Source organism: Shewanella sp. Shew256 (assembly GCF_002196695.1).
GTDB classification, from domain to species: Bacteria; Pseudomonadota; Gammaproteobacteria; order Enterobacterales; family Shewanellaceae; genus Shewanella; species Shewanella mangrovisoli.
In genome coordinates, this window is record NZ_NAJR01000002.1 from 346,029 (window position 1) to 403,699 (window position 57,671).

Consider the following 57,671-nt stretch of genomic DNA (forward strand, 5'->3'; position numbering starts at 1 on the left):
TTGCGCTTTAAGGTCGACAATATCGTCGGTGTCGATAATGGCTTCACCGACGTTATCCACGCGAGAGTTGATTTCCCGATTCAACTGAGTCTTCAGTTGGAAGCTGCGCTGATTGTGATTGTAGGATTCACTCACCACTTCACGCACCGCGGCTAAGGCATCGTTTAGGGCGTATAAAAATTCTTGCGAGGCCGATTTTTCGCGGGCGATATTATCGAGCAGCAGGGATAAAATCGTTTGATAGGCTTCGAGCAGGGTGTCGATTTCGACTTCCGAAGCGAGTAGCTCTTTAATCACCAGCACTTGGTCGCGCTGATCTTTACGGAATTCGATTTCCGAGATCATTTGCGCCAATTCGTGGGCGAGCTGCCTATGTTTAGGCAACACATCGAGTTTTTCGGCTTCTTCAAATTGCTGCTGCAAAATAGTGTCATAGAAACCAATGATTTGTTTTACTTTAGGAATATATTCCCACACCGTGTGGAAAGGTTTGGCGAGATCCTGCTTAAAGTAATTAACTTCTTTTTTGAGTTTATCTGGCGCTGAGTTTACCCGTTGGATTTGGCGAATGACTTGCGCAAGCCCAGTACGGCTCTCTTCAAGTTGCACCATCACATGGTGGTATTGACCCTTTAATAGGCGTTCAACATCGACTAATTCCGGCAACGCTTCATCGACTCGCTCAAAGGTATTTAAGTTATGGCGAAGTTTGGCGAGTTTATTATCCAGTTCTAAATTCTGACCTTTGCAGGCAAGACTTAAATGGCCAATAAATTGGAGTAAGGTTTGTAACTTAGCATTTCTATCTTCATTGACTTCATCGAGTGCCAACTTGGCAGAGTGAAGTTTCTGTTGGAGTAATGCCAGTTGTGAAACTGTCGTGTTGGAATCCTTCATCCGGAGTATTTTCCTAACTCAGCAGGGCTAAAAAGCATGACGTCCTCTGTCTAGATTAGCAGTTAACTCATATGCTACTAATGTTATAACAACGGCAGTGGAGTGCAAATCGGTTTGCCCATGTCCTTGTGATTAATAGTCGATATTGATCAAATATTTTCCAATAAATGTCTATCTTGGTTGTTTTCCCAGCAGGGCCAGGCAATCTGCTCCTTAGGAGCATCGGTGTCGACTCGAATAAGGCCGCGCTCAATCCCTTTCTCCAAGTGTAAGAATAGCGGGTTTGCAAAGAGTGTTGGCGGTACAAAATCCAAGGCCCTTAGGCACACATAATGGCTGGTATCATTCGGTAAACTTCGGGCACCCGCCAATGCCATTTGCACTGTTTCGAACAGTAATTTGGGGGCGATTTTAATTTCTGCTTTGGCTAGCAGTGGCAAATTAATCAAGCCAAGGTTAAAGCTATGGCTTAAGCCTTTGCCATCAAGGTATCTACGCAGCGTGTGTAATACTTGCGGCGGCTCTACCGCCTCAGTAAATCTTACGGCAAATAGCCCTTGGCGGATCACATAGACGGGCATTAATAGACTATTGCCTATATGGTGAGTCAATTGTTGGGTAATAGCATTAGCAAAGTATTGGCCGTGATTCAGATCGGTACAGACCTGTTCGCCAAACTCAATCAAGGCGAGGGCGGTAGTGGACGCATTCGCAGGAGGCTGAGCCAGATCCTTTAAGAGTGCGGCATAGCCTTGATGCCGAGTAAAAGGCTCCTGCAAACTTACTGCGAGTAAGGCTGCGTTTTGGCGCTTCGTTTTACGGCGCTGATTTAGTAGGATAACGATCCCCACTAAGAGTAGCGTGGTGATAAGGCCACTCAAGGCGAGTAACTTGTTGGTATTTTTAGTGGTTTCAACCGCATCGTTCAGTTTGCCCTGTAGCATACTGAGCTCAAGTTTGAGTTGCTGCTCGGCCAATACCGAGGAAGATACCGACGAGTCCTGCGCGGTATTTTCGGATGCTTGGCTTAATTCGATAATGCGTTTTTGTGTGCTTATCACCTTGGCTTGATCGTTAAGTTTTTCCGCCGACAAAGCGATTTGCGTCAGTGCCGACTTTTGCTCATCTTGCAATTTTAAATCGGTCGCTAGGGCCAAAGCGTTTTCGGCATGGCTCATCATCAGCGGCCAATCTTCCTTCGCTTGGGCTATCTCGCCAATTAGGAGCTCGTTATAAACTAAGTAGTGATGACTTTGTTTTTCAACAAAGATTTGGTTCGCCATCAGTAAGTATTTGAGGGCGTTGGCCTCGTCATCTAAGTGCGAATAGGCTTGACCGAGATTATGGAAGTTCAACCCTTGAGCGATGTAGTTACCGCGTTTAGCATCGAGCTGCTGGGCATTGAGATAGTAATCGATGGCGCGGTTCCAATCCCCTTGCTCGCCATACACCATGGCGATAACTGTCATGCAACTTGACAGATAAGTGTCGTTGCCCAGTTTTTTAAAGCCAGCGGCGGCCTCATGGGCATTCTTTAAGGCTTCATCCCATTGTTTTAAATCACGATAGACCTTCGCCAGTTGTAGCTGCAGATGGGTCTTCATCGAAGGATAATTGGAGCGATTAGATAGGCGAATCGCTTCGCTATAGTGCTGTAATGACTTAGTGAGTTGCTGATTTTTATTGTAATAATGCCCGAGCTTTGACTCGGCCGCTGCGATCAAATAATCGTTCCTGAGTTTGTAGGCGATATCGCGATAGGTGTGAAAATGCATTAAGGCAGGCACATCCTGACGGATAACGAGGTGCAAACCGCCTAAGTGTTCATGAATTGTGTGCTTGAGCAGCATGGACTCGACATCGTAACTGTCATTAATCCGTGTCAGCGCCTCATTATAAAAGGCTATGGCTTCTTGGTATTTTTGTTCTGTGCGGCCGATATAGCGGCCCTTTAACATGGCGACCGTGGCTTGTTCGAACGGCGTCTGCGCTATGCTTGCAAGCAATTCGATAAGGGTATTAGCGTCTTGAAACCCGACCTTAGATTTTACATTCGGCTCCATATTCAATCGCGCCAACAGCTGCAAAATATGTTCGAACTCGTCGCTACTGTAGCCCTGCTCTTGGGCGGCACGTTCAAACTGTTCGCGGGTCTTAAAGGCGATAGGAAAAGAAAGGGATTGATTGAGCCTGTCGTACATCTTCTGTGGCGTTTCACGCAATTCTATTTCTTCGGCTTCGAGATCGGCAGCCAGTGTTTGAAACGAAATAGACATCAACAAGGTCACGAAAATAACAATGAATTTACGCATGTGTAGGTGGCCCTATATTCCCTAAGTCAAGGAACTTATTTTGTTAGCTTTTGTTAGCGCCTAATGAGGATGCTACATCGACTTGTTATACTTGGAAAAAATATAAGAAGCATAATAACAGAAGACGGAAGGAAGTCAGAGTGAAACCCAGTAGATTATCTGTTTTGATATTAAGTGCATTAGGTTCGACAACTGTTTTAGCCGATGTAGATTATAAAATTGATTTAAGCCAACCAGAACATCACCTTGCGCAGGTGAGTGTGACTTTTCCCGAAGCTAAAGCGGGTGAGTTGACGGTTAATCTTCCGGTGTGGCGTACGGGTAAATATCAAGTGTTACCCCTATCCGATGGTGTGCGTTTATTTACTGCGAAAGACAGTCAAGATAACAGTCTTCCATGGAAACGTAGCGCCAGTGGCGAGTGGCAAATAGCCCTCGATAAACCCGCCAGTGTGACTGTGAGTTATCAATTATATGCCAATGAATTAGGGCAACGTGTGCGTCATATCGATGCGAGCCACGCTTATCTCGATGCCAGTGGCGTATTTATGTATAGCCCGCAATTTCGGACAGACCCAGTGGCCGTGCAGTTAACGGTTCCCGAGAACTGGCAAAGTTATTCCGGCATGTCGTCAGGTAATGCGTCGCATTCCTTCGTTGCCCCCAATTATGATGTGCTGATTGATTCCCCCATCGAAACGGGAGTGAGTCTCCACAAGCAATTCAGCGCCAACGACAAAGACTATGAACTCGTGTTTTGGGGCGAAGGTAACTACGATGCCGATAAAGTGGTGAAAGACTTAACCGCATTGAGTGGTCAAGCCAAGGCGATTTGGGATGGTTATCCCTTTGAGCGTTATGTGTATATGGTGCATGCCACCAGTGGTGCGGGCGGCGCAACCGAGCACTTAAACTCAACGGTTATTCAACTGCCGCGCTTTAGTTTTCGCGAGCGTAAGGATTACCTACGCTTTATTAGCACGGCGTCCCATGAGTTTATTCATACCTGGAACGTGAAAGCCTATCGTCCGGCGGGTCTGGTCCCCTACGATTATCAGCATGAAAACATGACCGAACTGTTGTGGATTGCCGAGGGCTCTACCAGTTATTTCCAAGGTCAGTTATTGCTGCGTGCAGGTGTGATGACGCCTAAGGAATTTTTAGAAGATTTAGCCAAACGCATCGAGAAGAGTGAGTTAACACCGGGGCGCGAAATTCAATCCGTTGCCGAGGCCAGTTTAGGCGAGTGGAGTAGCACGGGCGGCGATTATGCCATTAACCACAGTGTGAATATTTACTCCGAAGGTTATTTAGCCTCACTGGCGCTGGATTTCTCCCTGCTGACGGATTCGAAGCTCGCCTACTCGTACCGCGACGTGCACCGTAAACTCTATCAGGATTACCGCGTGCCCAAGGGCTACACTGTGAGTGATGTAAAGCAGATCCTGAAGGACTTATCGGGTAAGGATTATGGCCCGTGGTGGCAGAGCCATGTGAATAGTCCGCTGAGCCTTGAGTTTTCAAGCCTGTTGTCTCAGGCAGGATTAGTGATGTCCTACGGTAAAGACTCCAAAGCTGAGCCTTTTACGGGCATGACCTTAAGCAGCGAACATGGCTCTTTAGTGCTTTCTCAAGTCTTGCGTAATGGCCCTGCTTGGCAGGCTGGTATCGTCGCAGGGGATGAGATCCTCGCGATTAATGGCTTAAAGGTCACGGCACAAGGTTTTGATAAACGCATTAAAGACTTTAAAGTGGGTGATAAAGTTGAAATCACTTTATTTAACAACGATAAAATCAAGCAAGTGGCGTTAACCTTAGGTGAGAAACAAAGCGGTAAGCTAGTGCTAAAAGGCGATGCAAAGGCTACTAAGCAGCAAAAAGCCTTCTTCAAAGCTTGGCTGGGCATTGATTGGCCGTTCGATAATAAGGGTGAACTGCTGACGAAAAGCTAATTCGTTTGCGTTTTGAGTGGTAGCCATAGAGGTTGGCGCACTCGAATCGCTGCCAATGTGTTGTTTCTGTCATAGAGACTAAAAAGGCGCCGCAGTGAACTGAGTCCACATCGGCGCCTTTTTACATTATTTCGCTTAGTTTCACTTAAGCTCGTTTGGAGCCTTAGCTAAATGTAGCTGCGCTTGATGAGCTTGCCTAAGACTTAAGCTTGAGTCTCTTCAAGGCCGCCTAATGCCGAAACCAGTGCGTGCATCAGCGCTACTAACTCACTGCCCATTAAGGCAAAGTCGGCATCGAGACGCGCCATTGGATCTTCATTCCCTAGCTCATCATTACCCGCTCTAAATTCTTCGGAGAATTTTAAGCGTTTTACGCTGGCATCGGATTGCAGCAGTAGCGCAATTGATTGGCCAAAGTGCAGGGCGAGCTTATGTACTTCTTTACCGGTTTCAAGGTGGGCAAGTACTTCATCTTCTTTTAGATCTTGCTGCTTAAAGCGTACGATACCGCCTTCATCGGCGGCCGATTTCAACTCGGCTTCATCTTGCATTTCAAAGGGTAAGGGCGCGCTGCCGTCCTTTAACCATTGAGTGAGGTTGGATTCAACTGGCGCTTTAAAGCTTAATGGGATCACAGGCAAGCTGCCTAAGGCTTTACGTAATAAAGCTAATAATTCTTCGGCCTTAGTGGCGCTAGAGCTGTCGACGAGGATCATTTCCAGCTCAGGTAAAATCAGCGCGCGAGTTTGGCTGCGACGCGAAAAGGCGCGAGGCAATAGGCTAGTGATGATTTCATCTTTCAGCGCATCTTTTTCTTTTTTGGCGAGCTTACGATTTTCCTCGTCTTCAATTTGCGCCACTTTTTCTTCTAATGATTCTTTAATTACTTGACCTGGCAGAATTTTTTCTTCTTTCGTCACACAGATAAGGTGACGATTATTGGCGCTGTGCACTAAGGTGCTGCCCTGTTTACCTAAGGCATTGGAAAACCCAAATTTGCTGACGTCTTGGCTGCCGCACGGGGAAAATGTGAAATCGGCGAGTGCGGTTTCAAGTGCTTCTGTCTCGATGGAAAAAGGTTTATTGAAACGGTAAAGAGTAAGATTTTTAAACCACATAAGATGCGCTCATTGGAAAAATAAAGTCGCAGTTTACGGCATAGTTGCAGCGGGGTAAACCTACCTTAAATCGTTAAATTTTGCCTCGGTTGCAGAATTCATCAAAATGTAACATTGAAAAAAATCCGGCTGTAACCCTTGGTGTATCTCGGTTTTATCTTTGAAGGGGAAGGCGGTTTCGTGGCGGCTGACCCAAGTTGTCACAATTGAAATAAAACTGAAACAGATTCATTGCAAACTTTCGGTCGTTCCAAACCAATAACCAAGACGAACATAACGTCGAAAGGATTAAATGATGAACGTTTTTTGTAAAACTCTACTTGCTTCTGCGCTAGCTTCTGCAACTCTGGCTTCTGCTTATGCCGCTGAGCCACTGACTGTTTATGGTAAGTTGAACGTTACCGCTCAATCAAATGATGAGAAAGGTGATTCTACAACAACTATTCAAAGTAATGCTTCTCGTTTTGGTGTGAAGGGTGATTTCGAACTGTCTAGCTCGCTGGAAGCGTTCTACACAGTTGAGTACGAAGTTGATACTGGCGCTGCAACAAGCGACAACTTCAAAGCCCGTAACCAATTCGTTGGTTTAAAAGGTGCATTTGGTTCTTTCTCTGTTGGTCGTAACGACACTCTGTTAAAGATCTCTCAAGGTAACGTTGACCAGTTCAACGATTTATCAGGTGACTTAAAGAGCCTGTTCAAAGGTGAAAACCGTTTAGGTCAAACGGCAACTTACCTGTCACCTTCAATCGGTGGTTTTGTATTCGGTGCTACTTATGCTGCTGAAGGCGATGCTGACCAACAAGCTCAAGACGGTTTCAGCTTAGCCGCTATGTACGGTGACGCTAAACTGAAAAAATCACCTTTCTACGCTGCTATCGCTTACGATTCTGACGTAAAAGGTTACGAAATCCTGCGTGCATCGGTACAAGGTAAAATCGCTGATTTAACCTTAGGTGGTATGTACCAACAACAGGAACAAACTTACAAAAACGCTTTACCTGTTAACACTGACAGCGTGAACGGTTACCTGTTAAGCGCCGCTTACGATATCAACGCTGTGACCTTAAAAGCTCAATACCAAGACATGGAAGACTTAGGTGATTCATGGTCAGTGGGTGCGGACTACAGCTTAGGTAAGCCAACGAAAGTGTTTGCTTTCTATACTAACCGCTCTATGGAAGCGTCTAACGACGATGACAAATACATCGGTGTTGGTTTAGAACACAAGTTCTAATCTCAGCATTAAGGTTGAATTAAGGAGGCTTAGGCCTCCTTTTTTATTGCGATAAACAAACAGTTATATAAACTTAATATGACAATTATCGCGACAATATCGCTTTTGCGGCATGCTTATTCATAAATCTGTAATAAAAATGACTAATAATAGCCGTGTTGACATTCACTGACAGAAAATCACTTATGACTGCAAGGATATTGATAGTAGAAGACGAGTTAGCCATCCGTGAGATGCTGACTTTTGTAATGGAACAGCATGGGTTTACAACCTCTGCGGCGGAAGATTTTGATTCGGCCATTGCGCTGCTAAAGGAGCCTTACCCCGATCTGATTTTGTTGGATTGGATGTTTCCTGGTGGAAGTGGTATTCAATTGGCAAAACGCCTCAAGCAGGATGAGTTTACCCGTCAGATCCCCATTATTATGTTAACCGCTCGCGGTGAAGAAGAAGATAAGGTTAAGGGTCTCGAAGTGGGCGCCGATGACTATATCACTAAACCTTTTTCACCCAAGGAGCTGGTGGCGCGTATTAAGGCTGTGTTGCGCCGTAGCGCGCCGACTCGCCTCGAAGAAACCATCGATGTACAAGGATTGTTACTCGACCCCGTGAGCCACAGGGTGAGTGTTGGCGATACCGTACTCGATATGGGACCAACGGAATTCCGTTTATTACACTTCTTTATGACACACCCTGAACGTGTTTACAGCCGCGAACAGCTGCTCGATAACGTTTGGGGAACCAATGTGTATGTAGAAGACAGAACCGTGGATGTGCATATCCGTCGCCTGCGTAAAGCGGTTGAAGAATCGGGCCATGATCGCCTCATTCAAACGGTTCGTGGTGCAGGTTATCGTTTCTCTACACGCATTTAGTGCCAAATAAGAGATAGGCACAGGTTAGCTTTTAAGCTATCTTGTGCTCCTCCTATTTAGCCTGATGTCTGGGTTTATTTATGTTCGACTCTTATTCAGGGTACCGGCTGTTTTCGCGCTTAGCGGTGTTTTTACTGCTTTGTTTGCTGATTGGTTTATTGGTAGGGAAACCCCTCTGGATACTTATCATTGGATTGCTAGGACTGGTGTTCTGGCATTACCGTCAGTTAGCGCGTCTCAATTTCTGGTTATGGCGAGATAGAAAATTAACACCTCCCCAGGGCAGTGGCAGTTGGGAAGGGGTGTTTAACGGCATATACCGTCTACAGGGCAAAAATCGTCGTCGAGTGGGTCAATTAGCCGCCTTGCTAGGACGTTTTCGCCAAGGGGCCGAGGCCTTGCCCGATGCGGCAGTCGTGCTCGACTCTGAGCACAATATCTTATGGTGTAACAAGTTAGCTCAGCTGATATTAGGCTTTGTCTGGCCACAGGATAATGGTCAACGCATCGATAACTTGATCCGCCATCCTGATTTTTCGGCCTATATCAAAGCCGGAAAATATAAAGATCCCTTAGAGCTGGCCTCGCCCGTGTCCGATAGACGGTTGCTCGAAATCCGTATTATGGCCTATGGCGATAGGCAGTTATTGCTCATTGCCCGCGATATTACACGGATAAGACAACTCGAAGGCATGCGTAAAGAATTTGTCGCCAATGTGTCACACGAACTAAAAACCCCGCTCACAGTATTGCAGGGTTATTTAGAGATGATGCAAAGCATGGCGGAACCCGGTTCGATGAACGCTAAGCCCTTAGCCTTAATGCAGCAGCAGACGCGGCGCATGCAGTCGATGGTGGAGCAATTATTGGTATTATCACGCATCGAAGATGCGGCGGATATTAACCTTGAGAACACCGTAAACATGGCGCAGTTGATGGAAGTCTTAAAGGAAGAGGCCAAGGCGCTGGCGCAGGACAAGTACGAGCTAAGCTTCCACTGTGAGGCGGGACTTAATTCCCATGGCAATGAGCTACAGCTTAGAAGTGCTTGTTCTAATTTGATTTCGAATGCGATTCGCTACACAGAGCCCGGCGGCAAAATTACCGTGCAATGGCGTAGTGTGGCAACCGGTGCCCTCTTTAGTGTGACGGATACCGGTGAGGGGATCGCGCCGCAGCATATTAGTCGCTTGACCGAGCGTTTTTATCGCGTCGACAGTGCGCGCTCAAGGCAAACCGGTGGCAGTGGCCTTGGCTTAGCCATTGTGAAACACGCTTTGAGTCATCACCACAGCGAGCTCAATATCAGCAGCGAATTGGGTAAAGGCAGTACCTTTAGTTTTGTGATCCCATCCCATTTGATTGAACGCAAAAAATAATTGCCAAAGAAACGCATATTATTTTTACATATAAAACAGGCCATTATGGCCTGTTTTGCTTTTGACACTTTAACAATGCGAGGTTTTTTTCAAAAAAATGCGAAAAATGTGTTTTGTCATCTAAGTGTCACATCTTGGACATAGAATTGTCATTGTAGCGATTGATACTGGCTGCGTCTGAAGAAACTTAAGTTAGAAATTAGTTAGCTTATTACTGGAGCACATAATGAAACTGAAAAAGCTTGTCGGCGCGATGACCCTCACAGCCGCTGGTGTATTCTCTGCCACTGCAATGGCATCTGTTGATCAATCTCTGCCAACTTACGAGAAAGCAAGTGGTGTATCAGGCAACCTTTCGTCTGTAGGTTCAGATACTTTAGCCAACATGATGACTCTGTGGGCTGAAGAATTTAAACAGATGTACCCTAACGTAAACATCCAAATTCAAGCTGCTGGTTCTTCTACTGCGCCACCAGCCTTAACCGAAGGTACTTCACAATTCGGCCCTATGAGCCGCAAAATGAAGCCTAACGAAGAAGAAGCCTTCGAAAAACACTATGGTTACAAGCCAACTGCAGTTCGTGTTGCGATTGACGCTTTAGCGGTATTCGTACACAAAGATAACCCAATCAAAGGCTTAACTGTTGAACAAGTTGACGGTATTTTCTCTTCTACTCACAAGTGTGGTAGCAGCGATATCCAACGTTGGGGCGACTTAGGTCTTGACGGTAACTGGTCAGCAAAAGACGTACAATTGTACGGTCGTAACTCAGTATCAGGCACTTACGGTTACTTCAAAGAGCACGCTCTGTGTAAAGGTGACTTCAAGGCCAACGTAAACGAGCAACCAGGTTCTGCTTCTGTGGTTCAGTCAGTGTCTCAATCACTGAACGCTATCGGTTACTCTGGTATCGGTTACAAAACTGCTGGCGTGAAAGCCGTTGCTATCGCGAAGAAAGGTAACGAGTTTATCGAAGCGACTGCAGAAAACGCAGCGAACGGTACTTACCCATTATCACGTTACTTATATGTATACGTGAACAAGCAACCAAACAAAGACTTAGCACCAATGGAAAAAGAATTCATCCGTTACGTGCTGTCTAAGCAAGGTCAGCAAGTGGTAGAAAAAGACGGTTATGTGACTCTGCCTAAGAGCGTAGTTGCTAAAGATTTAGAACAGTTAGGCATCCGCCTGTAATTCTTAATCGCTAAACCTTAAGGGTCTCTACGGAGGCCCTTTTTGTTTTGGGCCCTAAACCACCAACTTCAGTCGGAGTTATCATTTTGAGATGCCTGTGAGGCTCTGAACTGATTAGATATTTAATGTGATTGGTATAAATGGACATAAAAAAAGCAACCTAATAAGGTTGCTGTAAATTCCAATTCGGAATCCGGGGACGGTCGCGCTAGAAACCATCTAAAGGAGAATGATGATGAACGAAGAAACTCTTGCAAAGATTCGGTTCATAATATCTGACTCAAGGGCGTGAAATTAGTTCAGCAAAAATAGAAAATATTTGAAAATATTTTTTATGTTTTTCTTTATGCATTGAAAAGTATGTGAATTTTAATCTTGCAGCTTAACTCAAATAGATTATGACAAGAGTTGAACTCAAGCATTGTTACAAAATGCGGATGCGGGGAAGGTTTATTCGATTGCGCGTTGGTAAATCAGCGGCTGATAATATGGTCAGATAATTTTCCGTCCATAGGTTAGCTAAGTGATGCCGTTAGAAAATCAGCAAATGCCAATCGCACCTGCAGCATGGGATTTAACCCGAGATTACCATTCCTTTGCCAACAGTGACCAAGTGCAGGTCACGCACTTGTCCCTCGCGCTAAAAGTCGATTTTGCGACTCGTACTCTGCTCGGGGAAGTAACGCTGTCACTGCGCTATCTTGAACCACAGGTTGGCGAGCTATGGCTCGATAGTCGCGACTTAAGCATTTTATCGGTCACGACGGATGAAGCCGCGCTGGTATTTCATCTAGAAACAGCCGATGACATTCTCGGACAGAAATTAGTCATCCAGTTACCCCAAGCGCAGTTCGAACGAATCTATATTCGTTACCAAACCTCACCGGAGGCTGAAGGGCTACAGTGGCTTACGCCTGAACAAACAGCGGGTAAAGCATTACCTTATCTCTTTAGCCAGTCTCAGCCCATTAATGCCCGCAGTTGGATCCCTTTGCAGGATTCGCCCAAGGTGCGGATCACCTTCGATGCGCACGTCGAGGTGCCAAAGGGCATGCGCGCCGTGATGAGTGCAATGAACGACCCTGATACACCGCTCGAGGGGCAATTCCAATTCGAGATGGAAAAGCCCATTCCGACCCATTTGCTGGCCTTAGCGGTGGGTGACTTAGCTTTTCAAGCCATAGGTCCACGCAGCGGCGTGTATACCGAGCCTTGCATGCTGGCAGCCGCTGCGACCGAGTTTGCCGATACCGAACACATGCTGGATGTGGCGCAATCCCTCTTAGGCCCTTACGCTTGGGGGCGTTATGACATGATCATCTTGCCACCGAGTTTTCCTTTCGGTGGCATGGAAAACCCGCGTTTAGCTTTTCTAACCCCAACTCTGATAGCGGGGGATAAAAGCTTAGTGTCGACGGTCGCCCACGAGTTGGCACATTCGTGGACAGGCAATCTGGTCAGTAACGCGACTTGGCGCGATCTCTGGCTAAATGAAGGTTTTACGACCTACTTTACCAATCGGATTGTCGAAGAAGTCTATGGCAAGGAGCAGGCCGAGTTGGAATGGGTCATTGAATTTGGCCGACTACAAGAAGAAATGGCGGCTTTACCGCTTCACAGGCAAACGCTTCCCGCCAATGTGCAGCTGGCCGATCCTAATCTGGCCTTTAACCGTTTTACCTACGATAAGGCATCGATGTTCGTCCATGAGCTAGAACATCGCCTCGGTCGCACCGAATTCGATAAGTTTCTGTTTGCCTATGTGCAGCACTTTGCCTTTAAGGCGATCACCACCGAAGTGTTTGTCGAATACGCGAAAGTGGCTTTAGTCGAAGCCTATCCCGATAAAATAAGTGAAGTCGAGCTGTTGGAATGGATTTATGGCGAAGGTTTGCCTCAAGGTTATGTGGGACCCACATCGCGAAGTTTAGATAAAGTCGATTGCGCCTTGGATGATTTCTTACAGGGCAAAGCGGCCAGCGAGCTTAAGGCAAAAGGTTGGCGAGTTCACCATTGGCAGTACTTTTTGACCCAATTGCCCGAAGTGTTGTCTCAGGTGCAATTAATGGATTTGGACGATACCTTTAAGTTGACCGAGTCTAGCAATGCTGAAATTGCCTGCGATTGGTTTAGGGTCGCTATCCGTAATCATTATGATCCTGTGTTACCCGCCTTAAGTGCTTATTTGCAGCGCATTGGCCGCGGCAAGTTTGTTCGTCCACTTTATGCGGAATTGCAAGTTGCTGGCTATCACACTGAGTTACAACAAATCTATGCCAGTGCGAGGGCGGGTTACCATCCTTCGATTCAAGTGCAACTGGATAGAATGCTGAAGGGGTAAAATACAGATAAAAAAATGGCAACCTAAGGTTGCCATAAAAGAATCAAAGTAGGAGACAAAGGAATGCAGTGCGCTAGCGTGTATTCGATTGCTTCCCAAAAGGGAGATGATGATGAACGACCAACCAATTCGACTCTATGCAATAACTTGAAACTGTTTCATTGAATTAAACGGCGCGTTTTATCCATTTAATCCTTTGCTAAAGTTTTCATTTAGCAATCTATTCTGCATTAAAGCGGATTTGTTAATCCTTACATATAGTCAGACTAAGACCTTTTGATAAAGTTCAGTTGGCGGCTAAAAATTTTTAAATTTATTTTTGGCCTTGCTAGCATCAGCATATTGAGACGTTGGTGCACAGCTACATTTATTTTACATATAAAACATGGACATAAAAAAAGGCAACCAATCGGTTGCCTAGTGACCTATTCCTAGGTCAAGGGGGCTGCGCTAGAAGCCCCAGGGAGAATGATGAACATGAAAAAGACATTCGCTGTTCAATATGTTTGAGGGGCTTATAGAATTAAAGTTCCATCGAAAATAAAAAATAACTTAAATTTTTTATTTAATAATAAAATTTCAATAGGATAGCGTGCGGATTATTTTAAAAGCGCTTCTATCTTGTCACTAATGGCCTCTGGTTTTGTGGTTGGCGCAAAGCGAGCGACCACTTCGCCCTGACGATTAATTAAGAATTTAGTGAAATTCCACTTAATGCGTTCTGTGCCTAATACGCCCGGCGCGGCTTTTTTGAGGTACTGATATAAAGGGTGAGTGTGCTCACCGTTTACTTCTATTTTCGAAAACAGCGGAAAACTCACGCCAAAGTTGAGTTCACAAAAACTTTGGATGCCTTTCTCATCAGCTTTTTCTTGGGCACCAAACTGATTGCATGGGAAGCCTAAAACCACCAATCCCTGTGATTTATATTTTTGATAGAGCGCTTCTAAGCCCTTGTACTGTGGTGTAAAACCGCACTCACTGGCGGTATTCACAATTAAGATCACTTTGCCTTGATATTGTGCCAGTGCCGTTGGATTGCCTTGAATGTCGTTTGCGCTATGGCTATAGATAGTCGATGTCATCATTTCCTCCTTAGGTGTGGTGATTAGCATAAATAATAGTTTGATTGTTATCAATTGATTTGTGTGCAATTTATTTTGCGGATTTGCTAATCTTCTTCAATATCAATATAGTTACGCTAATTTTTTATCTCAGCAGAAGGGCGTTTATGTGACTGAACATGAAGCCGAATACGAAACAAACACACAGGCCGATGTTGGGCAGGTTGTTCAGCAACTCACTGAAGTTGAAGGTGAAGAACAGGCTGAAGTGTTCAGTGAAATCTTAAATGAAGCTGAGCCTGGCACGGTTGCCTTAGTGCTGGAGTCTTTACCCTTAGACGAGCGTTACGAGCGTTGGCAACAGGTTGAGTTTAGTGACCGTGTAACAGTGCTGAGTTTAATGCGCGCCGATCCGCGTATGGGGATCCTAAAGCAGATGCCCGACAATGAGGTGGATCTGCTATTCGCGCAGCTTAGTCCTGAGGATTTGATTGAGTGGAGTGATTATCTCCCCGAAAGTTTTACCGACCGCGCCTTGGCGCAAATGGGCGAACGTCAGCGGCAGCGCTTCGAGCTGTACGACCAATACTCTGAAAATGAGATTGGTCGTTATACCGATCATCAAATGTTAGTACTCAGCGATAAGGCGACTGTGGCTCAGGCGCAGCGGTTTTTCAGGCGAATCGAACTCGACTGTAACGACAACTTATTTATTGTCGATGAGGCGGATAAATACCTAGGTACTGTTAGACGTTATGATATTTTCAAGCATGATCCCTCTGAGCCGCTGATTTCACTGTTATCGGAAGACAGTCGCGCCTTAACCGCGGATACGACGCTACTCGATGCTGCCGAGGCGATAGAACATAGCCGTGAAATTGAGTTACCCGTTATCGATGAGGCGGGGGAGCTGATTGGCCGTGTCACCCTAAGGGCCGCCACCGCCTTAGTGCGTGAACATTACGAAGCGCAATTAATGGCGACCGCGGGTATGGATGAGTCCGACGACTTATTCGCTCCTATCATCAAAGGTGCGCAGCGCCGTGCCGTATGGTTAGGGATTAACTTACTCACGGCATTTTTGGCCTCGGCAACCATTGGATTATTTGAAAACGTCTTATCTCAAGTGGTGGCACTTGCGGTGCTGATGCCGATAGTAGCGTCCATGGGCGGGATTGCGGGCAGTCAGTCGCTCACCTTGATGATCCGCGGTATGGCGATGGGGCAGATTTCTGCGGGTAACTTATTCTCGTTAATGAAGAACGAGTTAGGCATTGGCTTAGTCAATGGCACCCTGTGGGCGATTGTGATTGGACTGGTGGCGGGCTGGTGGTTTGCCGACAGCACCATAGGCATAGTGATAGGCTGCGCGATTTTGATCAATATGGCGGTCGCGGCGTTGGCAGGGGTGTTTGTCCCTATGGTCTTGCAGCGATTTAACCAAGATGCGGCGCTCTCTGGCTCGGTGATTTTAACCACAGTGACCGATGTGGTGGGCTTTTTCACTTTCCTCGGTATGGCAACGATACTGTATCTCTAAGTGGATGTTGGATGCTTAACTCAATTGTATGAATCAAAAAGATATTCAATTTGTCCTTTGCCAAAATGCAGCCGAATTAGCTGCTGCAGCGGCCTTAATCGATCGGCGGGATGACAACGCGCATCCCCTCGACCATCAGTCCTTTGCTCAGTCCCGCGCTGTCATATTGGCGAAAACCCTCGAGGGCGAGATGGTTGGCTGCGCGGCGATTAAGGCAGGTTCTGGCCCAGTTGGGGAATTAGGTTATCTGGTGGTTTCGCCTTTGTACCGTCGCCGTGGCATAGCCCAAGGGCTCACCCTTAAGCGGATTGAAGTGGCTAAAGTGCAGGGAATTGCCCTGTTATTTGCCACCATTCGAGAGGAAAACAATGCCAGTCGAGTGAATTTACTCAAAGCTGGATTTCACTTTTGGCGGAACTATTTAAGTATTAGAGGCACGGGGAATACCGTAGGTTGGTATTACTTAGCTTTGCAGGAAAGTGTCGATATCGACGGCATAATGCAATCTTTAGTTGGAGATCGGGTGCCCGCACCCTAAATGTTTTCGATTTGTTTAATTTAGGTTTTGTTGATGTTTTTTACCGGTTTTCGTTTGGTTTCAAATTCAAAAATCTTCGCGACTCTTAGCTAAATATGCAGATTTTCTTTTTTTATTCGGTATGATCCGCGCCATTACCCACAGTCATTATTGAGGTGTTTTTATGGCTAAGTTCAGAGTAGCAAGTGTCTTATTATTGAGTGCAGCCGCACTGCAGGTGAATGCGTCAGAATTTAATCTTGGGTTAAACAACGATGTGGTTTCTACCGAGTTAGAGCTGCAAGTGAATAAAGATGTCAATGCAGTATTAGGATATATTTATTCAGACGATAGCGGTCATATTGCCCAAGGTGCAATGCACATGACCCATGATGCTGGCGTACACCACTTCGAAGTCGGTGCTAAGTTAAGCCAATTATGGGCAGATGATGCGCCGAACGGCAGTGCCGTATCAGTGGGCGGTCGTTATGCCTTAGCGTTAGGGCCAAATATCTCTTTGCATGCCGCCGCTTACTATGCGCCATCGGTATTGTCTTTCGGTAATGTCGATGGTCAATACGAGTTAGATTCAAAGGTGCAGTACCGCGTGAACCCTAATATGGCGTTCTATGTGGGTTACCGTAAGATTGCCTTCGAATATGATCACGCCCGTGATTTCACCTTCGAAGATGGCGTTTACATCGGCGGTAAATTCCGCTTCTAAATCTCGTCTTTATTGGATGGCCGACACTGCGGCCACTTCGATGTCAAAGCCGGCCAAGGTTAACTTCGCCGGCTTTTCCATTTGGCTTTGAGCTCGCTGTAGCTTGGCAGGATGGAGGAAAAAATCACCAGTCCTATGCCAACACACACCACAATGCTTAAGTGCTCATCTAAAAACCACCAACCAAACAATGCGGCAAAAATAAGGCCTGTGTATTCCACTGGGGCCATTTGGCTGGCATCGGCGCGCCGATAGGCGTGGATGATGAGGTAGGTCATACCAATATAAAACAGCCCTAAGGTTAAGCCAACTTGGGCAACGGGCAGGCTAAAGTCGGCACCCTCGTACCAAGTTGCCGGTATCAGAAAAACCATCGCAAAGGCATTAGACCAAAAGAGTGTTGAAAAGGGATGTTCATGGGTTGAATATGCCTTCAAAATCAGGCTGTTTGTTGCCGAAGTCATAGCACCAAAAAAGGCTAGACCGATATAGAGGTTAAATTCCGTTGGCTGACTTATCAGCAAAATGCCCGTAAAACCTATGATGCCAGCCACTGTTCGGCGATAACCTATGCGCTCATTTAAAAAGAAAGCGGACAATAACAGCAGTAACAATGGGGAGGTATAGATCACCGCCGTCACGGTTGCGAGTGGCAAGTGTAATACCGCCAGCATAAAGATGGCATTGCCTAGCCCAATCAACAGCGCTCGGCTTAAGTGCACCTTGTAGAAGGGGCTTAACTTAAGGTTCCCCTGTAGGCGCCAGACAAAGGGAAGCACCAAAAGCGTGGCAAATAATTGGCGATAAAGCACAAGTTGAAATACGGGCGCATTGGTTTCAAGCAACTTAACCAATAGGTTGCCGCTGGCAATCAATAATTGTGCAGCTAAAATCATCAATAATGGTGCCATAGGTATCCAAGTGAACGTCTGATATTGAGGCTAAGGTGTTGTCCCTTAAGTTAACGACTAAAATATCATCATAAGGCACCCAATTGCCGACTAATTTAGTCTAATCAATTGTAAAAAATAAAATGTAGTCATAAAGTTAACACTTTAAATTGATTTTCTGCGTGGAACGAGACGCTGGTATATAAACTTAGATACCTATGAGTAAACCTAACTTGCAACATTTTTGGTGCTTTTTGCTGCTTCTTTGGACATTTAGTCCGTTTGCCCATAGCGCTGAAATTGCGTTGGATTCCCCCTATTTATTCCATGCCGATGCGAAACAGCTCCCTCCCGAGCATTTTAATGACGTGACCCAGTGGATGGGGCAACTTGAGGAGGCTCGGTCAGTCAGCCTTGCGGGCGGTGACTATTGGATGGTATCACCCGTGATGGTCAATAGTCGTCAAAGCCATTGGGTGGTGGATGCCAGTAATTCGATTGTGGAATCCGTTGATTATTGGTTACTTGGCAGTGATGGCTCAGTGCAAACGGCCCATAGTGGTTACTATGCGCCCTATGAATTTTTATTCGATTACGGCCGTAAAGTGCGGCTGAATATGGGGACCGATTATTGGTTAGTGACTCGGCTCAGTAGCCGCTATTATTCCTCCGCGCCTGAATTGGCGATAGAGTCGGAAGAAGTGCACCAGTTAACCAACGACCGTGTGGCCATGGCGATACTGATTTGTTTAGGGGGATTGCTCTTTATCGCTCTATACAATCTACTGATTTACATCTCTATTTTTGATAAAGCCTTCTTATACTATGGTCTTTATGTATTGACCTATTTTGGTGGCTGGGCACTGACCTTCCATTTACCGGCGCATCTATTTAACTTCCATCAGCTTGAATTACATCATCTGTTTTTTATCAGCTTGCCGATATTTAACATCATGTTCTACAAGCACTTCTTACAGTTACCTAGCTATTCGCCTAGATTATGGCGGCTTAGCCAATATTTATTAGTCGCGTGTATTTTAGCCTTGCCGACCAGTATTTGGTTATTGCCCTATACCGCGATTATTGCCTCTGTCTTAATCATGCTGTGGATTGCGTTAGCGATCACCTGTGGCAATGTGTGCTTGATGAAAGGCTTTGCCCCCGCGCGCTATTTCATCATGGCCTTTAGTTGTTTGCTGTTGCCTGCGGTGATTATCTTACCGGGCAATATGGGGATCACCCCTGATTTTATTGAACATGCCGAGTTTGCGACACTACTGGGTGGCACTGTGGATGCTTTGCTGTTATCTCTTGCGTTAGCGAATAAGCTCAAACTGTTGGCCGAAGAGCGCAAGGCCCACATTGAAGAACTCGGTATCGCTTGGGAGAAGGCCAGACTCGATGGTTTAACTCGAGTCGGTAATCGTTATGCCTTTGATGAATATATGAATTCGCAATTAACCTTTGCCGATAAGGTTGTACAACCAACGGCCTTGGTGCTGCTTAATGTCGACAGCCTTAAAATGGTGAACGATACCTTAGGGCATCAGGAAGGAGACCGTTTACTGCAAAATCTAGTGCAGTTTTTGCAGGCGACCAATATTGCTCACCTTAAGATTTACCGGATCAGCGGCGATGAGTTTGTGCTTATTCTGCCTGCAAATGGCATGGGGACCTTAACCAGCAGCTTAAAAGGATTAACGGCGCAATTTGCCGCCGAAGGCTTAAAGGATTGTCAGTTTAGTTTTGGCTTTGCCATCAATAGCGATGTGGCCGAACCCCACGAGTGGCTACGCTGCGCCGACAGCAATTTGTATCAGTCGCGAATGGAAAAGCGCCGCCAGGAATATGCCGATACCCGCGCGGGTGAGATAGTCTCCATTTAAAAGAGTGTCTATTTAAAAAAGAGTCTCGATTTAAAAGACGGCCTATTTAAATTTGAATACACAATATCTAGATAAAAAAGGGGCTGCATAACGCAGCCCCTTATCATTTAGGCGAAGTCTTTTTCGCCTTTGATAATCGCCGGATGGCCGCTGATGGCTTTAGCGGTATGCATACCCGCCATAGTCGCAGCCTCCACACAACCGGCGTTGAGCCCGGTTTTAATCCAATCTCCCGTCATATACAGATTGTCGATACCCGTACCATCCGTGGTGATCCGATATTGAGAGCTGCCTTTCACAGACAGGACGTAACGCTCGGAAGGATCCACATTGGCGCGCCAATATTGGCTATCGAATCGCGCCTCGCCTTGGCGCTGCTGTTCATCGTGCAACCATTCCCAAGGGAAGCTGTCGCCAACCTGTTGCCACAGCTTATGAATTTCTGTATTGAGTTGATTGATGGCGCCGGCCTTGGCTTCGGCGGTTTTGCGCTGCTGGAAACCGATATCGGTGCGTGGTGGATACGCATCCACAGGCAACGCCGAGCAGAAATAACTGGCATTTTTTGGCTCTAGGCCGCGCCAGTCTTCTTTATCGAGCAATTGATCCATTGATGCCCACGTATCGAAGGGTTCGGTAAAGCCTGATAGGACAGGCTGCTCGCCATCCTCAGAATAGTTTGGCCAACCAATACCATTAAGATCTTGATTCATCCACAGTTGATAGGCTTGGGTCGCGACTGTTTGTACTTTGTCGACACAGGTTTTGTGCGCCGGACTCTGCGCCATCACCTCGCTCGCCACATGGGGGACTGATCCTAATGACAGACCAAAAATCACTTTGTCGAAGTCCACGCCTTTTTGCAGACGTTTTTTCGGTAGCGCTTGACCAAATTGCGCCTCGTACAGGTTGTCCCAATCGCTCCAGAAGTGCTCCAGATTAATATCATGGGCTTTTAGCAATGCGGCTTGCTCAGGCTCGAGCTGATCGTAATTTGGGGTACTGGGCCAGCAGGCTAAGCCTTTAACATCCACGAGTGGATTGTAGTCTTTAACCGAAGGTGCCAGTGCGACTTGCTCCGTGATTTCAATCGCTTGAATGCTGTTGTTGCGACATTCTAAATTATCGACCCGATTGAAGAAGTGGAAATTAACCCCGCGCCGTTTCAGCACTTCATAGTAGGGGGTAAAGACCACATCGCCCATACCCGCCTGCATTTTCCACATGACGCCGCCTTGATAACACAGGGCGATACGCAGCATGGAGCGAATAATGGTCCCCGCTTCGACATTCGGTTTGTCGAAGTTGCCTTTTTCGTAGGCAAACACCAGATCATAAAAACCGCGTACTGGCGCGCTGTCGACCGTGTATTTTTGGCTGGCGCCATGTTTGGTTAACCATTCGCGGTAATCATAATCGTTGATGGCATCGAAACCCTTTTCAAACACATCATCGGCAAACATCCCTTTTAAGATGGTTAAGCCTAAGTCGACGGCGATATACAGATGGCGTAACTCGTCGTTAGTGTCTAAATGGTCGCTAAAGCGTTTAACTAGCCTTTGGTGCAGGGCATCGACGGCAGACTCGACCAAACCATCGTCACTCTCGCTGTGGACATGCTCATCGCATTCACGGCCAATCATTTGATTAAAATGACATTCGAGCTTGTCACCTAGGGCGTCGAGGGATTCCATCGCATCTTCAACCGAATCCTCTAACTTATCCTTCAGTCGTTCAAACCAGCTGATATCGAGCCAGTTTTTCGGTGTCGCCATGGCTTTTTCATCGGCTTCCAACAGGGAGTCCATGTCCTTTAGCCATTCTTTTATCCAAGCAAAGGCGGCCTTAACTACCTTCCAGAAGGTTAAGGTTTCGGTACCATCTCCAGGGATCCCTGGGAGTGTTGGAAAGGTGATTGGCCAGCTAACGGAGCGACCATTAATTTCTTCCTGCAGCACAATAAAATTATGGGGTTTAAAGGCATCGAAGAAGGTCGCCAGTGGCGCTTCGGGCGGGCGGTCTAGTTCTTCGTAGGCTTTACGCATCAAGGCGCAGGCATTTTGGTAAAAACCAAACCAGATATGCAGGCCATGCTCTTCAATCCGTTGCCCCATCGCAGCATTACGGCCACTTGCGCCCTTGCCGCCGATACGCCAGCCTAATTGATAGACATCAATCTCATATTGATTCTGCCAGCCGGGTCTGTCTGTGAGATAACAGGCGGCGGTCATGGCGGCGACACCTCCGCCGAGAATGGCAATTTTTTGTTTTTTGACTTCAGAGTTATCGACCAGCACTTCGCCCGGTGGCACTTCAAAATCAAAGTTCACATGGTAGGGCAGTAATACATGCTGTTCGCCCACCTCGACGCCTAGGGTCTCTTTGAGTGGGAAGCTGGCGTTATCAAAAATGGTGGCAACAAAGTCATTTTCCAACAGGGCGACACTGTGCACTTTGTTGACCTGTGCGGGCGCCGCGGTAATCGCCTGATAAACCGCTTTTTGGCCTGAAGCATCCGGAAACTGTTTTAAAAACACTTGGTCGATGGCAGGCTTAAACAGCAAATGAAACAGTTGCTCCTCACCGAGCTTATCCAGCTCTGGAATAAAATCTGTTTGCTCTTTAATGAGTTGCCAGGTTTGGGCTATGGCCTCTAGCGTGGTGAGCTGCGCCTCGGGCTTGGCATTGCAATTCACCTCAATCAGCGGGTGCATGGCAAGCTCAGTGTCAGGGCTAAAGTGTAAGAAGCTCTTTGTTGCCAAGGAGAGGCGGGTTAATGGCTCACCGACCGCGGGCATAGTGTATTCACACAAATACTTGGGATAACCGAACAACTCGCGACCATTGATCAGGGCCATCGCATCATTTACCCAAATATGCAGCGGCTGAAAATACACATGGCTGATGGCTGTGCTGTTGCCATTGTCTTGGCGACCGACCATGACCCAAGTGATGATGTCGGTTTCTTGGATCCAACCCTTGGCCCTGTCGGTAGGGTCTTCTGAATAGGCTTTTTCGATTTGGGTAAAGGTTGTCAGTACGTAGGGCGACAGTACTTTAAAGTACATGGCGCTTCCGGCCACTTGATTGAGCGTTTTATCGATGGAGCGCTGCAGGTTGGCGAGTTTTCCCTTGAGAAAAAAGCCGTACATATCGGCTTTATTCAACACTAAGGGCGAGTGCATCAACATACTGCCAGGGGGATAGATAAAATCGGGGCGTTGTTTTTCCATGGGATCATCCTTTAAACCCGTCAAGATGTGTCAGGTGGTTGGTAAACAAAAGGCGTTAATAAACCCTAAAGAGCATAGGGTAAATCAACTCATTAGCCTATTGATTTTACAATTGAATCAAAACGGGAAGGATGAAGGAGAACTTGGACTAACTAGCAAGTTGGAGGTTATCCAACTTGCTCGGATTTGACTGGCTTATTAAAGCTCGAATTTGCTAAGGCAAACGGGTGTTTATCGGTTACTTCGATTTATGCTGATAGAAATCCACCTCTGCATCATCTGAATAACGGCGCTTAGTATCCCTGCGACGTTGTTTTACGCGTTTGTTTTTTTGCTTACCTTTGACGTTATCGCCCCATGGCGCATCATCGTCGTCAAATTCATAGGAGTGTGACATGGTCAAAATTCCAAAAATACCTGTGCCATTCTCAGCACTCGATCTTTTTACCCAAAGGCGAGATTAAGCTAAAGCGAAATATTTAATCACTGATGGTGAAAAGTTTTGTCCAAGAAGGGGCGATACGACTCGATGGAGTTGCGTTAGCGATTTTACCCAGCGGCATAGGGTTTATCTTGATGATTATTAAATGAATAAGATTAAAAGCGCATTCATATTGTATGGAAGCAAAAAGAATGGCACTCAAGGTATGAGTGCCAAGTTCTGATAAAAAATAAGGAGTTAGTGCTAGTGATTGCGCTGCATGCGAGCCACAAACATTCCATCTGTGTTGGCCTCGAAGGGCCACACGGTCAACATTTCTGTTTGTTCGCCGGTAAAGGGGTGGCGGATTGGCACTAAACTGAACTCGGGATGTTGTTGTAAAAAGGCGGAAACCACTTGCTCATTTTCAACAGGCGACAATGAGCAAGTGGCATAGACTAAGCTTCCGCCCTGTTTTACCGCCTTGCTGCTGCGGCTTAAAATATCCAGCTGGAGAGTGGCTTTATCAGTGACGGCATCGAGGCTATCGAGCCAGCGCATATCGGGATTACGGCGCCAGGTGCCCGTGCAGCTACAGGGCGCGTCGACTAATACTCCATCAAAATGGTTGGCATCGACCGGCAGTGCATCACTGCGCCAGCGCGCAATGCTGATACCATCAAACTTTGCCCGCTGGGCACGTTTGCTGAGTTCTTCTAAGGCGTGGGCGCGAATATCCGATGAGACTATGCTGCCCACGAATGGATTGTGTTTAGCCGTGGCCGTTTGCATCAGAGATCGCAATTGCAGGGTTTTTCCGCCTGCGCCACTGCAGGTATCCCACCAGTGTTGCCAAGGCTCAGGAGCGCATATTTGACCTATCACTTGCGAGGCTAAATCCTGGATCTCAATTTTGCCCTCTTTATAGAGTGATATTTCATTGAGATTCATACTCTTAGTGCCAAGGTTTATGGCATCTTCAAAATAGAGGCTGAGGCTCGCATCTATCTCTAGCGCTTGCAGTTGTTTAACAGCCGATTGGCTGTCTATTCCCTGCGCACGTCCCCAAATCGGTGGGCGGCTAGACATGGCTTCGATGAGATGTGGGCGCAGCTCTGCGGCAATCGGGCAGACCTGCCAAAACCATTCGGGTAATAAATCTGTGAGTTCGAAGGACACTTCGGGAAATTGCTGCCGAACCAGTGCTAACTTATCCGTTAAGCTGTTAACGCTAAGGGATTGAAGTTGCTGATAATCAACCGGCGATTGGGCGAGCTCATGCCAGGCTTGGGCGATATCCTGCCATGGATGCGCTTCGATTAAGGCGCTCGTACTGAGCATGGCAAATAATTGTGGCGCCTGTTGATGATCGCCCGTGGCTTTAAACCAGCCCCACCAACGGAACAGGCTAAATAAGGATTCGCGGATGACTTTGCGGTCCTTAGAACCGTGCTTTTTATGTTCCCTAAAGTAGTTCGCGAGCACTCGGTCGGCGGGTTGCTTGGTATTTAAAATCTCATCGAACAATAACTTAATGGTATTGGCATAACTTAATCCGCGTTTTTGCGCGAGGGTTTGCGGTTCGATATTCACTGTTGATGCCATGATTGCTGATGATAAGCCGTTTGGATTGCCCATAAAGTTAGCCTGAAAAGGGGCTCGGCCGAATGACATTCATCCGATGGGATGAATATGGCCAAGCAAATCAATAAGTGGCGCAGAGTGTAGCAGTTTTACGTATCGCTAGCAGTAAAAAAGCCCCAATGCTGAGTTGGGGCTTGATGGGGAAAACGAATGCGTGAGGAAGTGATGACCTACTTAGTCACCATCTTCTGGATTTGCTTAGCGCGCTCTTCATCACTCAAGACCGAAGGCGGAGGTGTCACTATGCCTTTTTGGCAGGCGGGACGCAGGGCTAGTTCGTCTAACCAACGTTGTAAGTGAGTGAGTCCTTCCATATTGATTCCGCTCCATTCATGAATGCGTACCCAGGGCCAAGTCGCGATATCGGCAATGGTGTATTCATCACCGGCCAGATACTGATGCTTGGCTAATTGGGTATTCATCACCTCAAACAAACGTCGACCTTCTTTTTGGTAACGTTCAATAGCCGCGGGGATTTTTTCAGGGAAGTAACGGTAAAACACGTTAGCTTGACCCATCATAGGGCCGACACCGCTCATTTGGAACATGAGCCATTGAATGACCTGTGAGCGCTTTTTAGGATCGGCAGGCAAAAATTTACCGGTTTTTTCCGCCAGATACAGAAGAATTGCGCCGGACTCGAACACCACAAAGTCCTCGTTATCTCGGTCGATAATGGCTGGAATACGGCCATTAGGGTTAATGGCCAGAAACTCAGGCTGCTTCTGTTCGTTAGTGTTGAAATCTAACTTATGCACTCGATAGTCGAGACCCATTTCTTCGAGTGCGATGGAAATTTTAAAACCGTTCGGGGTCGCGGCGGTATATAAATCAATCATAGTTATCCCTTAAGTCTTAACTGGTTAATGCTTAACTTGGCTGCCCAACAGGGCATCGCTGTCAGTTTTTCGGGGAAAGTGACACTATCGCAGGGCGCTGGGCCACAGTCGCAAACCAAGTTTGAATATGGGGCAGAGTGTCATCCACCAGAATATCTAAGTTTTTAATAAAGCTAATAAAAACGTAAGCAGAAATGTCGGCAATCGTAAAGTTATCGCCCGCAACATAACTTGATTTGGCTAATTGTTGGTCTAAGGTCGGTAGGAAGTCAATGACCCGTTGGCGTGATTCTGCGCCCCAGGCTTCGACACAATTTTCCCTGTCTTTGTAGATACCCGTTAGATTTCTAAAGGCTTGAAAACCCACGGTAAAACCTTGTAACTCAATGATACGTTGCCACATTTCCACTTTAGCGCGCTCCAGCGGCGTGTTGCCAAATAAGGAAGTGTCACTCGGATAGAGCTCGTCGAGATAACGGCAAATAGCCACGGATTCACATAGATAGCTACCATCGTCGAGTTCAAGCAGGGGAATACGGCCGTTTAAGCTTTTGGCTTTAAATTCAGGGCTGAGGTTTTCACCGCCGCGAATGTCCACACTCACACGTGGAATGTCGATGCCTTTCTCGGCGAGGAAAATACTCACGCGTCTTGCGCTTGGCGTAGGGGCTAATTCATAAAGCTTCATGCTCTTTCCTTCTGTGAATCTGTAAGTTTGGCCAAATAGGGCTTTAACGGAACGATCGGTTAGTATAGAATTTACGCCATATCTAAACGGTCAGTCAAGAATGTTTTTACCCCGTGATATTCCGTTTAATGCAGGCATCAATCTAGGTTTGGACCATGGCACGCAGTTGTAATTTTGATAGACAAGAAAAGCTTATTCAGGCGATGGAGCTGTTTTGGCGAAAGGGATTTGCCGAGACCTCGATTGCCGATCTGGTCGAACATTTAGGGATTAATCGCTTCAGCTTGTATAACAGTTTTGGCGATAAACAGAGTTTGTATCGCGAATCCCTGCGCTTTTATCTCGATCACTATTCCTTTGGCGCGAAGGAACAAATTCTGCACGCACAGGCTGGGCTGAGTGAGATCTTGACCTATTTAGCGCGATTTGTGGCCTTGCAGCGTGAGCAAGAGTACGGCTGCTTTATGCAGAATGCGGTGATGGAAAAATGCCTCGACGATGACTGCGTGCAGCAGGAGTGCCAGCGTTTATTTGCCCAATTGCAGACTAACTTTACCGATGTTTTACGCTACAGTCAGCTGCAGGGCGAGTTGCCTCAATCGGTTCAACCTGAGTCGCTCGCGGCTTTTTTAGTGCTTCAATTACAAGGGATTAGAGTGCTAGGCAAAGCGAAGGAATACGCCCTGTTGGATAATGCATTTAAGGTTTTAAGCGAATACCTTAAGAGTCTCGCATTAACGCCACTTAAGCCCGTCGATGGGAAATAGCGCTTAATCAAAACCGAAAAGCATGAGGCCAAGTGAATGCTTGGCCTCGTCAACTGCAAAACTTATACAAACACTTATGCAAAAACTAAAAGTCTAATTCGAGGGCGAAGCACAAGTAGGCCATCAATTGGCTACAGTGGGCGAATTGTTCGGCGCAGTAGCGGGCGGCATCGGCTTGGCAGAGTCGCTCGAAGGGGATTGGTTTTAGCGCGATAAAGTCCTTACGTTTGAGCTCGTCCAGCATTGGGTGATGTTTATCGAATCCCTTTGGCGGGCGAGTCAAACTGTTACCATCCATCACAAATCCTTGACTGGTTAATGTCTGCAGCGCCTTTTTATAGCCGTTGGGGTTTTCATCGATACAAGTCCGAATAGCATTCAGCACCTTGGATTCGGGATGCCAAATACCGGCGGCAATAAAACATCCATCCTCGGCAATGTGTAAATACAGCCCAGGTGCATGCACATCTTTGCCCTGAAAATGCCGAAACTGGATCCCCACATTGGTCTTGTAGGGCGTTTTGTCGTTGCTAAAACGGCTATCGCGCTGTGGGCGCATTAAGCTGCCACCGACTTTTTTGGCAACCGCCGTAAATCTTGGGGAAATAGCAACGATATCAGGCTGAATTTGCTCGATAAAACGCAGCGCAGGGGTTCTGACCTTACTTTCATATTCTTCCTGATGGGCTTTAAACCAGTCACGGGAGTTATTGAGCGCTAGCAGTTTGAGAAAATCTAAGCTGGCGGCCGTAAATGCCAACTCGGTTTGGGGTTGTGCGGTTTGCTTAGTCATGTCCATAAAACCTTTGAGGTGCTTGAGACTGGGATTTCGACCGTTAATCAAAACAGGCTAGTGCGAGTTGAACAAATGCGCGTGGATATTGCAAATTCTTCGAGCATTTCCCTGCAGTTACCATCAGTTTGTGATTTACATGTAAAGCTAGGTGAGAATTATTCTCATCTTTGGCTTTGATGCCTATAATGCCGCCCTATTTTTTACACTATGTAACAGGGGATGGGGAGATGGGATATCAACCTAAGAGCAGGATAGCGAAAACAATCATGGGCTGTGTGGGTTTGACGGTATTGCCTGCGTTGCCACTCAATGCCAAGGAAGTATTGGGAGCACCTAAGGTCGAGCCAATCGAGATTTTACAAGTTCATGGTCAGCAATACCGCCGAGCGACCACTATGACTAAGCCAGGCGAAGCGATCATCTCTATGGAGCAAATTGAAGAGATGCAAGCGACCACATTTGCTGAAATCATCGATGATATGGCTGGTGCCCATGTCGATGGTGGGACTCGCAGTGGCGGCGAGCGTATCAACCTGTGGGGATTTGGCGACACCGAAGATTTTAATATTTATGTTGATAACGCCCCCGTGGGATTTGAGCAGTATCGTTATGGCTCGTTCTTCTTAGATCCCGATTTAATCAAGCGAGTCGAAGTGATTAAAGGGGCCCACGATGTTCGTTCGGGTAATGGCGGCTTTGGCGGCTCTATGTATGTTGTGACTAAATCTGCCGATGATTTTTTAACTTACAATCAAAACGTTGGTGCCCGAGTCAAAGCCAGTTACGCCAGTAATAACGATGCTCAAAGCTACACGGGAACGGTTTATGGCCGAGTTAATAAACAACTTTCAGGTTTATTGCATGTTACCCGTCGTGATGCGGGGGATGTCACGCTCGCCAATGGTGATGAATTTGAATACTCAGGTTATGAGCAAAATAATTACCTCGGCAAATTGGATTACGAGCAGGGCGACCATCAACTTATGTTGAGCCTGACCCATTATCTCGACGAAGGCCGTAAGCCATGGGCCAATCGTCGCGGACCTATGCCCGCAATTTCTGATTATAACATCCGTAAATATGGCTCCTATGAACAGGCGCTCTATGCCACCACGGCCTATAACACCTATGAAGACAATACTTGGTCGGCGAATTATCGCTATTCACCGAGTAATCCTTTGATCGATACCCAAATTGTGATTTCCCATTCTGCCAATGCACGCCATTGGATCAGGCCACCAATCGCGTGGGAGAAGATGACAGTCTCCGTCGGCAATTTCGGCCATGAATCTTGGTTGGATTACAAGCGTGACTACATTGACATCAACAACTTAAGTATTATTGGGGATCATGAGATCACAACGGGATTGCAGTTCCGCAGTCTCGATAGGGATTCAATGGTCTTTAACAAAAGTTATGAGAAAAATCCCGAGAAAAACTACGGTTGGTACACCCCTTACTATCAGCCCGAAGGGCGTCAGGATACTTATGCAGTGTATTTGCGCGATGCGATTAGCGTGACAGATGAGCTGACTATTACTCCTTCGCTACGGTATGATTTTATCTACAGCATTGGCCGCCCCAACACTGCCCCCGATTACAACGATATCGAGGCGGGACACGACTACAGTTCGACCCACCACTCGGGCTTTTCACCGCGATTGGGTATCGACTACCAGTTAACAGCGAATACTCGAGTGAATTTCGATTACGCCTACAGCTTACAAGCGCCAGTGGTCGATGAAATCTATGCGGTGCAATACGCCAAGGCGAGCATTACCGGCACGAGCCGAGGTATCGATGTGGAGCGTCTGCACGCCTTTAAACTGGGCTTGATGACGCAGCAAACGAGTCTTTTTGCCGCCCAAGATACGCTTTCAACCCAAGTGACCCTCTTTGCCAACTTGGGTCGGGATGATATTGCCCAGCGCCGCGGGGCAAAGTCCGACCCAAATCAAGCGATTCAAAGCGGTTATACCAATCTTGACGGCTATGATATCTACGGCGCCGATCTTGAGTCCCAATATCGTTATCAGGCTTTCTTCAGTGACTTAGCCGTCTCTTGGTTACAGGGCGAGCATAGGGGATCGCTCAGAGACAGCCAAGGCGAGGACGAATACCTTGCCAACATTGCGCCACTGGATATTCGCCTGCGCGTGGGCATGTATATTACCGATGACATTTCAGTCGCTTGGCAAGGTACTTGGTACGATGCGCAGGATAATGTGCCTCAGGGTGATATCTTTAATGCTGAGTCCCCAAGTGAGAATTACTTCTTACAAAATATATATTTAGCCTACGAGCCCCAAGAAACACTGAAAGGGCTCAGCGTGCGTTTAATGGCAAAAAACCTGACTAACCAGCAAGTGACGCCGTTTCTATCGGATGGAATTCCCGCGCCGGGGCGTGATATTAGGCTCAGTTTAGCTTATGAATTTTAAGGATTAAATGGCGATTTAAAGGATGGAAAAACAGATAACTCATATAAAAAATAGGGTTATCTTGCCTTCCCCCCTGCCGTGAAAAGCCAATTTATGGCATAATCCGCGTTTTATTACGCATGTAGACAGAAAAAATGACTGAAAATGAATTGCTAACTCGCTGTGGCGGCAAATGTGAACTCTGCGCAAGTGACGTCGAACTCTCTATTTATGACTTACCGGCTTCCGATGGTCATGAAAACGAGATCATGATTTGTGAAAATTGCAGCAGCCAAATCGCCGCACCGGATACCATGGACATGAACCACTGGCGTTGTCTGAACGACAGCATGTGGAGCCAAGTCCCAGCGGTTCAAGTAATGTCATATCGCATGCTGAAACGCCTGAGCAGCGAAAGTTGGGCGCAGGATTTACTGGATATGCTGTATCTGGAAGAGGATTTACGCGCTTGGGGCGATGCCGAAGCGGCTGCCGCGAGCGATGATACGCCTCCGACCTTAGACAGCAACGGTGCAGTACTGAACGCTGGCGATACCGTGGTTATCATTAAAGATCTTAACGTCAAAGGCACCAGCTTTGTCGCAAAACGCGGCACAGCGGTACGCAATATCTCGTTGACTAACAATCCAGAGCATATCGAGGGCCGTGTGAATGGCACTCGCATCGTGATCCTGACCTGCTTTGTGAAGAAGTCTTAATCGACTCGAGTTGAAGCTGTTAGCTTGATACCTGAGCCGCCCAATTTGTATTAATTGGGCGGTTTTTTTATGTGCTTAAATCCTAGGCCATCACTTGTCGATAGTGCTGGGCATAGCCGCTTGGATTAAATTGCCGCGACAGCAGATAAGCGATGACACTCAGCGCCGCAAGTAATAACCAAGCCATATTAAAGCTTTGGAAATTATCGCGAATAAGTCCCGCTATCCAAGGTGAGATAGCGGCAATACTGTAGCCAATACCCTGCACAAAGGCGGTTAACTTACCCGCTAAAAGCGGATTATGTTGATGATCCATAGTCACAATCAAACTCAGCGGGAAAATACCACCAATCCCGAGTCCCGCCAGTGCGGCCCAGAGGAATATCGGTACCTGTGGTGCGAGGGCGAACCCCATAAAACCAATGAGTTGCAACAGACACAGCAAGGCAATAATCGCCCGTCTATCCGTCGATTTGCTGGCAAGCCAAGGAAAGACTAAGCCTGCGATCACTTCCATACTGGTGAGGAAGCCTAAGGCTAATCCTGCCTGGGTTTGGCTATAACCTAACTCGATGGCATAAGGCGCTAACCAGGCGAGCACGCAGACATAACAACTTGTCCCTAAAGCAAAAAACAGCGCCAATAACCAACTGCGGCGATAGCGCCAAAATGAGTATTCCGCCTGTTTGTCGGTGTGACTCGGCAGGGCAAGATGTTTTCGGCTGACAATCCATAGCAAGATGGCAGCGAGGGCTAACCAAGTCCAATGGCCTAAGCCTGCTCGCCAGCCTAAATCGGCCGCTATAAAAGGTGCGCTGCTGGCGGCCATTGCCGCCCCGCCCATAATTGCGGTGACATATAAGCCCATCATCAACGGTGTTTTGTCGGCAAAGTTTTGTTTAATCAGAGTAGGCATTAAGGTTTGGATGAGGGCGATACCCATGCCCGCTAAAAGCGCAGAACAGATTAGCGCATTCGCCGTCTCGACCCAAAAACGCATCGCAGTTGCAATCAGCAGAAATAGCAGCGATACCGTCACTGTGTTTGCAAACCCCAAGCCTTTAGCAATCTTAAAACCAACGAAACATCCCATTCCCATGGCGAGGACTGGCAGCAGGGTGAGCATTGAGGCGAGGGCAAAACTTAAGGAAATATCCTGTTGAATACTCGGCAGCAAAGGGCCGACAGAGGCAAGGATGGGGCGCAGATTAAGCCCGATAAGTAACAGACTGACACCTATCATCAGTTGATTGCCCCTAGGGGATAAAATATGAGACATCGCATACTCCTATGCAGGGTCGAATAAAAATGGCTAACACAATTCGTTGAACAGTTTGCACTGTGAAACCGACTTAAACTTTATGAAAAGTATCTTTATATAAAGATATGTAAATTCTGCGGTAAAATGGTTAGCATGTAAAGAATCTTTATGTAGAGATAAAACCATGGCAGAAAATCAACCAGCACTCGATACTCAGCAGGCACTCGTAACGTCTGAAGACGGATTGGATATCATCCTTGGGCAGTGGCAGGCTCAAGGGGTGACAGAGGATTTGGTCCCGATGGCGGTGTTAGGGCGCATCGCGCGCCTGACCAAATATATGGAAAACGCCATCGCCCTGTGTCACGGCGAATTTGGCCTAGGTCAGGGGGAATTTGATGTGCTCGCGACGCTCAGACGTTCGGGCGAGCCTTATATGCTATCGCCTTCGCAGCTGTATCAGAGCATGATGTTAAGCTCGGGCGCCATGACCAGTCGCTTAGACCGGCTTGAAAATAAAGGGCTGATTGCCCGTGAGCACAGTAAGGAAGACCGCCGCGCCGTGCATGTGTCGCTCACCGCAGAAGGCAAGTCATTGATTGACGCGGCGCTGCCCAAACATATTCAATGCCAGAGCGCGTTATTGGCAGGGGTGCCTAGCGCCGAGCGCGAAATATTGCAGCAGATTTTAAAGACTTGGCTTGCTCACTTTGAACGGTAATCGGCCCAGTTTTTGGGGCGAGAGACTAAGTGCCGTATGGCGTTTTAGGGATAACATCAGGGAGTGACTATGGTAAAAAAACGCGAAGCGTTTGAAATTGAAGGCAAGCGAGTCGTTGCGGGCACGCAGATGGGGATAAAACTTCCCGCCGCTAAGCTTTATACTGATACCCAACTCGATATTCACGTGGAAGTGTTTCATGGCCTCAAACCTGGCCCGACACTGTTAGTCTGCGCCGCCATCCATGGCGATGAGCTCAATGGCATTGAGATCTGCCGGCGCTTGCTTGGGCGCGTCAATCCTAAAAATCTAGCAGGCACTTTGATAGTGGTGCCTATAGTCAATGTGTTTGGTTTTATTCAACAATCCCGTTATCTCCCCGATAGGCGCGATCTCAATCGTTGTTTCCCCGGCTCGAGTAAAGGTGCGCTGGCGAGCCGTTTAGCCAACCTTTTTGCGACCCAATTACTGGTGCATGCAACCCATGTGATTGATTTACATACGGGTGCAATTCATAGGGACAACTTGCCGCAGATCCGTTGTGATACTGGTGATGAAACCATGTTAGCCATGGCGAATGCCTTCGGCGCGCCACTTATCATGCACTCCAAGGCGCGCAGCGTGTCGATGCGTGGCTATGCGAACCAGCAAGGCATTCCCTGTATTTTGTATGAGGCAGGCGAGGCGCTGCGCTTTAGTGAATTGGCGATTAAGTCGGGACTTAAGGGCGTACTCAATGTGATGCGAAGCCTTGGTATGCTCAAGGGGCGAGTCAGCAACAAGGTTGCCAGTGTCAGCGCAATACGCAGTTATTGGGTTCGCAGTGAGTCCGATGGTTTAGTGAATATGAAGCTTAAACTCGGGCAGCGGGTCAACAAGGGGTATATCATCGCTCATATTGTGAGTCCGCATGGGGGCGATAGTGTGGCCATTCGCGCGCCCACCGATGGCATTATCATAGGGATCAGTAATATACCTGTGACCAATGAAGGTGAGGGCATGTTTCATATTGCGCAGTTCGAAGGGGATGAAATTGAAATCGCCAACGAACAACTCGATGAATTTTTAATGGAATACGCCTGATATTTACTGTGCATTAGCTTTAAAGCCAATAGCGTACTGAGGAGTCAAATGAAGACTGTTAACGTCGGTGATAAACAGATTTGCCCGAGTAAGATTCTGTGTATTGGGCGAAATTATGTCGACCATATCCACGAGCTGGGTAATGATATTCCCGAAGACATGGTGGTGTTTTTCAAGCCAAACTCGGCGATTAGCACAGTGCTACATGCTGAGCATTTAGGCGAAGCGCTGCACTATGAAACTGAGCTGTGTTTTATCTATCAGCAGGGGCATTTTAGCCATGTTGGGGTAGGGCTGGATCTCACTAAGCGAGAGCTGCAAAGCAAACTGAAAACCAAGGGATTACCCTGGGAAAAGGCTAAAGCCTTCGATGGCGCGGCGCTCTTTAGCCCTTTTGTTGCTATCGATGATGCCAGCGCGGCATTTGAATTTAGCTTAACTATCGACGGGGCGTTAACCCAAGCGGGCCATATTGAGTTAATGATCTATAACCCGCAGACGATTCTAGAAGAATTACAAAGCTTTACCACCTTAGAAGACGGCGACATTGTGATGACAGGTACCCCAAAAGGCGTCGGCATCATTCCACCGAATCGGGTATTTAAGGTGGCCTTAGGCCTTAAGGATGCGCCACACCAAGCGCCCTTGGTCGAATGTGAATGGCAAAGCCGGTAATGCAATGACGGCGCACTCTGCATCGGCTCATCAGGCGGCAACTGAGCAGGCAATCCAACCCCTTTGGCAATATCTGCTCGCCTTAGGAGCCGAGCCTGAGCATTTAGCGCCGCTACTCACACAAGCAAGGGCGCTTTCATATCAGTCCGGCGAGTGCTTGTTACCCCAAGGCGAGCGTCAAATCTTTGCCTATTTTGTGGTGGATGGCATAGTGCGCGCTTGCCACTATACCCAAGAGGGCAGTGAACGCTGTAAGGAATTTTACTTCGAAGGTGAGCTTTGTTTCTTATATAGCAGTTGGTTAAAGCAGGATATTGCGCCCTATCAGTTAGAAACAGTCACTGCTTGCAGGCTAGTGCAAATGCCACTTGCCGTGCTAAACGAGCCATCGATGCAGCGAGTGCAACTTGCGCTACTCAAACAGCAATTATTGTATAAAGAACAAAAAGAAGCCTTTTTGCTGCTTAATACACCAGAGCAACGTTACTTACATTCACTCGAGCATTTTCCCCTCTGGGTTGAACGGTTAACCCATGCCCAACTGGCTAATTATATTGGCATTACCGCGATTAGCCTGTCGCGGATCCGTAGACGTTTGCAAGATTCAGTATAAACAGCCATCCAATTAACTTAAGTTAATGCGCTTTTAGGTCATCCCCTGCATGCTACTCGGCTATCAGTCTGAGTCACAGTGGAATGTATTGGCTTATTTCATAGGCCGATATCGAACCCTAAAGGAGCCTATATTGAGTGCTTTTACCCTGTCGCAACTATTGGTGGCAATCGCCATCGTTTTCGATTTGATCTCGTTTCAATTTAAGGCGCGTGAGCGCATCGTCGCCTGCTTATTCGTCTCGGGCATCCTAATCTCCATCCATTTTTGTTTATTGGCACAATGGACGGCCGCAGGCCTGATGGGGATTGCCACTGTGCGTTACCTCACCAGCATTTTTACTACGTCTAAAAAGGCCATGTGGGGTTTTTGCGGGGCGGCGGTGCTGATGAGCGGCTTGACCTACAGCGGGCTTGTGAGCGTGATAAGTTGTATTGGAACGCTGTTTCAAACCCGCGCCGCCTTTTGTCAGGCGGATAAAAATCTGCGCTTATTGATGATAGTCGGCACCAGTTTTTGGTTGTGCCACAATATCTTAGTTGGCTCGCCCGTGGCGGTGTTGATGGAGCTGCTGTTTATTGGCAGTAATCTGGTGGGATATTACCGCTATTATTTTCGAGGACAATTACGCTAATCCTAATAGAGGCTTAGATACCTGCCACGGCTTCCATATCCAGCTCGATATCGGTACAGCCCTTAGGGCAGAAAATGCCTGCGGCTTGGTCGGCTTTAGCCGTCTCCGGCAAGATGACTTTGAGGGTTTGATTGCAGCTTGGACATTGCACTGGCTTGCCTTTAAAGACCCGTTTAATCAGGTTTTTCTGTTCATTAAACGAGTTTGCAGTGCTTTGGTTTAACACCGCAAAAGGGCTAGTCGATGCATTGGTCATAGGCAATCAGATCCTTAAAGGTACGGTTATATGTGGGCTATGTATTTAGCGGAAAGAATTATAGCCTGATTGGGAACGGGAATGAAAAGTCTAAATCATATATATCAGCATGTGTCCACTTGCTGAACTTAGGCTGACTAAAAGCAAAAATAAGCGGTTTTGACCTTGTCGGAAGGGGGATTTTTTGATGCTATCAGCAAGGCGGATTTTATCATAAGAGTGAAATATGCCGCGACTAGGATATTGGGGGAGATAATGAGTATGTTTGTTAAATTAACGATAGCGGCGACTGTCCTTGTGCTCAGTATTCTTGCCGCGGGCATTTATCGTTTTAACATGACCAATGATGATATTTACATGGTCATGGAAGATGGCCAAGTGCTGCAATACGATGAGGCCATGGCACAGGCCGATGCTAAGGCAAAAGCCAAAGAGGCGGCATTATCTTCCAGTGAAGATGCCATCGAATCTGTGGTGCCAAGCGAGGTCCAACCGGTGGCGAACGCCTCCGAGGTGATGCTGAAACTCTTCAGCTTAAATACGGCCAATCACTTTGAAGTGAAGCTGCCCGATAGCCAACTACCCGTGGTATTGACGCACTTTATTAAAATCAAGCAAACGGAATTTGCGTTGGGGGATTATCAACAAGGTGATGAAAAGGGCAGGGTATTGCTAGATTATATGCGGATCACACCGCTTAATTTTGACCCCGCATTAGAGCCTGATACCCAAAGCGATGCACCATTGCAGGACGATCCTAAGCAGCAAACCATGCCCTTTGTGGCGCCTTATATCGTCACGAACCAAGGTTCGGGGGTATTTTGGTACCTTGGCTTGTTTAGCTTAGATTATGCTCAAAATCGATTAGTGCACTTAGGCAGTGTGTTTATTGGTGATCGCATCGAAGTCGATAGTATTGAACCCGTGTATCCCTTTGAAGCGCCGTTTAAAGTCGCCATTACCTACCGCGATAGGGTGGCTGACCAACCTATGGTCGAGGAGCCTAACGTGGCTAAAACCCTTGAGGTCGGTGTGAGTGAAACGGAAATTAAAGCACTGAATTAGGTTTATATCTGGGCTTATGCTAAGTTAATTTTACCTCAGCTACGGCTGAGGTATTTATTTCACCTAGCGGCTGGGAAAGCTAAGGTTTTGACATAAAGCATAAAATTAAAACAAGGAGCGTGTCATGGAAATGACCAAAGTCACGGGCAAATTTGATGTTAAGCTCAATCCCGAGAGTGCCTATGCCACAGGTGTGGGGGGCGTGAACTTGGGCAGAATGACCTTAGATAAAACCTTTTATGGTGAGCTAGAAGCTCGCAGCCAAGGCGAAATGCTCAGTGCCATGACGGCGGTAAAAGGCTCGGCGGGTTATGTAGCGATAGAGCAAGTCGTAGGTAAACTGTGCGGCAGACAGGGCAGTTTTGTGCTGCAACATTTTGGCATTATGACTGATGGTCAAAACCGATTACACCTTGAGGTTGTCCCCCATTCAGGTGCGGGTGAACTGGTGGGGTTATATGGCACTATGGCGATAAGCATCGAAAATGGCCAACATTTTTATGAGTTTAGCTTCTGCATCGAACAGGAAGCTGAAGCCTAAGGCATGATTAATATGGCATCGCACCGATAAAACAAAACCAGCCGAAGCTGGTTTTGTGATTTTTGCCCGAGTGACTAATATCAAGCGTTGAATTGGCAAGTGCTGAATTAGCAAGGGCTGCATGTCAGGACCATTATGAGGTTTTGACTTTGATCTTATCGACGACCTTTTTCACATCATCGGTATTTTTAGCAATGGTCAGGGCTAATTGACGCTCGGCATCGCTAGCCACTTCACCCTGTAAGGTCACTACGCCATCGGCAACATCGACATTAATTTGGGTGCCCGATACGTCGGTCGAGAACAACAGACGGGTTTTCACGACCGTTGCGACCTTAGAGTCGGTTAGGGTCTTCACTACCTCACTGGTGCCTTGGTCTTCATTCATCACGGTTAATTTGTTATCGACCCCTTTTACACCATCTAAGCTTTTGATGAGCTCAGCGGCGAGCGCCTTATCGACACTGCTCTCCACTTGACCGGTTAAGGTGACATGGCCGTTTTTCACGTCGGTCATAATGTCAAAGGAGTTGAGATTAGTATTGAGCAACAAAGTCGTTTCGGCCTTGCCATCGATCCAAGCATCTTTGGCGTCGTCTTTCCAATCCTGTGCGGCGGCCACATTTAAACTGATAGAACCGACAAGTAAGGTGGTTAAAGCTAAAGTTGTCGTGTTTTTCATAATGATATCCTCCGTTGTTATCTCGAAGATACTAAAGCGTGAATCGTGCCAATGTTTTTATTTTACTGATTTTAAATGGAATAAATTGTTTTGTGACGTATTTTAGGTGTTTAGCTTAATCGCCAAATCGGCGCTTTTTACCGACAAAATGTAAATATTACCGAGGGTGATTAAGCGGTTTGGCTTAAGTGGGATAGGCGTTAAGCACAAACAGATCGCAGGCAACAAAAACGCGGCTCAGTTGGCCGCGTTATTTGGAGGTGTAGGGGCATTTACAGGGTTTGGCAGCGCAGGTGCAAAGTATCCAAATGGATTTGTAGCCAGGCAATATCTTCGGCCAATTGGCTGATTAACCTCGGGTGGTTGGCCTTTTTAATTAACTGTTTGAGGTGGCTAAGGCGCTGACGCTCAAGCTCACAGAGCACGACGAGGGCATCGGCAAGTTGTTGTTTGATAAGTAAAGCATCGACATCGGCATAGGGCCGAGTCTGCGATGGCGGCACTGAGTGCGGGCCTAGGTGCGGGCCCATTTGTTGCAATGTTTGGGCGAGCAGTTGCCTAAATCGTGCCTGCATTCCTTGGTACGTCTTGATTTGGGCGATAAAAATGCGTTTTAGGCTGTAGTCATCGACTGAAGTATTGGCCCGAGTATAAAAATCCACGCCGGTTTGCGTCAGCTCGATTAACTCATTAACCAGCTTAATATCGGCGCTCAGCTCGGTCTGATGTTGCGCAACATTAGACGTCATAACGACCTCCTGTGGTAGTTTGGGCTGCTCCACCGACACGGATTGCCCAAGTTTTTTATGGAAATATCAACTTCATTCAGCTTCTATGCATATTTCGTTCACTTTTTAATGATAAGTTAATGACTTGATTTAACTGATGATATTTATCCATTGTCGCCAGTGGGCTGCTTATTATCGGCAACTCTTACCGTTGAGATTGTTAAAATTTCACGGCTGGCATACAGTGGTGCTTCATTCACAGGGAGTGGCACAAGATGATCCGACCAACGCTTTTCTATCATCTACAGGACTTCGAGACCGAGCAGGCATTAGTACAGCTCGAGGGCGCGCAGACCTACAACAAGCTACGCAGTACCGATGATTTATCTTGGATTACTCAGCTGGAAGCCAATCGTATCGATGTGGCGATCCTTGAGCTGCCCCGTCTAAGTCGTGAAGATTACTTAGCCTTACTCGAGTCCAGCGCCATTGCGGATGTGGAGTTTATTTTCCTCTCCGACGGCCTGCCGAATCCTCACCTCGATAAACTCTTGTCCAAATACGCGGGCTACCATTTCCGTAAGCCCATCGATATGTCATTGCTGTGCGAAACCTTAGCGGATTTTGCCCAGCATTTGGTTGCCAACACTTCGACGCGCATTCGCCCCTTTGCCAGCGAATTAGACCAATATGGTCTGCTGGTGGGCTCCTCATTACCTATGCACCGTTTGTATCGCACTATTCGCCGCGTGTCGGCCGCCGAGAGCAATGTGTTGATTATCGGTGAGAGTGGCGCGGGTAAAGAACTGGTCGCCAATACCATTCACTTAGCCAGCCCACGGGTGAATAAGCCCTATATTGCGATTAACTGCGGCGCCTTGAGCCCAGAATTGGTCGATAGTGAACTCTTCGGTCATGTAAAAGGCTCTTTCACTGGCGCGAATCGCGATCATCAAGGGGTATTTGAGCAGGCCGAAGGCGGCACCTTATTCCTCGATGAAGTCACCGAAATGCCGCTCGAGCATCAAGTTAAGCTATTAAGAGTGCTCGAAAATAATGAATATCGCCCCGTCGGTAGCCCTAAGGTGCTCAAGGCGAATGTGCGTATTGTGGCGGCGACAAACCGCGATCCTCTAGTGGCGATTGAGCAAGGGCAGCTGCGGGAAGATTTGTACTTTCGTTTAGCGCATTTTCCCATTCAAGTGCCGCCATTGCGGGAACGCGGGGAAGATATAGTGGGTCTTGCAAAGCATTTTCTGGCCTATCGCAATGCGGCGGAAAAACAGAGCAAAGTGTTCTCGAACACAAGTTTAGAGGCGATTGTAGCCCACACTTGGCCGGGGAATGTGCGCGAGTTAAAGCATGCTATCGAGCGCGCTTATATTCTGGCGGACCATGAGATTACTCCTGAGCATTTACAGCTTACGCCCAGTTTGGAAAAAGAGGCCACTGCGGAGGAAAATGTAGTGATCCCCCAAGGTATGCGCCTTGAGGAGCTGGAAAAAATCGCCATTTACCAAGCGCTTGAAACGAGTCAGGGCAATAAGACCGACACCGCCGAGCAGCTTGGGATCAGCGTTAAAACCCTCTATAACAAGCTCAGTAAATATGAGCAGGAGTCAGACGCTCAAACCGTTGTTGCTGATTCCGTTAGCGAAGATTCCGTTAGCAATAGCGTCGCCAAGTAGTAACCTACATTAAATGCCTGAAAATAAGCTAATGCATTGATTCAGCTTTGATTCATAGTTGATTCAGAGTTGATTCTGAATGTGTTAGCTTATTTATGACTCTGACTGCGGTTCATCATTTTGCGCTTGATAGGGCACAAACACCTTTAAAGAGGCGGGCAGGATATCGATATTGAGTTCCTCCGGCTCACAAATCTCGCCATCAATCACATACTTGCATGGGGGCTGACTGCTGAGCTTCACCTTTTTCGCGTGGGCGTGTTTCACTTTACCCGTGTTGCCCGTGCTGCCCGTGTTGCTCGTGGCCGCAGAGTCGCTATTGGCGGCCTCTTTAATCCAGCCGGTAAAAGCCAGTTCAGCCAGACTGATAAGCTGTTCATTCGGCTCATTATTTGAATCTAACCAAGTGATATCCAACAAGCCGTCGGTCATATTGGGCTCGCCCTTACCTTGGGCGAGTAAGCTGGTAAAAGGTGCGGCATTGGCAACCACTAGGCTGTGGGTTTGCACTGTCATTGGGGCTTGGTCATCTAAAGTCAGCTGCAACTCGAGGTTGGTGTCGGTGTTCACCGCGCGCCACAAACCATCGAGGTAGGCGAGTTGGCCGAGGGCATTTTTACGCTCGCGGCTCGCCGACTCAATCATTTGTTGCTCAAACCCAATGCCGACCAGCAGTAACACCAGCCGCTCATTGCAACGCGCCGTGTCTATAGTCTGTGTCTGGCCTTGGATAATATTATCAAGGGCTTGGGAGACGGCATTGAGCTTACTGCTTAAACCAAAGAGGGCGTGTGACAGGGCATTGGTGGTGCCTAGCGGGATAATGCCTAAGGTGATATCGCTGTCGATAATCTCCGCCGCGACCTCAGTGACTGTGCCATCACCCCCGCAAGCGATGATGATATCGGCTCCCTGAAGCCGTGCTTTTTTCGCTTGGGTTTGGGCGCTAATCTCAGGTGTGGTGAGCGCTAACTGCACCTCAAAATAACGTGTCAGCTCAGTGCAAATTTGTTCGCCATGACTCTGCCATTTACCCGCGCCAGAGACGGGATTAGCGATAATCCAGGCTCGCTTATGTAGTTTGATTTCCCCTTGAGTGTACATTTGCTCCAGCGCTTTAAGTTGCCAGCGATTTAACCCTGCGGTTTTACGAATGTTTTTAATCTGTTGCAGCACCTCGGCAAAACTGAGTTCGGGGCGACGGCATACAAGATAAGCGGCCAGCACCATCACGGAACGCCCGCGGCCGAGCGCGCAGTGGATTAATACCCGCTTTTGGGCGCGCACTTGGCGATGTAACCAGTTAATCGCCTGATTTAATTGGGCGCTAGTCGGTACACTGTGGTCAAGAATAGGGATATTCAGATAGTCGATATGCTCCTCATACAGGGACACATCGAGGCCGTCGAATTCGGCGGTGACATCTAAAATGGCGTTAATGCCATAACGATTCAGTTTAGGTAGATCGGCAGCGCTTAAGCGGCTACCCAAGTACAGATATTTATCAATGGCTTGCATTGAAGGCACGCTATCCCGGCGCCGTGCCCAGAGATTATAGAGTCGGCATCCTAATAAAAATGGAATAAAGCCCCAACGAATATACCAAGGGATGGATCCATCCTGACGTTTTCTAAAAATACTGGCGAGATTAAACCAATAGGCCGAGCCGACAAGGGCGAGGGATAGGCAGGTCCATGCCCAAATAAAGGTGAGAATGGGAGAGTGCCCTGTTATGGCAAAATAGCCAAATAACAGCGCTCCGAACAGATAGAAATACTTAATGTGGATCCTACTCAGCATTGGCATCTCCTCCATCAATAAACGGCGAGCCTCAGGGAAACCCACTTTATCGTAACCAATGTCTGTCGAGATAAAGTGACTCGGTGGTATTCACTTGAACTGTGGTTCCCCTGATAGGCTCGTTTGCGGGACTCACTACTCTCCGTTATCCGTCCTAGCAGCGAGTATCTTTCGCTTTAACGCCTTCTTTCAGTTCTTCACAGGCATCTTCAATCGCATTGCCGGTATCAGTGATGGCTTCATCGATTTTTTCGCCTGCATCCTCGGCGTGGTTGTCGCTACAGGCTGACAGCCCAAAGGTTAATAATAAGGCTAAAAATGCTGTGGTAATCATGGTCATAGGTTTCATATCGATTCTCCTTTTATCCAATTTAAGCGCGTGGTGCCTTGCCCAGCAGGGAAATCACAAGTAATACAATAAATAGGAAGAAAATAATCTTTGCGATCCCCGCTGCGGCGCCAGCGATCCCCGTAAATCCAAACAGTCCGGCGATAATGGCCACAACCAGAAACATTAAGGTCCAACCTAACATAGCCACCTCCTTTGTCTTATTTCGGTTTTTCGGTCTTCTTCACTCTGCACATATACGTCGAGCGAGCTAGTTACTGGGTGAGTTGAATAAGCTAGGTTACGTCTTACATCCCGTTATTACTCAATCTCGCAATAAACTCACAAAGGATATATTGCGAGCTTAATGCCAACTTTGAAGTTATTTGCTAATGCACTGATTATTGTTGTAATTTTTAAATGCTGTATTGGCGGGAGTATTGGCAGATATAAGTGTGATAGGCAATTTTTACCTACGATTCGGTAAGAGTTGCAGTGAGGAAATAGAGGGAAGCAGCATAAAAAAGCCGATAGCTTTTGAGTATCGGCTTAGATTAAGGTATCGATTGCAAAATTGAGAATACGACTACAGTTAAGTGATACTATTTGGCTAAGTGAAAACCTGATAACCAAACTGAATTCCTACTTGATTAATGATGTCTGTGCATTGTGATAGGAACCGCGTAGCTAATGCTGTTGGCTCATATTTGCACATAATATTAATTTTAAACTCTCTTCCACGTGAATCTGGATAGCTTTCAAATACCTCGCCAGACTCGAGAAAAGTCAAGTAGATATTAATCTTTTCCTGAAGGAGCAAGAGATGCTTATCATCCCATTCCAAATGATCTGAGATTGTTAGCACGACGACACCTTCATTATCTATTCCAATGGCGTCAATTGAATCTTGATCTTCTATGCTCATAGATATTCAACTCTAATGGATTACGGCAAATCTCACCTTCAACAATTTGAAGTGGCAAAGCTCAATGTTATGATTTTATTGTTTATTTTTAGTTGTGACTCATTTCTATCAGAGCCGGGGCATCAGTTCAGTTCTTTGGGTTTTGTATAACGAATTGTTTGTAATGTATTGAATATTAAGGCTCGATAATAAGGATTATTTGAAATAATGTACAAAACGATACTTTTGAATGATAAAAATCCTTATTAACAAACCATGCTTTATATAAAGTTTTGGGACGATTGCATTTATCAAGGTCTCCCACCCAATTTTAAATCTTGCCTCATGTATTGGATTGATTGTAGATAAGTGTTGCAGGCGAGCGTTGTCGCGCTACGTTCTGTGACAAGAGTGACCATCGGAAAAAGGGATTTTTCCGTTGAGCCCCCAAGGATGGGTTTACGGCGTGCCACTGAAGTGGCAATGCAGAGCGGAAACGGAACTCCAATCGGTTTTTGGCATTATGTATTCGATTGATTGATAGCAACCATGCCGAGCGGAAGTTGACCCATAAATGAATCAAAAATTGAAGTCAAAAAAAGCGGGTTAAGTTTTCACTTAACCCGCTCAATAAAGTTTACCAAAGCGAATTAGCAGCGTTGCAGTGGTTTCCAGCGTTGCAAGCTGACCGGAATACTTACCCCTTGGGATAACAACAGGTTAATCCGTGCTTGGTAGGCTGCGCCTTGCATTAAATGTTTAGCTAAATCGACCGCATTGCGCTCGCGGTAATCATCTAAATAACTGCCTTTAGCCCAGGCATTAAAGGCGCCGAGGGCTGGGCCTGCCCAAATCTGATAATCCATTTCGCGGCCAACTTCACCCGTGTTTGACCAGCGGCTCGAAAGACCTAAATACCAACGGAAAATCAGTGCCATTTTGCGTTTAGGATTGTCCAGTGCGCGCTCAATTTGCTTAGGATCGCGCTCATTAAAGTGCGCCACAGTGCCTGCCCAAATCTCATCTAACGAGGCGCGAAACACTTGCTCTTCCAGCTTTTGTCTTTCCTCTGTCGGGATCGCCTCAATCGAGTCATAGCGGGTGTAAATCTCATAGAGTTTATTGGCACGCATCGGGAATAGGGTACCGCGCTTAACCACTTGTAACTTAACGCCCATTTCGAACATATCGGCGGCGGGCGCCATAGTCACATCGGCCATTTCGGTGGTGGCGAGTAACTTACGGGTATGTTCGCTGGCTCCCGCCTCAACACAGGCTTGGTTGATTGAGCCGGTGACAATATAGGCCGCGCCCATATTGAAGGTCGCCAGCGCCGCATCTGGCGTGCCGATACCCCCACCTGCGCCCACACGGATCGGCGTCTTGTACTGGTACTTGGCTTGAATGGTATCTTTGAGCGCCAAAATGGTCGGCAATAACGTGACCAGAGGACGATTGTCGGTGTGACCGCCTGAGTCGGCTTCGGCGGTAATGTCATCGGCCATAGGGACAGATTGCGCCATTAGCATTTGGTCTTCGCTGATAAGCCCTTCGTTCACTAATTGCTGCAGCATCTTAGTGGGGGCTGGCTCCATAAACTTGGTTGCCACCTCGGTACGGCTGATTTTAGCAATCACTTTATTGCCAATCACAATCTCGCCGTTGGCGTCGCGACTCAGGCCTGCGGCGCGGTAATAGACGATTTGCGGCGTTAAGCCCAAGAAAGCCGAGGCCTCAACCGTACGCACTTGATGCTTGAGGAAGAGTTCGACACTGCCACGCTCAAGCGCTGGCTCGCTCGGGCTGTGGATCAAGTTAAAGGCGTAGGGGCCATTGGGCAATGCCGTTTGAATGCGTTTAATCGCGGCTTCAACGCGAGATGGAATTAACCCTGCCGCGCCAAAGGAGCACAAAATGCCCGCCTGACCTAAGGCGATAACTAACTCTTCCGAGGCAATGCCGTTGGCCATGGCGCCCGCGTAATAGGCGTATTTCACCCCATGCACGCGGCGAAAATTACTGTCGCCCAAGCTTTGGGTGCCAAGGGCGGGGGCGAAGGCACTCACAGGATGCAAACCATTGCTTTTGTGTAAGCTATTGCTGGGTTCTACAAGACCCACCACCTCGGCGCTTTGGGCTATGCCTAGGCCTTTCTCGGCATGATTGACTAAGTAACAGGCTTGATTGAGATCTTTAAGTTTTTTGCCAAGGGAATCGATATCGAAACTGATGGCGGCTTCATCAACCTGCCATGGCCAAGGACTGAGCTTATTATTATCGAGTGTGGTATTCGTCATTTGGGCTATTCACTTTTAGGTGTTTGGGGCCTGAATTTGTTTGCCGCAGTGGGGTTATTTCCTTGCACTGCGGCTGTTGTGTACTGTTTAAGCTAACTGTTGTTAATGCCGCAAGTTAGGCGCTAGCGCTATGCCTCTTCGATGCAGATTGCGATATCGGTTACCTCATAAATGCGCAGGCCATCCTTACTCAGGTTGGCATCGCCCTTGATGATGCGTTTACCGTCTTTATCTTCAATGCTGGTGATATGCACATCCAGCGACATCTGTTTGTTTAATGGATTAATTTGACCGCGATACTTCCATTTAATTTCTGACAGAATTTGGCCAAATTTCGGATTATTGAAACCTGCACCTAGGTCTTGGTTTATGGCATAGGTTTGCAGTAATTCGATAATCGCCTCGACACCTAGGGAGCCTGGCATTACAGGATCCTGATGGAAATGGAACTGGAAGAACCAATCGCTCGGGTCAATAGTGCGCTCGGCGTACAAGTATCCCAGACCCTTCTTACCGCCAGTTTTGACAATCTCGGCCTTATCGATAAAGTTCAGCTGACCACCCGCGAGGCGGTAGTGTGGCTTGCCCTGAGGCGCCACAAAACTGCGGCCATTTTTATCTAACAGATTGATTTGGCTGTCGGCTTTAATACCGCGCTCAATATGCCAGGCTTGGGTAATTTTACCATTGTCGATACCCAACTGGTTTTTAAGCGCATCGGCCTTAAAGTAACCGAAAACCGCATTACCACGGTAGAAAGGCTCGCCATCGCAGCTCAGTTCGAAACTAAAGTTTTGAATGATATTGCTGCCAGCAATCACGGTGGATAGCAGGCGCGAATCGTTGACTATGGTCTTACCGCGTAAATCCACTTCGCGCAGTAACTTGCCACTGCCGTCGAGGTTGCGGAAGAATAATTCCTGCCCCGGGAAGCCTAAGGTCGTGCCCATATAACCCGAGATAAAGCCATTGGGCTGCAATGAGATTTCCATCAGCACAGAGTAAGGCATCACACTTGGGTGGCTGTTTTTAGCGTAATACCACGCGTTGCAGGGCACTTCATACTCGGCAATACAGGAGGATGGCTTTTTCAGCTCGCCACGTTTGCCCTCAATGGCCACCACTCGGGTGGTGAGTTGCAGATCGCCGCAGGGCGTGCGCGGCGGGATTAAACCACGGTAAATACTAAAATCGGGGCCGAAGCAGTTTTCAATATCGCCGGTGGCAAACTCAAACAAATGGTAAGGCGTAAACGGCAGGGTGTCGGGCACGCGGTTGGCGTACTTAGAGCCTGCTGGCGCAATCGGCGCGCTCACATGCTTAAGCGGCACAACGCCTTTATTCTCGGGAGCTGAAACATCTGGGATTTGCGCCATCAGTGGCGCTTGTTCCGCTTGGTTGTCGATATTTGCTGCTTGGGCATCATTACTCTGTAAAGAACTGCTTTGCGAAGAGCAGCCCTGTGAAGAATGGCTTTGCGAATAGCGGGTGCAATCTGCTTCTTCTTTAATCATCACCCCGAGGTTTTGGAAATCCACCACCACTTTGCCATTGAGTAGGATATCGATATTCGCTTTGGCATAGGGGCGAGGACTCATGCCAATTTCGATGACTTCCATGCGATAGGTGAGTGTGCCAGATTGTGGCAATACTTGACCGCGGCAGCGTACTTTTTGCGATGCGTTTTCAAGGGGTTGGAAACGACCGTTAGTCACCCCAAGGTGCATACCAATATGCAACATAAAGAATTGCAGTAACTGACCACAACCTTCGGCCATGAGGGATCCGGCCATCACTTGGTCGCCCTTAAAATGGCAAGGGAAATACCAATGGTCGGGGGCTAATTGTTTGTGACCTTCAATCAAGCCTAAGCCCCAAGCGCCGCCATGCACTTCGAGCCTGCTGACTTGCTCGATCATCAGGAATTTTTCCGAAGCGAAGCACAGTGAAGGCTGGAGGCCAAACGTTGCCTGATGGGTCGCATGTTCACCGCCGAAACAGCCGCCAATGTCGGCGCTCAGTAGACGATGGATTTGGCCGTAGCTAAAGGCCGTTTGCGCGCAGTTAAGTAGCGGTGTGAAGCGCGGCTTATTGCCGTTTTGGGCATATTCATTGGCCAGTGCAATTTGTGCCTGCTCCCTTGCCTTAATTTCGGCCTCGGTGCGGATCACCCCTTTGCCATCGGCCAGTTCTTTATCGGTAAAGAATCCCGCGCAGCCGCCGTCCATCTTGAGGATCAGCTTATCGCCCACGAAGCATTCGTAGGAGAAGAAAAACAGCAGGGTATCGCCATTACGGGCAAAGTGGTTGATGGAGATATCATAGCGCAGGGTATCACCGCCGCGGGGCAGATCCCCAAGGAAGGTGAGGGTGCAATCTAGTAGGCGGTAGACGCGCTCGCCTTTGTTTTCAAAATCGATACCTAAGTAGCTGATCAGCATTAAGTCGCACTGGCCCGATTCGACCGCCACCGCCCAAGGAATTTGGCCATCGACCAAGAAGGGCGCATCCACGGGAATGTCGTACTCTGTGGTCATAGTGCTCGGCTGATAGCGGTTCATTTGCGCGTTGAGCTTAGTCACCCGCGAGACCAGCAGATAATCCGAGGTCGGCAGACGTACGCGGCGTGCGTAGCTGTCGATAATGGCGTAATCGGCGCCAAAGACTTTAGCAATGTCACCCTCGGCATATTCCACCAGATCCTGATAGTTCCAAATGCAGGGCTTAGCCGCAGGAATCGGTGGCGTATAGGGAGCGACATTCGCGTGATCAGGTTTTAACTCTGATTTTAGTTCTGGGACGGGTACTGCTTGCTGCGCCGCGGGGGCGTCATTTACGCTGGTGGCAACATGGGTTGCAACAGTCCCCATTTGTGTTGTTTGGGATAATTGCGCTTTTAACAGCGCATCGGCCAGTTTTAGCCCTTGCTCACGGCTCTGTAAAAAGGCTAAGTGCGCCTCGCGGGCCAATTGCTGGTTTTGCAACAGTTGCTGGTTTTGTAACAGTGCCGCGCTATCCTGCGACGCCCTATCCTGCGCCAAGGGAGCCGCCGAATATTGGTGTGGTGCGTTAGATGACATACCGCTCTCTACTGCTATTGGTGTGGCAAATGGGGTGACGTTTTCTGCCCTGATATCAAGTGCTGCTTGTTCTGTGGGCTTAGTTTGTCTCGACTGTTGGCCTAAAGGCTGCAACTGGCGCATCTTGCCTTGGATGGCGGCAAGTGCGGGCAGTGGCGTATCCACAATATGTTGATAGATATCGCGGCCACCGAGTGTCACTGGTTTGATTAAATGCTTTTGCTCACTCAAGGTTAAATCTTGCTCAAGGCGCAGTTCTAGCTGTGCCGCCTGCGCTGTAGTTTGGCTTAACAGCAGCAGCGAGCTCACCCCTTGGCTTTGGGTAGACACTAATGCCTGTTTTTCGGCGTTTTTATCCGAACCCGCAGACCCGTTCTTTAGGCTTAACAGGGCACTCAGAAGACTGGCCATACCCGCCGCGGCAAAGTTATGCCCAAGGGTGTTGGCGACTCGGCTGCATGGCGTCCCCATAAGATTAAGCTGCGCTAATAGCTGCTCTGCGGGCAGTCGCTCTTCTGGGGCAATACATTGCTCAACCATATGAATGGCAGAGGGCTCTGAAGGATTAGCGATAGCCGTTTCGGTTATCAGCGAATCAAGCAGCTTGGGCAGCTGATGATTGGTGCCAAATGCTTGACCACGAATTTGACCATAACCCGCTTGAGTACTCTTGCTCGCTTGTTGACTGTAGCTCGCTTGCTGGCTGGTCAGCACGATAGCGCCCGCGCCTTCACCCACCTTCCACTGAGGATTGGCGCTGTTGGCATCGAGATCAACGGCGATTTGAGCGTTTTTCAATATGACCTGTTCTATGCTGCCGCTTAAATCCACGGCGGCAATCACTACGCCATCGAGTGCCTCTTGGGACAGTAGATTTTGCGCCACATCAATACAGCGGGCGACCGATTGCTCGGCGGCTGAAATGGTAAACGCCGGGCCGTTAAAATCCCACAGCGAGGCGATGCGCGACGCCATAATATTGCCAATAAAGCTGGTGTATTGATTGAGCTTGGCGGCATCGAGCACGCTGTCCATGGCGATGGCTTCGAGGGCGAGGTATTCATCATTGGAGAAGTGAACGCCTTGTTTCTTTAAGCTATTCGCAAGTTGGGTATGCAAATTCACGCGGCCACGGAATTGGTGCAGCTCAAGCTCAGTTTCCATCGCCACTAACACGGCGACCTTGCTGCCAGCGGTTAACTTGGCATCGCGAATCGCCTCGTCGGCGACTTTGATCAGCAAAAGCTGCTGGGAGATAAGCCTGTCATCCTCATTGGGCGGCACTTTAAAGCGTAAAAAGTCGAAGTCAAACTGTTCGATATAGGCGCCTTTGGGTGCGCGATTTAGGCCAAATTGGTTAAGGATATCGGGATGTTTATCTAAGCCTTTCCATCGTTTAGCTGGCAGCGGGATAAAGGCATCTGTTTGAGCTAATAGCGCTTTATCTAGCGCATTGATGGAGGCCAAAGGCCCAAAGTGCGACGCCATACCGATAACGGTTAATGCTTGCTGCTGATAAACAGGTTTGTTGGCTTGCTTCTCGGCGCTGTGAGTTGTTGGTTGATAGGATTCCAACAACAGATGGGCATTGCAGCCGCCAAAACCAAATACAGACACCCCCGCATGGCGACGAACGTTACCTGTTTTATCGGGCCAAGCCTGTAGCTGAGAGGGGATATTATTACCGCTAAACAATCCCTTAGGCGATGATATCGGCGCCTTAAGGTTGATACTCGCCGGCAGTTGCCCTGAGCGCATGGCGAAGATCATTTTCATGATCCCAGGCATGCCAGCAGCAGTGAGTAAATGCCCAAGGTTGGATTTAGCCGAACCTATCAGCGGCGCCTGAGTGCCGCCGAGTTTATCTTCGAAAAAACGTTCCATCGAGGTGAGTTCAACCTTATCCCCCAGCGGCGTGCCGGTGGCGTGGCATTCAATCACTTCGATATTGCTCGGATGCGTATTGGCAGCGGCATAGGCACGCTCGAAGGCTTGCACTTGGCCCTTACTGTTGGGGCTTAAGACAAATTGGCCTTTGCCATCGTTCGATAAGCCAATACCACTGACCACGGCATAGATATTATCGCCATCGCGCTCGGCATCCTCTAAACGCTTAAGCACTAATACGCCTGCGCCTTCGCCTGCGAATAAGCCTTTGCTATTGCTATCGAAAGGCGCCGAAATCCCATGGTCTGGATAGGCGTGGAAAATCGAGAATCCCATATTGATAAAGAAGGGGTCGGCGCCCGATATCGCGCCCGCGAGCATCATGTCGGCCTTGCCCGTAGTTAAATAATCGCAGGCCAATTTGAGGGCATAGACAGAGCTGGCGCAGGCGGCATCGAGGCTGAGCTGCGCGCCACCAAGGCCGAGGGCATCGCTTAACAATTTAGACGCCGTGTGGGCGATGGCGCCATTGGCGGCCTGTTGCGTGCCCGCAATCAAACCATTAGCGAAGGGCGCGAGGGCAAATTCGGGTTGGTTAAGCTTGGTTTTTAATGCCTTTTCAACCGCTTGATGGTAAATCGGTAAAAACAGTTCATTGGAGCTTGCGGTCGGGAACGACAGGGTGCCCATCACAATCCCTGTGCGTTCAAGCAATGGCGCCGTTAAATCCACACCCGCATCCAGCAGGGCTTTTTTACTGCAATCTAATGCCCATAAAAAGCTTTCATCGAGTCCCTCAAAGGCCGTCGGCGGCAACTGATAACCCTGTGGGTCAAAATGAAAGTTGCGGATATAGCCGCCCTTATCGCAATAAAAACGGTCGGCTTGGCCTTGAACACCTTGGTAATCTGCTGGATTGGCATTGAGTTTGGCCGCATCGATTTGGCTGCGGGAGTCTTTTTTATCCAGCAGATTTTGCCAAAACTGCTCCGGTGTGTCGGCATCGGGATACTGAACGGCAAGGCCGACGATGGCAATCTTGGGCATCGCCTGTGAGCTTTGGTGCTGGTCGTTTGGCACTGCGGTGCTGTGTTGCTGAGTAGGGTGAACATGCATTTGAGAACTCAAAGGGGTTCTCCTTCTTGGAATACGTTTGAAAAATGGCCTAATGCGCTGGCGCTGGCTGAATGTGGCGCTATCGTTTTCGCTGTAGCCTTATCTGCCGATTGAGGCATAAGCGGCGCAAGGGAGAGTGGCACTCTATGGCTGATAAGTTGAGCTAAGCATTTGAGTAAACTGGTGATCGTATCGCTGCCCTTGGCATTGCATGCCATGGCTAATATCGGTTGTTCCTGTGTTTGAACGCCATCGGCGCCCAACTCTAGTTGGCGGCCGATTTTATCGATAAGTGTGCTGGTTTGTCGATCGGCGCCCACCTCAACAAATAAGCGCGCACCTTGGTGATACGCGGTGTTAATCAGCGCGGTAAAATTCAGCGGCGCACAAAAGGTGTCGGCGATACTCTTGGCAATGCTTTGGCTATCGATACTGACGGCGCTTTGCTGCGCCGCGCTAATAAAACGCACCTGAGTCTCGCAGGCATTCGCCTTTAAGCCCAAGGTATAAAACCTTTGGATAGCACTGTGCTGTGACTGCGAGGGCGGGGTATGCATGGCGGTGACTTTATTGCTGGCAATGCCACGCTTATTCAGCCTTTTAAGGAGTTGTAAGCAGCTTGTTTCGCAGCCCGCGAGAATACAGGTATCACCCTGTTCAATCGCCAGATAAACCCGAGGAAAATCAGGGAACATGGCATTAATTTCGGCGCGAGAGGCGCGCACTAAAAAGCTATTCCATACTAGCGGTGCATCTTCATTCAATTGCCAATCGCGGCGCACTGCAAGCAGTGGGCCTGAAATCTCCTGATTGAAGATGGTGCTGTTTTGGGTGGCGTTAATTAGGGCGTGTGGCGTTTGCCAAATATCTAAACTTGCCCACATGGCCGCTTCACCCATGGAATAGCCCAGAGCGAGTTGCGGTTGGATATTAAAGACTCGGGTCAACAGCCGACTAAAAAGGTAACTGGCACCAACGCCGCTAATCGCAAGCTGGCTTAAGCTCATGTCTGCCGCGTCTTTTACATCAACTGCACTTTTGGCATAAGCAGCGCTTTGGTAAATCGCCTCGGCCTGCAGCATGGCGGCTAAATCCCCTTCGCGTTCAAGCTCGCGATAAAGTTCGGGAAAATAGCCATGTAAGTCGCTGAACATATTCGGGTAAACCGTGCCAACGCCGGGGTAAACAAAGGTTAAGCCCGTATCGCCGAGGGGCGTTGGCGTAAAATAACTGCCTGCAGGAGTCTTAAAGGCCAGATTGGCCGATGGCGCTGTCGTTGGCGCTGGAGCTGGAGTCTGTTGCGTCTTTTCAATATAAGCGTGCATCGCCTTGGCTTCTTGCATTAGCTCTTCAAGGGAGCCTGCCATCAGCACTAAGGCCAATGTATCCTGTGCTTGATAACGCACAAACCAATCACAGCCTTGGCTGCTGAGCCAATCCGTATCAGGTAGGCATGCCGATAAATCTAATGAATCAATCAGTTGCGATAACTGTGCCGTTAAAGATTCAAGCGTGTTGCCGCTGATGGGGATAAACAGTCTGTTGGCATTGAGCAACGGCTGAGGGATAAGCCGAGTGCCTTGGGTCAAGATAAGGCTTTGGGTGGTGCTCGCTTGAGGGGGCTTACCCAAGAAATTACCCAAGAGATTTAGGCTTAACACCCTTGCCTGATGGGGCTTGGTAAACCAATAGCCTTGCTCGGTTTTTTCGGTATTGAGGTGGGCAAGCATTGGTGTCATACCTGCTAGCATTCGATGACTTAACGCCTCAATTGCTTGAGCTAATACATTCAACTGACGGGCAAGATTGCCTGCCTGCGCGTAGCCATTAACCGCCTGAGCACAATCGCGTTTCGCCAAGGTAAAAGCGCTGTTTAAACAGCGCTCGACTGTATTGGTATTGATAGTATTTGTATTTGTTTCTTCGGCGGTTTCAGCTTGGATTTGCGCTAATGCTGAAATATATGCCTCGGCATGCAGGTGTAATTGCGCTGTCATCAGTCCATCGAGCAGATACAAGCTACGGACTTGCTGCTGATATTCAAAGCGAATTTCAACAAGTTGTTTTTGCGCAATATGGGCGAGCTGCTTGCTGAGTAAGCCAACTAAGGTTGGCTCATCATTGGTTAATGGCTTATCTTCGACATTAAGTCGCACCCGAGAGGCCAGAAGGCGTTGCAGCGCAGTGGCATCAGTTTGAGTATGGCTAAGCACACTCTGCATCCACCCATCACCAAGCCATACGGCTATTCGCAGTGGCTTAGCATTGGGATGCGGGCTGTTTAATGCCGCATTGCTTAATGCGGCATCTGCGCTTGGGTCGAATGTCACTTAACACTTACCTCGGCCGTGCTTTGGGCGACTGCCTGCACTTGCATTGGTTGCTGAGGTTTATTGGCCAAAAACGCTTGGTTGAGCGTCTTACTGACCGTGACCTTGGCCCGTTTCATCTCGCAGCTTAATCGGCCATCTTGATGATAGATAGCAATATTGGCTTCAAGTGTTCGGGACGAATGCTTGATAACATCTAGCACCAATACCGCCTTCTCACCAAAACCTAAGGGCGAATAGGATACGAACTCGCCAATGGCACTGGGTAAACTGGCCGCTTGATATTTAAGGCGCGCCCACACGAGCATGGCCTGCAATAACAGATCTTCGGCAAAGGGTTGTGTGCCTTTATCCTCAAGATTGGGCGCAAACTCGCCGCAGTCGTCCAAGGCCACCGCTGGCAGGGTTACCTTAGCGATGAGCTGCTGGTCATCAAAGGCGAGTACTTCGCTTATGCCTTGCAGTCTTGGGCCATGGAACAGTGTGCCATCGCTGTAGAGCGATTCGCGGTTCGTGATAGCGGGTTGCTGTGTTATCTCCTCCATCAGAGAATGTAACTCGCCAACCTCGAAACGCTGTGCGTCTGGCGTGTCATCCGTCTGCGCCACTAAGACCGCCTGATACTGCGGGCGACCTTCAAAGCTAATCAGCGCGGCTAACGCATCAGTCGATTGCTGTGTAGCGTCAGCAAGCGGCGTCAGCATCAATTCGAGCTCAATAGGCGCATTGCGTGCAAGCAGCGCCTCATCGAAGATAATTCCCTTGAGCAGTCGATAATCGCTGACACTCACCGCCTTACCTAAATGCGTCTTGGCGGCCTCACGCATCCAATCGATGGCGCACACCGTCGGCAACACCGCATGACCATTAATGCAATGGTCCTCAATAAAGCTCATGCGTTTAGGGTCGAGGCTGCGCATGACGCGAATGCTTTGCGGCACCGTTTGGGCCATAGGCTGCGGATCTAACGCCGTGGTTAGATCCGCTTCAGGCTTTTTTGCTGATGCAGCTTCAACAGTATTAGCGGTATTGCCCTGCATATCGGTTCCGACCAACAGCTGCGCCCCTGTATCACTCAATAATTGGCTGGCAAATAACTCGGCACCGGCTTTGAGTGGAATGACATAGACCCCACGGTCGATAAACATTTTTTTCAGCGCAGGATTGACCATGCCGCCATCCCAAGGCCCCCAGTCGAAGCTCATCACCTTGGCTTGTGGCAATTGCTGCGCGAGTTGTAGCGCGGCCTTATTGAGAATGTCGTTAGACATGGCGTAGTCGCTCTGGCCGGTATTACCGTAAAAACCCGCCGCCGAAGAGAACAGGGCGATGAGCGTTAACTGGCTAAGATCCAGTGCCGACAGCAGATTGTTAAGTCCGGTCACCTTAGTGCCATAAACACGCTCAAGTTCGCTTAAGGTTTTGTCTTGAATATGTTTATCGGCAAGTACACCCGCGCCGTGGATAATCCCCGTGATGGGCGATAGGGCGCTGATAGGCGCAATAGTGCTGGCAATAGCGGCAGGATCGTTAACATCAATGCTTAAGTATTCGGCGCTGGCGCCCACCGCTTCAAAGGCCTGCAAGGCATGGCTGATTTCAAGGCTGCTTTGTACTGGCCAAACTAAGGCATCCACTTGTTTTGGTGTGGGTTTATCACCAAGGCTTTGTAGATGTGCAATGGCAGCGGCTTTCAACTCGTTGCGATTTTTACCCTGAGCCCAAGCGGGGATCCCTTGATGGGCGCTGCGACCCGCGAGGATAAAATGGGCCTTGCAGCGTTTCGCTAAACTTAAGGCGCACTCGAAGGTAACGCCTTTAGCGCCGCCTGTGACGAGGATTTTGTCCGCTGACGAGAGAGAGGCGCCACTGCGGCGAAGCACGGCATTGCCCGCGACTAAGGTGGTGCGCTCAAGCTCGCTATCAATACCGACTTCGACTGGCGCATCTTGGAGGTAGTATTCCTGCACCACCGCATTAGCGACCGTTTTAGCATCTAAGTTTGGCGCGATATCCAGCGCGCGGCAGACTACTCCCGGCCACTCGTGATTTAAGGTTTTAGTGAGTCCAGAGAGCGCCGCTTGGTTGAGTTCACTCTGGCTAATAACAGCGCCTGCCGACTCGTCCATACCGATATAGCCAAAGCCACCATCGATACGGCTGACGGTGACAAAGCGGCAGTGGTCGCGCTCCGTTAAAAGCGGTTGTAAGTGCTTGGCAAACAAGAAGGCCTGCTCGACCGAAGCTTTGGCGTCGTCTGCCAGCACTAAGCCAGCACCTTTATCGGCAACGGACTTATGCTGTGGCTGCAGATGAATAAAACCGGCGATTTGGCCAAGCGCTTCAATCTGATTGATGACCTCACAGATGCTTTCATCATCAATCGCCTCCAGCGTGAAGCTGGCAATATGGCTATCGAGTGGCGATGCGCTAGTCACAACTGTTTTGGGTGAGCGTACAACCGCGACCTTAACCCCTTGGGCGTGAAGCTTTTCGGCAATCACACCTGCGTTGTGGCCATCGTC

General features: G+C 48.2%; 44 protein-coding genes (2 of these 44 cut by a window edge). 21 read left to right on the forward strand and 23 right to left on the reverse strand.

What is annotated here, in order from left to right; all coding sequences use genetic code 11:
- Both B5P39_RS04375 and B5P39_RS04380 read right to left on the reverse strand, forming a co-directional pair.
- A protein-coding gene (locus B5P39_RS04375; protein ID WP_011717750.1) for a GGDEF domain-containing protein crosses the window boundary here: on the reverse strand, nt 1-897 show its 5' portion. It extends 660 nt beyond the left edge of the window; the window shows 897 of its 1,557 coding nt (coding positions 1-897); it begins with the start codon at nt 895-897; its stop codon lies beyond the left edge, outside the window.
- 149 nt (nt 898-1,046) lie between these two features.
- Entirely contained in the window at nt 1,047-3,209 is a 2,163-nt protein-coding gene (locus tag B5P39_RS04380) for a tetratricopeptide repeat protein (RefSeq protein ID WP_088210597.1), read from the reverse strand.
- Nucleotides 3,210-3,349: 140 nt separating this feature from the next.
- On the opposite strand from B5P39_RS04380, the gene B5P39_RS04385 reads away from it, so the two are divergent.
- Complete coding sequence (locus tag B5P39_RS04385; RefSeq protein WP_088210598.1) at nt 3,350-5,161, forward strand: M61 family metallopeptidase; 1,812 nt, start codon at nt 3,350-3,352, stop codon at nt 5,159-5,161.
- Between the two features lie 203 nt (nt 5,162-5,364).
- Here B5P39_RS04385 and rdgC read toward each other — a convergent pair whose 3' ends face one another.
- Nucleotides 5,365-6,279, reverse strand: coding sequence for a recombination-associated protein RdgC (gene rdgC, locus B5P39_RS04390; RefSeq protein ID WP_086902322.1), 915 nt, complete (start codon nt 6,277-6,279; stop codon nt 5,365-5,367).
- 292 nt (nt 6,280-6,571) lie between these two features.
- On the opposite strand from rdgC, the gene B5P39_RS04395 reads away from it, so the two are divergent.
- The 5 genes from B5P39_RS04395 to B5P39_RS04415 all read left to right on the forward strand — a co-directional run bounded on the left by B5P39_RS04395 (nt 6,572) and on the right by B5P39_RS04415 (nt 13,309).
- Nucleotides 6,572-7,516 (forward strand): porin, encoded by a 945-nt coding sequence (locus B5P39_RS04395; RefSeq protein ID WP_164717875.1) that lies wholly within the window; start codon nt 6,572-6,574, stop codon nt 7,514-7,516.
- Nucleotides 7,517-7,701: 185 nt separating this feature from the next.
- Entirely contained in the window at nt 7,702-8,391 is a 690-nt protein-coding gene (gene phoB, locus B5P39_RS04400) for a phosphate regulon transcriptional regulator PhoB (RefSeq protein WP_011623460.1), read from the forward strand.
- An 80-nt stretch (nt 8,392-8,471) separates the two neighbouring features.
- Nucleotides 8,472-9,770, forward strand: coding sequence for a phosphate regulon sensor histidine kinase PhoR (gene phoR / locus B5P39_RS04405; RefSeq protein ID WP_088210600.1), 1,299 nt, complete (start codon nt 8,472-8,474; stop codon nt 9,768-9,770).
- A gap of 226 nt (nt 9,771-9,996) precedes the next feature.
- Nucleotides 9,997-10,968 (forward strand): PstS family phosphate ABC transporter substrate-binding protein, encoded by a 972-nt coding sequence (locus B5P39_RS04410; RefSeq protein WP_011623458.1) that lies wholly within the window; start codon nt 9,997-9,999, stop codon nt 10,966-10,968.
- A gap of 526 nt (nt 10,969-11,494) precedes the next feature.
- A complete protein-coding gene (locus tag B5P39_RS04415) occupies nt 11,495-13,309 on the forward strand; it encodes a M1 family metallopeptidase (RefSeq protein WP_176399868.1) in 1,815 nt (604 codons plus the stop codon).
- A 599-nt stretch (nt 13,310-13,908) separates the two neighbouring features.
- Here B5P39_RS04415 and B5P39_RS04420 read toward each other — a convergent pair.
- Nucleotides 13,909-14,394 (reverse strand): glutathione peroxidase, encoded by a 486-nt coding sequence (locus B5P39_RS04420; protein WP_011717743.1) that lies wholly within the window; start codon nt 14,392-14,394, stop codon nt 13,909-13,911.
- Nucleotides 14,395-14,542: 148 nt separating this feature from the next.
- On the opposite strand from B5P39_RS04420, the gene B5P39_RS04425 reads away from it, so the two are divergent.
- From B5P39_RS04425 to B5P39_RS04435, 3 genes are all read left to right on the forward strand, one after another.
- On the forward strand, nt 14,543-15,913 hold the full coding sequence (locus B5P39_RS04425; protein ID WP_011626763.1) for a magnesium transporter: 1,371 nt from the start codon (nt 14,543-14,545) through the stop codon (nt 15,911-15,913).
- A 28-nt stretch (nt 15,914-15,941) separates the two neighbouring features.
- On the forward strand, nt 15,942-16,451 hold the full coding sequence (locus tag B5P39_RS04430; protein WP_088210601.1) for a GNAT family N-acetyltransferase: 510 nt from the start codon (nt 15,942-15,944) through the stop codon (nt 16,449-16,451).
- Nucleotides 16,452-16,614: 163 nt separating this feature from the next.
- Nucleotides 16,615-17,154 (forward strand): YfaZ family protein, encoded by a 540-nt coding sequence (locus tag B5P39_RS04435; protein WP_088210602.1) that lies wholly within the window; start codon nt 16,615-16,617, stop codon nt 17,152-17,154.
- Nucleotides 17,155-17,213: 59 nt separating this feature from the next.
- Here the strand turns inward: B5P39_RS04435 and B5P39_RS04440 are convergent, their stop codons facing one another.
- On the reverse strand, nt 17,214-18,065 hold the full coding sequence (locus tag B5P39_RS04440; RefSeq protein ID WP_088210603.1) for a DMT family transporter: 852 nt from the start codon (nt 18,063-18,065) through the stop codon (nt 17,214-17,216).
- Nucleotides 18,066-18,262: 197 nt separating this feature from the next.
- Here B5P39_RS04440 and B5P39_RS04445 point away from each other — a divergent pair, with 197 nt between their 5' ends.
- On the forward strand, nt 18,263-19,930 hold the full coding sequence (locus B5P39_RS04445; protein WP_088210604.1) for a diguanylate cyclase: 1,668 nt from the start codon (nt 18,263-18,265) through the stop codon (nt 19,928-19,930).
- A 107-nt stretch (nt 19,931-20,037) separates the two neighbouring features.
- Here B5P39_RS04445 and B5P39_RS04450 read toward each other — a convergent pair whose 3' ends face one another.
- The 5 genes from B5P39_RS04450 to B5P39_RS04475 all read right to left on the reverse strand — a co-directional run bounded on the left by B5P39_RS04450 (nt 20,038) and on the right by B5P39_RS04475 (nt 26,755).
- Nucleotides 20,038-23,163, reverse strand: a complete 3,126-nt coding sequence (locus B5P39_RS04450; protein ID WP_088210605.1) for an NAD(P)-binding protein — start codon at nt 23,161-23,163, stop codon at nt 20,038-20,040.
- Between the two features lie 238 nt (nt 23,164-23,401).
- Entirely contained in the window at nt 23,402-23,560 is a 159-nt protein-coding gene (locus tag B5P39_RS04460; RefSeq protein ID WP_011626757.1) for a hypothetical protein, read from the reverse strand.
- A 288-nt stretch (nt 23,561-23,848) separates the two neighbouring features.
- Nucleotides 23,849-25,222, reverse strand: coding sequence for an RsmB/NOP family class I SAM-dependent RNA methyltransferase (locus tag B5P39_RS04465; RefSeq protein WP_088210607.1), 1,374 nt, complete (start codon nt 25,220-25,222; stop codon nt 23,849-23,851).
- 176 nt (nt 25,223-25,398) lie between these two features.
- On the reverse strand, nt 25,399-26,067 hold the full coding sequence (locus B5P39_RS04470) for a glutathione S-transferase family protein (protein WP_037416621.1): 669 nt from the start codon (nt 26,065-26,067) through the stop codon (nt 25,399-25,401).
- Between the two features lie 61 nt (nt 26,068-26,128).
- On the reverse strand, nt 26,129-26,755 hold the full coding sequence (locus B5P39_RS04475) for a glutathione S-transferase (RefSeq protein ID WP_088210608.1): 627 nt from the start codon (nt 26,753-26,755) through the stop codon (nt 26,129-26,131).
- 155 nt (nt 26,756-26,910) lie between these two features.
- Between B5P39_RS04475 and B5P39_RS04480 the strand changes: the two genes are divergently transcribed.
- Nucleotides 26,911-27,522 carry a TetR/AcrR family transcriptional regulator gene (locus B5P39_RS04480; RefSeq protein WP_088210609.1) on the forward strand — a complete coding sequence of 204 codons (612 nt, stop codon included), beginning with the start codon at nt 26,911-26,913 and terminating at the stop codon, nt 27,520-27,522.
- An 85-nt stretch (nt 27,523-27,607) separates the two neighbouring features.
- On the opposite strand, the gene B5P39_RS04485 is transcribed toward B5P39_RS04480, so the two are convergent.
- The gene (locus tag B5P39_RS04485) at nt 27,608-28,315 is read right to left on the reverse strand and encodes a DUF2461 domain-containing protein (protein WP_088210610.1); all 708 of its coding nucleotides are present in this window, start codon (nt 28,313-28,315) and stop codon (nt 27,608-27,610) included.
- 230 nt (nt 28,316-28,545) lie between these two features.
- Here B5P39_RS04485 and B5P39_RS04490 point away from each other — a divergent pair, with 230 nt between their 5' ends.
- Both B5P39_RS04490 and B5P39_RS04495 read left to right on the forward strand, forming a co-directional pair.
- Nucleotides 28,546-30,759, forward strand: a complete 2,214-nt coding sequence (locus tag B5P39_RS04490; protein ID WP_088210611.1) for a TonB-dependent receptor domain-containing protein — start codon at nt 28,546-28,548, stop codon at nt 30,757-30,759.
- A gap of 134 nt (nt 30,760-30,893) precedes the next feature.
- A complete protein-coding gene (locus B5P39_RS04495) occupies nt 30,894-31,457 on the forward strand; it encodes a PhnA domain-containing protein (protein WP_011626751.1) in 564 nt (187 codons plus the stop codon).
- An 82-nt stretch (nt 31,458-31,539) separates the two neighbouring features.
- Here the strand turns inward: B5P39_RS04495 and B5P39_RS04500 are convergent, their stop codons facing one another.
- On the reverse strand, nt 31,540-32,736 hold the full coding sequence (locus B5P39_RS04500) for a cyanate transporter (RefSeq protein ID WP_088210612.1): 1,197 nt from the start codon (nt 32,734-32,736) through the stop codon (nt 31,540-31,542).
- Between the two features lie 166 nt (nt 32,737-32,902).
- Here B5P39_RS04500 and B5P39_RS04505 point away from each other — a divergent pair, with 166 nt between their 5' ends.
- From B5P39_RS04505 to B5P39_RS04525, 5 genes are all read left to right on the forward strand, one after another.
- Nucleotides 32,903-33,439: a MarR family winged helix-turn-helix transcriptional regulator gene (locus B5P39_RS04505; RefSeq protein ID WP_088210613.1), complete on the forward strand. Its 537-nt coding sequence runs from the start codon at nt 32,903-32,905 to the stop codon at nt 33,437-33,439.
- A 69-nt stretch (nt 33,440-33,508) separates the two neighbouring features.
- The gene (locus tag B5P39_RS04510) at nt 33,509-34,522 is read left to right on the forward strand and encodes a succinylglutamate desuccinylase/aspartoacylase family protein (protein ID WP_088210614.1); all 1,014 of its coding nucleotides are present in this window, start codon (nt 33,509-33,511) and stop codon (nt 34,520-34,522) included.
- 48 nt (nt 34,523-34,570) lie between these two features.
- Entirely contained in the window at nt 34,571-35,197 is a 627-nt protein-coding gene (locus B5P39_RS04515; protein WP_088210615.1) for a fumarylacetoacetate hydrolase family protein, read from the forward strand.
- Nucleotides 35,198-35,201: 4 nt separating this feature from the next.
- Complete coding sequence (locus B5P39_RS04520; protein WP_088210776.1) at nt 35,202-35,810, forward strand: Crp/Fnr family transcriptional regulator; 609 nt, start codon at nt 35,202-35,204, stop codon at nt 35,808-35,810.
- A gap of 133 nt (nt 35,811-35,943) precedes the next feature.
- Nucleotides 35,944-36,444 (forward strand): YgjV family protein, encoded by a 501-nt coding sequence (locus B5P39_RS04525; RefSeq protein ID WP_088210616.1) that lies wholly within the window; start codon nt 35,944-35,946, stop codon nt 36,442-36,444.
- Nucleotides 36,445-36,457: 13 nt separating this feature from the next.
- Here the strand turns inward: B5P39_RS04525 and B5P39_RS04530 are convergent, their stop codons facing one another.
- Nucleotides 36,458-36,700 carry a hypothetical protein gene (locus B5P39_RS04530; RefSeq protein ID WP_011626746.1) on the reverse strand — a complete coding sequence of 81 codons (243 nt, stop codon included), beginning with the start codon at nt 36,698-36,700 and terminating at the stop codon, nt 36,458-36,460.
- A 255-nt stretch (nt 36,701-36,955) separates the two neighbouring features.
- On the opposite strand from B5P39_RS04530, the gene B5P39_RS04535 reads away from it, so the two are divergent.
- Both B5P39_RS04535 and B5P39_RS04540 read left to right on the forward strand, forming a co-directional pair.
- Nucleotides 36,956-37,765, forward strand: coding sequence for a hypothetical protein (locus B5P39_RS04535; RefSeq protein ID WP_176399860.1), 810 nt, complete (start codon nt 36,956-36,958; stop codon nt 37,763-37,765).
- 124 nt (nt 37,766-37,889) lie between these two features.
- Nucleotides 37,890-38,306, forward strand: a complete 417-nt coding sequence (locus B5P39_RS04540; protein WP_088210617.1) for a DUF3224 domain-containing protein — start codon at nt 37,890-37,892, stop codon at nt 38,304-38,306.
- Nucleotides 38,307-38,439: 133 nt separating this feature from the next.
- Here the strand turns inward: B5P39_RS04540 and B5P39_RS04545 are convergent, their stop codons facing one another.
- On the reverse strand, nt 38,440-38,988 hold the full coding sequence (locus tag B5P39_RS04545) for a BON domain-containing protein (protein WP_088210618.1): 549 nt from the start codon (nt 38,986-38,988) through the stop codon (nt 38,440-38,442).
- A gap of 272 nt (nt 38,989-39,260) precedes the next feature.
- Entirely contained in the window at nt 39,261-39,737 is a 477-nt protein-coding gene (locus tag B5P39_RS04550; RefSeq protein WP_088210619.1) for a hypothetical protein, read from the reverse strand.
- Nucleotides 39,738-39,991: 254 nt separating this feature from the next.
- On the opposite strand from B5P39_RS04550, the gene B5P39_RS04555 reads away from it, so the two are divergent.
- Nucleotides 39,992-41,404: a sigma-54 interaction domain-containing protein gene (locus B5P39_RS04555; protein WP_088210620.1), complete on the forward strand. Its 1,413-nt coding sequence runs from the start codon at nt 39,992-39,994 to the stop codon at nt 41,402-41,404.
- Between the two features lie 93 nt (nt 41,405-41,497).
- On the opposite strand, the gene B5P39_RS04560 is transcribed toward B5P39_RS04555, so the two are convergent.
- The 8 genes from B5P39_RS04560 to B5P39_RS04595 form a co-directional block, all read right to left on the reverse strand.
- Nucleotides 41,498-43,204 carry a diacylglycerol kinase family protein gene (locus tag B5P39_RS04560; protein ID WP_088210621.1) on the reverse strand — a complete coding sequence of 569 codons (1,707 nt, stop codon included), beginning with the start codon at nt 43,202-43,204 and terminating at the stop codon, nt 41,498-41,500.
- A gap of 154 nt (nt 43,205-43,358) precedes the next feature.
- Nucleotides 43,359-43,553 (reverse strand): hypothetical protein, encoded by a 195-nt coding sequence (locus tag B5P39_RS04565; RefSeq protein ID WP_011623423.1) that lies wholly within the window; start codon nt 43,551-43,553, stop codon nt 43,359-43,361.
- A 22-nt stretch (nt 43,554-43,575) separates the two neighbouring features.
- Nucleotides 43,576-43,737, reverse strand: a complete 162-nt coding sequence (locus B5P39_RS04570) for a DUF1328 domain-containing protein (protein WP_088210622.1) — start codon at nt 43,735-43,737, stop codon at nt 43,576-43,578.
- A gap of 405 nt (nt 43,738-44,142) precedes the next feature.
- Nucleotides 44,143-44,457: a DUF6572 domain-containing protein gene (locus tag B5P39_RS04575; RefSeq protein WP_088210623.1), complete on the reverse strand. Its 315-nt coding sequence runs from the start codon at nt 44,455-44,457 to the stop codon at nt 44,143-44,145.
- A gap of 629 nt (nt 44,458-45,086) precedes the next feature.
- Nucleotides 45,087-46,733 (reverse strand): eicosapentaenoate synthase subunit PfaD, encoded by a 1,647-nt coding sequence (gene pfaD / locus B5P39_RS04580; RefSeq protein ID WP_088210624.1) that lies wholly within the window; start codon nt 46,731-46,733, stop codon nt 45,087-45,089.
- Between the two features lie 128 nt (nt 46,734-46,861).
- Nucleotides 46,862-52,816, reverse strand: a complete 5,955-nt coding sequence (locus B5P39_RS04585; protein WP_176399869.1) for a hotdog fold thioesterase — start codon at nt 52,814-52,816, stop codon at nt 46,862-46,864.
- A gap of 8 nt (nt 52,817-52,824) precedes the next feature.
- On the reverse strand, nt 52,825-55,038 hold the full coding sequence (locus B5P39_RS04590; RefSeq protein ID WP_176399870.1) for a PfaB family protein: 2,214 nt from the start codon (nt 55,036-55,038) through the stop codon (nt 52,825-52,827).
- A 104-nt stretch (nt 55,039-55,142) separates the two neighbouring features.
- A protein-coding gene (locus B5P39_RS04595) for a type I polyketide synthase (protein WP_088210627.1) crosses the window boundary here: on the reverse strand, nt 55,143-57,671 show its final stretch. 5,370 nt of this gene lie beyond the right edge of the window; the window shows 2,529 of its 7,899 coding nt (coding positions 5,371-7,899); its start codon lies off the right edge, out of view; the stop codon is at nt 55,143-55,145.

What these genes read in the sequence shown, in the direction of transcription:
- B5P39_RS04380 (WP_088210597.1), bottom strand. Translation starts at nt 3,209, where the DNA reads ATGCGTAAATTCATTGTTATTTTCGTGACCTTGTTGATGTCTATTTCG.
- rdgC (WP_086902322.1), bottom strand. Translation starts at nt 6,279, where the DNA reads ATGTGGTTTAAAAATCTTACTCTTTACCGTTTCAATAAACCTTTTTCC.
- B5P39_RS04395 (WP_164717875.1), top strand. Translation starts at nt 6,572, where the DNA reads ATGATGAACGTTTTTTGTAAAACTCTACTTGCTTCTGCGCTAGCTTCT.
- phoB (WP_011623460.1), top strand. Translation starts at nt 7,702, where the DNA reads ATGACTGCAAGGATATTGATAGTAGAAGACGAGTTAGCCATCCGTGAG.
- phoR (WP_088210600.1), top strand. Translation starts at nt 8,472, where the DNA reads ATGTTCGACTCTTATTCAGGGTACCGGCTGTTTTCGCGCTTAGCGGTG.
- B5P39_RS04410 (WP_011623458.1), top strand. Translation starts at nt 9,997, where the DNA reads ATGAAACTGAAAAAGCTTGTCGGCGCGATGACCCTCACAGCCGCTGGT.
- B5P39_RS04415 (WP_176399868.1), top strand. Translation starts at nt 11,495, where the DNA reads ATGCCGTTAGAAAATCAGCAAATGCCAATCGCACCTGCAGCATGGGAT.
- B5P39_RS04420 (WP_011717743.1), bottom strand. Translation starts at nt 14,394, where the DNA reads ATGACATCGACTATCTATAGCCATAGCGCAAACGACATTCAAGGCAAT.
- B5P39_RS04430 (WP_088210601.1), top strand. Translation starts at nt 15,942, where the DNA reads ATGAATCAAAAAGATATTCAATTTGTCCTTTGCCAAAATGCAGCCGAA.
- B5P39_RS04435 (WP_088210602.1), top strand. Translation starts at nt 16,615, where the DNA reads ATGGCTAAGTTCAGAGTAGCAAGTGTCTTATTATTGAGTGCAGCCGCA.
- B5P39_RS04440 (WP_088210603.1), bottom strand. Translation starts at nt 18,065, where the DNA reads ATGGCACCATTATTGATGATTTTAGCTGCACAATTATTGATTGCCAGC.
- B5P39_RS04445 (WP_088210604.1), top strand. Translation starts at nt 18,263, where the DNA reads ATGAGTAAACCTAACTTGCAACATTTTTGGTGCTTTTTGCTGCTTCTT.
- B5P39_RS04450 (WP_088210605.1), bottom strand. Translation starts at nt 23,163, where the DNA reads ATGGAAAAACAACGCCCCGATTTTATCTATCCCCCTGGCAGTATGTTG.
- B5P39_RS04460 (WP_011626757.1), bottom strand. Translation starts at nt 23,560, where the DNA reads ATGTCACACTCCTATGAATTTGACGACGATGATGCGCCATGGGGCGAT.
- B5P39_RS04465 (WP_088210607.1), bottom strand. Translation starts at nt 25,222, where the DNA reads ATGGGCAATCCAAACGGCTTATCATCAGCAATCATGGCATCAACAGTG.
- B5P39_RS04470 (WP_037416621.1), bottom strand. Translation starts at nt 26,067, where the DNA reads ATGATTGATTTATATACCGCCGCGACCCCGAACGGTTTTAAAATTTCC.
- B5P39_RS04475 (WP_088210608.1), bottom strand. Translation starts at nt 26,755, where the DNA reads ATGAAGCTTTATGAATTAGCCCCTACGCCAAGCGCAAGACGCGTGAGT.
- B5P39_RS04480 (WP_088210609.1), top strand. Translation starts at nt 26,911, where the DNA reads ATGGCACGCAGTTGTAATTTTGATAGACAAGAAAAGCTTATTCAGGCG.
- B5P39_RS04485 (WP_088210610.1), bottom strand. Translation starts at nt 28,315, where the DNA reads ATGACTAAGCAAACCGCACAACCCCAAACCGAGTTGGCATTTACGGCC.
- B5P39_RS04490 (WP_088210611.1), top strand. Translation starts at nt 28,546, where the DNA reads ATGGGATATCAACCTAAGAGCAGGATAGCGAAAACAATCATGGGCTGT.
- B5P39_RS04495 (WP_011626751.1), top strand. Translation starts at nt 30,894, where the DNA reads ATGACTGAAAATGAATTGCTAACTCGCTGTGGCGGCAAATGTGAACTC.
- B5P39_RS04500 (WP_088210612.1), bottom strand. Translation starts at nt 32,736, where the DNA reads ATGTCTCATATTTTATCCCCTAGGGGCAATCAACTGATGATAGGTGTC.
- B5P39_RS04505 (WP_088210613.1), top strand. Translation starts at nt 32,903, where the DNA reads ATGGCAGAAAATCAACCAGCACTCGATACTCAGCAGGCACTCGTAACG.
- B5P39_RS04510 (WP_088210614.1), top strand. Translation starts at nt 33,509, where the DNA reads ATGGTAAAAAAACGCGAAGCGTTTGAAATTGAAGGCAAGCGAGTCGTT.
- B5P39_RS04515 (WP_088210615.1), top strand. Translation starts at nt 34,571, where the DNA reads ATGAAGACTGTTAACGTCGGTGATAAACAGATTTGCCCGAGTAAGATT.
- B5P39_RS04520 (WP_088210776.1), top strand. Translation starts at nt 35,202, where the DNA reads ATGACGGCGCACTCTGCATCGGCTCATCAGGCGGCAACTGAGCAGGCA.
- B5P39_RS04530 (WP_011626746.1), bottom strand. Translation starts at nt 36,700, where the DNA reads ATGACCAATGCATCGACTAGCCCTTTTGCGGTGTTAAACCAAAGCACT.
- B5P39_RS04535 (WP_176399860.1), top strand. Translation starts at nt 36,956, where the DNA reads ATGAGTATGTTTGTTAAATTAACGATAGCGGCGACTGTCCTTGTGCTC.
- B5P39_RS04540 (WP_088210617.1), top strand. Translation starts at nt 37,890, where the DNA reads ATGGAAATGACCAAAGTCACGGGCAAATTTGATGTTAAGCTCAATCCC.
- B5P39_RS04545 (WP_088210618.1), bottom strand. Translation starts at nt 38,988, where the DNA reads ATGAAAAACACGACAACTTTAGCTTTAACCACCTTACTTGTCGGTTCT.
- B5P39_RS04550 (WP_088210619.1), bottom strand. Translation starts at nt 39,737, where the DNA reads ATGACGTCTAATGTTGCGCAACATCAGACCGAGCTGAGCGCCGATATT.
- B5P39_RS04555 (WP_088210620.1), top strand. Translation starts at nt 39,992, where the DNA reads ATGATCCGACCAACGCTTTTCTATCATCTACAGGACTTCGAGACCGAG.
- B5P39_RS04560 (WP_088210621.1), bottom strand. Translation starts at nt 43,204, where the DNA reads ATGCTGAGTAGGATCCACATTAAGTATTTCTATCTGTTCGGAGCGCTG.
- B5P39_RS04565 (WP_011623423.1), bottom strand. Translation starts at nt 43,553, where the DNA reads ATGAAACCTATGACCATGATTACCACAGCATTTTTAGCCTTATTATTA.
- B5P39_RS04570 (WP_088210622.1), bottom strand. Translation starts at nt 43,737, where the DNA reads ATGTTAGGTTGGACCTTAATGTTTCTGGTTGTGGCCATTATCGCCGGA.
- B5P39_RS04575 (WP_088210623.1), bottom strand. Translation starts at nt 44,457, where the DNA reads ATGAGCATAGAAGATCAAGATTCAATTGACGCCATTGGAATAGATAAT.
- pfaD (WP_088210624.1), bottom strand. Translation starts at nt 46,733, where the DNA reads ATGACGAATACCACACTCGATAATAATAAGCTCAGTCCTTGGCCATGG.
- B5P39_RS04585 (WP_176399869.1), bottom strand. Translation starts at nt 52,816, where the DNA reads ATGCATGTTCACCCTACTCAGCAACACAGCACCGCAGTGCCAAACGAC.
- B5P39_RS04590 (WP_176399870.1), bottom strand. Translation starts at nt 55,038, where the DNA reads ATGCAGAGTGTGCTTAGCCATACTCAAACTGATGCCACTGCGCTGCAA.